The sequence below is a fragment of the Brevibacillus thermoruber 423 genome, from assembly GCF_000454065.1.
Lineage (GTDB): Bacteria > Bacillota > Bacilli > Brevibacillales > Brevibacillaceae > Brevibacillus > Brevibacillus thermoruber.
The window spans coordinates 18942-74616 of the sequence record NZ_KE695651.1 but is presented as its reverse complement, the minus strand read 5'-3'; the positions used below and the strand labels follow the sequence as shown (position 1 = coordinate 74616).

60 protein-coding genes and 1 pseudogene (1 of these 61 running past the window's edge) are annotated in these 55675 nt (G+C 59.8%); 19 read left to right on the top strand and 42 right to left on the bottom strand.

The window, feature by feature from the left end; translation table 11 throughout:
• From M516_RS0111775 to M516_RS0111730, 9 genes are all read right to left on the bottom strand, one after another.
• Window positions 1-248, bottom strand: the beginning of a protein-coding gene (locus M516_RS0111775) for a DCC1-like thiol-disulfide oxidoreductase family protein (RefSeq protein WP_029099291.1). Its footprint begins 1150 nt before the window's first position; only the first 248 of its 1398 coding nucleotides appear in the window; it begins with the start codon at window positions 246-248; its stop codon lies beyond the left edge, outside the window.
• 21 nt (window positions 249-269) lie between these two features.
• The gene (locus M516_RS0111770; RefSeq protein ID WP_035289643.1) at window positions 270-956 is read right to left on the bottom strand and encodes a DUF5819 family protein; all 687 of its coding nucleotides are present in this window, start codon (window positions 954-956) and stop codon (window positions 270-272) included.
• 106 nt (window positions 957-1062) lie between these two features.
• On the bottom strand, window positions 1063-1371 hold the full coding sequence (locus tag M516_RS0111765) for a hypothetical protein (RefSeq protein WP_029099289.1): 309 nt from the start codon (window positions 1369-1371) through the stop codon (window positions 1063-1065).
• Between the two features lie 318 nt (window positions 1372-1689).
• Window positions 1690-3219 (bottom strand): amino acid permease, encoded by a 1530-nt coding sequence (locus M516_RS0111755; RefSeq protein ID WP_029099287.1) that lies wholly within the window; start codon window positions 3217-3219, stop codon window positions 1690-1692.
• A gap of 19 nt (window positions 3220-3238) precedes the next feature.
• On the bottom strand, window positions 3239-3376 hold the full coding sequence (locus M516_RS25610; protein WP_162836751.1) for a hypothetical protein: 138 nt from the start codon (window positions 3374-3376) through the stop codon (window positions 3239-3241).
• Window positions 3377-3446: 70 nt separating this feature from the next.
• The gene (locus M516_RS0111745; protein WP_029099286.1) at window positions 3447-4214 is read right to left on the bottom strand and encodes an SDR family NAD(P)-dependent oxidoreductase; all 768 of its coding nucleotides are present in this window, start codon (window positions 4212-4214) and stop codon (window positions 3447-3449) included.
• A 14-nt stretch (window positions 4215-4228) separates the two neighbouring features.
• Window positions 4229-5614 (bottom strand): glutamine synthetase family protein, encoded by a 1386-nt coding sequence (locus tag M516_RS0111740; RefSeq protein WP_029099285.1) that lies wholly within the window; start codon window positions 5612-5614, stop codon window positions 4229-4231.
• A gap of 45 nt (window positions 5615-5659) precedes the next feature.
• On the bottom strand, window positions 5660-7117 hold the full coding sequence (locus tag M516_RS0111735; protein WP_420796322.1) for an NAD-dependent succinate-semialdehyde dehydrogenase: 1458 nt from the start codon (window positions 7115-7117) through the stop codon (window positions 5660-5662).
• A 184-nt stretch (window positions 7118-7301) separates the two neighbouring features.
• Window positions 7302-7646 (bottom strand): carboxymuconolactone decarboxylase family protein, encoded by a 345-nt coding sequence (locus tag M516_RS0111730; protein ID WP_029099283.1) that lies wholly within the window; start codon window positions 7644-7646, stop codon window positions 7302-7304.
• 361 nt (window positions 7647-8007) lie between these two features.
• Between M516_RS0111730 and M516_RS26165 the strand changes: the two genes are divergently transcribed.
• The 3 genes from M516_RS26165 to M516_RS0111715 all read left to right on the top strand — a co-directional run bounded on the left by M516_RS26165 (window position 8008) and on the right by M516_RS0111715 (window position 10945).
• Window positions 8008-8382, top strand: coding sequence for a hypothetical protein (locus M516_RS26165; protein ID WP_029099282.1), 375 nt, complete (start codon window positions 8008-8010; stop codon window positions 8380-8382).
• A 460-nt stretch (window positions 8383-8842) separates the two neighbouring features.
• On the top strand, window positions 8843-10348 hold the full coding sequence (gene hutH, locus M516_RS0111720; RefSeq protein ID WP_029099281.1) for a histidine ammonia-lyase: 1506 nt from the start codon (window positions 8843-8845) through the stop codon (window positions 10346-10348).
• Between the two features lie 180 nt (window positions 10349-10528).
• Window positions 10529-10945 (top strand): thiol-disulfide oxidoreductase DCC family protein, encoded by a 417-nt coding sequence (locus tag M516_RS0111715; protein WP_029099280.1) that lies wholly within the window; start codon window positions 10529-10531, stop codon window positions 10943-10945.
• A 6-nt stretch (window positions 10946-10951) separates the two neighbouring features.
• Here the strand turns inward: M516_RS0111715 and cdaS are convergent, their stop codons facing one another.
• The 9 genes from cdaS to M516_RS0111670 all read right to left on the bottom strand — a co-directional run bounded on the left by cdaS (window position 10952) and on the right by M516_RS0111670 (window position 17095).
• A complete protein-coding gene (gene cdaS, locus M516_RS0111710) occupies window positions 10952-11575 on the bottom strand; it encodes a sporulation-specific diadenylate cyclase CdaS (RefSeq protein WP_029099279.1) in 624 nt (207 codons plus the stop codon).
• A gap of 130 nt (window positions 11576-11705) precedes the next feature.
• Window positions 11706-12215, bottom strand: a complete 510-nt coding sequence (locus M516_RS0111705; protein WP_029099278.1) for an acyl-CoA thioesterase — start codon at window positions 12213-12215, stop codon at window positions 11706-11708.
• A gap of 162 nt (window positions 12216-12377) precedes the next feature.
• Complete coding sequence (locus tag M516_RS0111700) at window positions 12378-12698, bottom strand: hypothetical protein (protein ID WP_029099277.1); 321 nt, start codon at window positions 12696-12698, stop codon at window positions 12378-12380.
• Window positions 12699-12799: 101 nt separating this feature from the next.
• The gene (locus tag M516_RS0111695) at window positions 12800-13084 is read right to left on the bottom strand and encodes a 4a-hydroxytetrahydrobiopterin dehydratase (RefSeq protein ID WP_029099276.1); all 285 of its coding nucleotides are present in this window, start codon (window positions 13082-13084) and stop codon (window positions 12800-12802) included.
• Between the two features lie 74 nt (window positions 13085-13158).
• Window positions 13159-13908: a class I SAM-dependent methyltransferase gene (locus M516_RS0111690; RefSeq protein WP_029099275.1), complete on the bottom strand. Its 750-nt coding sequence runs from the start codon at window positions 13906-13908 to the stop codon at window positions 13159-13161.
• A 220-nt stretch (window positions 13909-14128) separates the two neighbouring features.
• Window positions 14129-14815, bottom strand: coding sequence for a deoxynucleoside kinase (locus tag M516_RS0111685; protein WP_029099274.1), 687 nt, complete (start codon window positions 14813-14815; stop codon window positions 14129-14131).
• Between the two features lie 47 nt (window positions 14816-14862).
• Window positions 14863-15498, bottom strand: a complete 636-nt coding sequence (locus tag M516_RS0111680) for a deoxynucleoside kinase (protein WP_029099273.1) — start codon at window positions 15496-15498, stop codon at window positions 14863-14865.
• A 240-nt stretch (window positions 15499-15738) separates the two neighbouring features.
• Window positions 15739-16812 carry a spore photoproduct lyase gene (gene splB / locus M516_RS0111675; protein WP_029099272.1) on the bottom strand — a complete coding sequence of 358 codons (1074 nt, stop codon included), beginning with the start codon at window positions 16810-16812 and terminating at the stop codon, window positions 15739-15741.
• Window positions 16813-16882: 70 nt separating this feature from the next.
• Window positions 16883-17095 carry a hypothetical protein gene (locus M516_RS0111670; RefSeq protein WP_029099271.1) on the bottom strand — a complete coding sequence of 71 codons (213 nt, stop codon included), beginning with the start codon at window positions 17093-17095 and terminating at the stop codon, window positions 16883-16885.
• A 145-nt stretch (window positions 17096-17240) separates the two neighbouring features.
• Between M516_RS0111670 and M516_RS0111665 the strand changes: the two genes are divergently transcribed.
• Both M516_RS0111665 and M516_RS0111660 read left to right on the top strand, forming a co-directional pair.
• Window positions 17241-17747 carry a sigma-70 family RNA polymerase sigma factor gene (locus M516_RS0111665; protein WP_029099270.1) on the top strand — a complete coding sequence of 169 codons (507 nt, stop codon included), beginning with the start codon at window positions 17241-17243 and terminating at the stop codon, window positions 17745-17747.
• A 5-nt stretch (window positions 17748-17752) separates the two neighbouring features.
• A complete protein-coding gene (locus tag M516_RS0111660) occupies window positions 17753-19105 on the top strand; it encodes a DUF4179 domain-containing protein (protein ID WP_238550970.1) in 1353 nt (450 codons plus the stop codon).
• Window positions 19106-19248: 143 nt separating this feature from the next.
• Here M516_RS0111660 and thiD read toward each other — a convergent pair whose 3' ends face one another.
• Window positions 19249-20043, bottom strand: coding sequence for a bifunctional hydroxymethylpyrimidine kinase/phosphomethylpyrimidine kinase (thiD, locus tag M516_RS0111655; protein WP_029099268.1), 795 nt, complete (start codon window positions 20041-20043; stop codon window positions 19249-19251).
• 112 nt (window positions 20044-20155) lie between these two features.
• Between thiD and M516_RS0111650 the strand changes: the two genes are divergently transcribed.
• Window positions 20156-20965, top strand: a complete 810-nt coding sequence (locus M516_RS0111650) for a sensor histidine kinase (RefSeq protein WP_029099267.1) — start codon at window positions 20156-20158, stop codon at window positions 20963-20965.
• Window positions 20962-21609 carry a response regulator gene (locus M516_RS0111645; protein ID WP_029099266.1) on the top strand — a complete coding sequence of 216 codons (648 nt, stop codon included), beginning with the start codon at window positions 20962-20964 and terminating at the stop codon, window positions 21607-21609. The genes M516_RS0111650 and M516_RS0111645 overlap by 4 nt, the downstream gene beginning before the upstream one ends.
• A 39-nt stretch (window positions 21610-21648) precedes the next feature.
• Here M516_RS0111645 and M516_RS0111640 read toward each other — a convergent pair whose 3' ends face one another.
• Together M516_RS0111640 and M516_RS0111635 are read right to left on the bottom strand one after the other, a co-directional pair.
• On the bottom strand, window positions 21649-22671 hold the full coding sequence (locus M516_RS0111640; protein WP_416358660.1) for a TIGR03943 family putative permease subunit: 1023 nt from the start codon (window positions 22669-22671) through the stop codon (window positions 21649-21651).
• Window positions 22672-22720: 49 nt separating this feature from the next.
• The gene (locus M516_RS0111635; protein ID WP_238550980.1) at window positions 22721-23590 is read right to left on the bottom strand and encodes a permease; all 870 of its coding nucleotides are present in this window, start codon (window positions 23588-23590) and stop codon (window positions 22721-22723) included.
• Between the two features lie 700 nt (window positions 23591-24290).
• Between M516_RS0111635 and M516_RS23365 the strand changes: the two genes are divergently transcribed.
• From M516_RS23365 to M516_RS0111620, 3 genes are all read left to right on the top strand, one after another.
• Window positions 24291-25670 (top strand): hypothetical protein, encoded by a 1380-nt coding sequence (locus M516_RS23365; protein WP_035289636.1) that lies wholly within the window; start codon window positions 24291-24293, stop codon window positions 25668-25670.
• 252 nt (window positions 25671-25922) lie between these two features.
• Window positions 25923-26993: a flavin-containing monooxygenase gene (locus M516_RS0111625; protein WP_029099263.1), complete on the top strand. Its 1071-nt coding sequence runs from the start codon at window positions 25923-25925 to the stop codon at window positions 26991-26993.
• Between the two features lie 12 nt (window positions 26994-27005).
• Window positions 27006-27986 carry a cation diffusion facilitator family transporter gene (locus M516_RS0111620; protein WP_029099262.1) on the top strand — a complete coding sequence of 327 codons (981 nt, stop codon included), beginning with the start codon at window positions 27006-27008 and terminating at the stop codon, window positions 27984-27986.
• A gap of 54 nt (window positions 27987-28040) precedes the next feature.
• On the opposite strand, the gene acsA is transcribed toward M516_RS0111620, so the two are convergent.
• Entirely contained in the window at window positions 28041-29756 is a 1716-nt protein-coding gene (acsA, locus tag M516_RS0111615; RefSeq protein ID WP_029099261.1) for an acetate--CoA ligase, read from the bottom strand.
• Between the two features lie 167 nt (window positions 29757-29923).
• Between acsA and M516_RS23360 the strand changes: the two genes are divergently transcribed.
• The 6 genes from M516_RS23360 (at window position 29924) to M516_RS0111585 (ending at window position 36134) form a co-directional block, all read left to right on the top strand.
• The gene (locus tag M516_RS23360) at window positions 29924-30889 is read left to right on the top strand and encodes a metallophosphoesterase (RefSeq protein ID WP_081656526.1); all 966 of its coding nucleotides are present in this window, start codon (window positions 29924-29926) and stop codon (window positions 30887-30889) included.
• A 41-nt stretch (window positions 30890-30930) separates the two neighbouring features.
• A complete protein-coding gene (locus M516_RS0111605; RefSeq protein ID WP_029099260.1) occupies window positions 30931-31932 on the top strand; it encodes a PucR family transcriptional regulator in 1002 nt (333 codons plus the stop codon).
• Window positions 31933-32046: 114 nt separating this feature from the next.
• On the top strand, window positions 32047-33162 hold the full coding sequence (locus M516_RS0111600; protein WP_029099259.1) for an ABC transporter ATP-binding protein: 1116 nt from the start codon (window positions 32047-32049) through the stop codon (window positions 33160-33162).
• A gap of 73 nt (window positions 33163-33235) precedes the next feature.
• Entirely contained in the window at window positions 33236-34012 is a 777-nt protein-coding gene (locus tag M516_RS0111595; RefSeq protein ID WP_029099258.1) for a Cof-type HAD-IIB family hydrolase, read from the top strand.
• A gap of 105 nt (window positions 34013-34117) precedes the next feature.
• Window positions 34118-35509: a S8 family peptidase gene (locus M516_RS0111590; protein WP_029099257.1), complete on the top strand. Its 1392-nt coding sequence runs from the start codon at window positions 34118-34120 to the stop codon at window positions 35507-35509.
• A gap of 31 nt (window positions 35510-35540) precedes the next feature.
• Window positions 35541-36134 (top strand): NAD(P)H-dependent oxidoreductase, encoded by a 594-nt coding sequence (locus M516_RS0111585; protein ID WP_029099256.1) that lies wholly within the window; start codon window positions 35541-35543, stop codon window positions 36132-36134.
• A gap of 87 nt (window positions 36135-36221) precedes the next feature.
• Here the strand turns inward: M516_RS0111585 and M516_RS0111580 are convergent, their stop codons facing one another.
• From M516_RS0111580 to M516_RS0111560, 5 genes are all read right to left on the bottom strand, one after another.
• Window positions 36222-36722 (bottom strand): DUF3907 family protein, encoded by a 501-nt coding sequence (locus M516_RS0111580; protein WP_029099255.1) that lies wholly within the window; start codon window positions 36720-36722, stop codon window positions 36222-36224.
• Between the two features lie 94 nt (window positions 36723-36816).
• Window positions 36817-37992, bottom strand: coding sequence for an ABC transporter permease (locus M516_RS0111575; protein ID WP_029099254.1), 1176 nt, complete (start codon window positions 37990-37992; stop codon window positions 36817-36819).
• The gene (locus tag M516_RS0111570) at window positions 37985-39175 is read right to left on the bottom strand and encodes an HlyD family secretion protein (protein ID WP_029099253.1); all 1191 of its coding nucleotides are present in this window, start codon (window positions 39173-39175) and stop codon (window positions 37985-37987) included. Before M516_RS0111570 ends, M516_RS0111575 begins: the two co-directional genes overlap by 8 nt.
• A 55-nt stretch (window positions 39176-39230) precedes the next feature.
• Window positions 39231-39815, bottom strand: a complete 585-nt coding sequence (locus M516_RS0111565) for a TetR/AcrR family transcriptional regulator (protein ID WP_029099252.1) — start codon at window positions 39813-39815, stop codon at window positions 39231-39233.
• A 270-nt stretch (window positions 39816-40085) separates the two neighbouring features.
• Window positions 40086-40706: a YhcN/YlaJ family sporulation lipoprotein gene (locus M516_RS0111560; protein ID WP_029099251.1), complete on the bottom strand. Its 621-nt coding sequence runs from the start codon at window positions 40704-40706 to the stop codon at window positions 40086-40088.
• Between the two features lie 423 nt (window positions 40707-41129).
• Here M516_RS0111560 and M516_RS0111555 point away from each other — a divergent pair, with 423 nt between their 5' ends.
• Both M516_RS0111555 and M516_RS25600 read left to right on the top strand, forming a co-directional pair.
• Window positions 41130-43262: an exo-beta-N-acetylmuramidase NamZ domain-containing protein gene (locus tag M516_RS0111555; protein ID WP_029099250.1), complete on the top strand. Its 2133-nt coding sequence runs from the start codon at window positions 41130-41132 to the stop codon at window positions 43260-43262.
• Between the two features lie 123 nt (window positions 43263-43385).
• Window positions 43386-43532 (top strand): hypothetical protein, encoded by a 147-nt coding sequence (locus M516_RS25600; protein WP_162836752.1) that lies wholly within the window; start codon window positions 43386-43388, stop codon window positions 43530-43532.
• A gap of 177 nt (window positions 43533-43709) precedes the next feature.
• Here the strand turns inward: M516_RS25600 and M516_RS0111545 are convergent, their stop codons facing one another.
• The 5 genes from M516_RS0111545 to M516_RS23355 form a co-directional block, all read right to left on the bottom strand.
• Window positions 43710-44768, bottom strand: coding sequence for a C45 family autoproteolytic acyltransferase/hydrolase (locus M516_RS0111545; protein WP_238550979.1), 1059 nt, complete (start codon window positions 44766-44768; stop codon window positions 43710-43712).
• Between the two features lie 5 nt (window positions 44769-44773).
• Window positions 44774-45385, bottom strand: coding sequence for a TetR/AcrR family transcriptional regulator (locus M516_RS0111540; RefSeq protein ID WP_029099248.1), 612 nt, complete (start codon window positions 45383-45385; stop codon window positions 44774-44776).
• 166 nt (window positions 45386-45551) lie between these two features.
• Window positions 45552-47141, bottom strand: a complete 1590-nt coding sequence (locus tag M516_RS0111535) for an acyl-CoA synthetase (RefSeq protein ID WP_029099247.1) — start codon at window positions 47139-47141, stop codon at window positions 45552-45554.
• 475 nt (window positions 47142-47616) lie between these two features.
• Complete coding sequence (locus M516_RS25595; RefSeq protein WP_193746972.1) at window positions 47617-47760, bottom strand: hypothetical protein; 144 nt, start codon at window positions 47758-47760, stop codon at window positions 47617-47619.
• A 51-nt stretch (window positions 47761-47811) separates the two neighbouring features.
• Entirely contained in the window at window positions 47812-48054 is a 243-nt protein-coding gene (locus M516_RS23355; protein WP_035289631.1) for a hypothetical protein, read from the bottom strand.
• A gap of 83 nt (window positions 48055-48137) precedes the next feature.
• On the opposite strand from M516_RS23355, the pseudogene M516_RS25975 reads away from it, so the two are divergent.
• Window positions 48138-48320 (top strand): annotated as a pseudogene (locus tag M516_RS25975) (small, acid-soluble spore protein, alpha/beta type); the annotation flags it as partial.
• A gap of 87 nt (window positions 48321-48407) precedes the next feature.
• Here M516_RS25975 and solA read toward each other — a convergent pair.
• The 10 genes from solA to M516_RS25210 all read right to left on the bottom strand — a co-directional run.
• On the bottom strand, window positions 48408-49598 hold the full coding sequence (gene solA, locus M516_RS0111525; RefSeq protein ID WP_051188202.1) for an N-methyl-L-tryptophan oxidase: 1191 nt from the start codon (window positions 49596-49598) through the stop codon (window positions 48408-48410).
• On the bottom strand, window positions 49543-50337 hold the full coding sequence (locus M516_RS23350; RefSeq protein WP_051188201.1) for an amino acid ABC transporter ATP-binding protein: 795 nt from the start codon (window positions 50335-50337) through the stop codon (window positions 49543-49545). The genes solA and M516_RS23350 overlap by 56 nt, the downstream gene beginning before the upstream one ends.
• Window positions 50338-50358: 21 nt before the next feature.
• Window positions 50359-51036, bottom strand: coding sequence for an amino acid ABC transporter permease (locus M516_RS0111515; protein ID WP_029099245.1), 678 nt, complete (start codon window positions 51034-51036; stop codon window positions 50359-50361).
• A complete protein-coding gene (locus tag M516_RS0111510) occupies window positions 51033-51860 on the bottom strand; it encodes a transporter substrate-binding domain-containing protein (protein ID WP_029099244.1) in 828 nt (275 codons plus the stop codon). Before M516_RS0111510 ends, M516_RS0111515 begins: the two co-directional genes overlap by 4 nt.
• Before the next feature lie 37 nt (window positions 51861-51897).
• Window positions 51898-52428: a GNAT family N-acetyltransferase gene (locus M516_RS0111505; protein WP_029099243.1), complete on the bottom strand. Its 531-nt coding sequence runs from the start codon at window positions 52426-52428 to the stop codon at window positions 51898-51900.
• A gap of 368 nt (window positions 52429-52796) precedes the next feature.
• Window positions 52797-53210, bottom strand: a complete 414-nt coding sequence (locus M516_RS25590; protein WP_193746971.1) for a hypothetical protein — start codon at window positions 53208-53210, stop codon at window positions 52797-52799.
• 112 nt (window positions 53211-53322) lie between these two features.
• Window positions 53323-53535 (bottom strand): hypothetical protein, encoded by a 213-nt coding sequence (locus M516_RS23345; RefSeq protein ID WP_193746970.1) that lies wholly within the window; start codon window positions 53533-53535, stop codon window positions 53323-53325.
• An 81-nt stretch (window positions 53536-53616) separates the two neighbouring features.
• Complete coding sequence (locus M516_RS0111495; RefSeq protein WP_193746969.1) at window positions 53617-54114, bottom strand: hypothetical protein; 498 nt, start codon at window positions 54112-54114, stop codon at window positions 53617-53619.
• Window positions 54115-54514: 400 nt separating this feature from the next.
• A complete protein-coding gene (locus M516_RS0111490; protein WP_029099241.1) occupies window positions 54515-54829 on the bottom strand; it encodes a hypothetical protein in 315 nt (104 codons plus the stop codon).
• A 61-nt stretch (window positions 54830-54890) separates the two neighbouring features.
• Window positions 54891-55675, bottom strand: a 785-nt coding sequence (locus tag M516_RS25210; RefSeq protein WP_202960936.1) for a S1 family peptidase, incomplete at its 5' end; no start/stop codon positions are given.

Sequence of the window (55675 nt, the reverse complement as noted above, 5' to 3'; positions counted from 1 at the left end):
TAGACCAGCGAGGGACTGAACATGTACAGCGAGTACGCGTGGTCTTTCATGGAAGCGGCCAGGTAGGTGTCGTGATCGATCAGTCCCGCGTCTGACCAGAGCAGGTAGCGCTGCGCGTAATGGATCAGGTACATGTACAGGATGATCAGGCCAAACCCGATTCGTGCCAGCGAAGCCCCGATCAAAAACTCTTCGCGGTACAGCCAATCCAACCAAAGACGTCTGTCGGCGCGCACGGCGGTACCCATGTACGGACTCCCCTTTCTCCATCAGATTGAAGGAACCACAGGTTCGTATCGTTGCCAGTCAAATTCCACGTACTGCCGTTCGTGCTGGTAGTTGGGATTGTGGCGTTCGGAAAACGGCTTGCTGGCCCGAATGAGGACGCGCAGTCGAATCGAATCCACGTCCTGGCCGGCAAAGTACTTGGGTACGTTCGAAAATCCGTAGCGGTACAGCAGGTGAACCCCTTGCTTTCGGTATTCATCCAGAAGCTCCAGATCCTCTTTGGGGAGCTTCAGATCTTCCTTGTTCCGCTTCTGTTTCTTTTCTTCAAACAGGTTGATCACGTCGTCCTGATGAAACGCCTGCGTGAACGCGCCCACGCCGAACCGCATGATGCGGTTGATGGGCGAAAAGCGATGTTCCCAGTTGGCAGTGATCAGCGGGGTCGTGATGTCGACCCAGTCGCTTTCCACCAGCCTGCCGCTGGCGTCCTTCACTTTCGCCTGTATGTAGATCGTGTTGGTATGGCTCACCGGATTGGGAGCAAACAAGTGCCAGTTTTGCGAAAAAATCGGATTGGTGTAGCCGTCGACGATGTCGCGCCATTTGTTCGTCAGCGGGTTAAACGGAAGCACGTGCAGCAGGATCATGCTGAAATGCCACAGCATCAAGGCAACCAGCAGCACGGGAAAACACGCAAGCAGTCGCTTTTGCCATTTGCCGAGTTCCACGCGAATTGACCACCTTTCCAGACAGGCTTCGATTGGAGAAGGGAAAAGAGAGGGAGAGTTCCGCACGCGGACGCTCCCCTCTCTCTTTTGTCAGGCAAACTGCGGTTTAGTTGTCAAACACAACTTCCAGGTTTTGGTTGGCGTGCAGAGGCAGGGTGGACCATCTGTTCTTGTATTTTTTGTGCGCCCATGCAGCGGCTTTCTCGCCGACGTATTTCCCGACACCTGCGGCTACGCCGGTCAGGGCGGCTACGCCGACGGCGGGGAGAACCTGCGGCTTGACGGAGCCGGCCTTTTCAATCGACGCGAAGTTGGCAGAGGTTTGAACGTTGGTGGAAGTCGCGCCTACCGATGCGGACAGCATGCCGCCGGAAACAACAGTAAGAGCAAGGGCAACCGTGACGACCTTTCTCACGAAACGATAACCTCCTCATTTTTGAAAACATATGGGATCGATGCGTGTTCCTTCCACTTCCTCACATCTGCCCCTTCAGCGGCGGGTGGGCTGGCCAGCCTTTTTTCAAGCAGGTACATGAAAAACACCCTTCCCCTGAAATTGGCGAAATATGGAAAGGGTAGGAACATCTTCATTATAGGATGCTTGTCCAAATGGTGTAAATTGACAATTGTCATATTTTGCTAAAAATGGGTCTTTTGTCACATCATCACCCGCTTATGTGATGGCATTCACATGGAAACAGCCCCTCCAATCGGAAGGGCTGGACGTTTTCTCTCATTTGCCGAACCGCGATTCCTGTCGCTTGATCTCCTCCGCCGTCGTGTCGAGCGCCGCCTGCGGGCCGGGGAAGCGGCGATGGTAGTAGGCCAGATCCATGACCAAGAGGAGCAGGAACATGCCGATCAGGGCGAACCCTGCGTTTTGATTGGGCGGAATCACCATCACGACGCTGATGAAGACGATCCAGACGAGACTGAGCACGTTGATCGGCCTGCTCCATGTGCCGAGGTTCCAGGGGCCGTAGTGCTGGGGACGGAACAGTCCTTTTGCCTCCGCCCGCAGTTTCAGGTAGAGCGGGATGCCGTAGGCGACGTAAAGACCGACGACGCTGACTGCGGTGAGGAAGGCGAGCGTGGTGTAGCTGGTGTCCGGATTGATCCGTTTCAGGATGTAGTCGAACAGCGCCAGGGCAAAGGAGAGGATCACCACCAGCCAGATCGCCTTGGCCGGCGTGCGGTATCGGACGGAGATTTCCGCCCAGTGGCGGCTCCACGGAATACCCTTGTCGCGGGAAAACGCGTACAGCATCCGCGAAAACGAGGTGACCGACGAGAGGCCGCAGAACCACATCGCAAACGTCACCAGCCAAAGCACCGCCGTCCCGAACGTCCCGCCCAGTGCTTCGCTGATGACGTGGATGAAGGCGTTTTCCGCCCCGCTCGCGGCAGCTGCGTCCTTGATGGAGAGGGTCACAAAGGCCAGCATCACAAACCCGAAAATGAACGAAAAGGCCACGGAACTGAAAATGCCCCAGGCGGCGCGAACCCGCGGGTTGATCGTTTCCTCGATCGTGTGGGCGGACGCGTCGTAGCCGGTAAACGTCCACTGCGCCTGCAAAAGGCCGATCAGGAACGCCAGGGCGTACGGTTGGTCGGAGAAGGTCTGCCCCACCTGAAACAGGTACGCCAGCGGCTGCAGCTCGTGCCGGGAGAAAAAGGCCAGGCTGCCGACCAGAATGACGACGACGCCGATGTGGTACCAGGCGGAAAAGTCGTTCAGCCTGGCGACGAGGCGAATCCCGATGTGATTGAACGCGCCGTGCAAAAGCAATGTGATCCCGAACAGCACCAGGGTCGTCGTCTCCGATGACGTGTACCCGAACGCGCCGGCCAGGAGCGGATCGGCGAACAGGGCGAACGAGTAGTCAATGCCGGCGACGATCCCGATCTGGCCGATCAGGTTGATCCAGGCCGTGTACCAACCCCAGCGCTTGTTGGCGAGGACGGCCGCCCAGTGGTACAGCGCCCCCGCGGTCGGGATGGCGGAGGCCAGTTCGGCCATGGAAGCGGCGATCAGCAGGACGAACAGGGCGACGATCGTCCAGCCGAAGCCCATCATGCCCGGCCCGCCGTAGGTCAGGCCGTGGCCGTAGAGCGACACCGCTCCGGTGAGTATCGAGATGATGGAAAAGGAGATGGCGAAATTGGAGAATCCCCCCATGTCACGCAGCAGTTCCTGGGCATACCCGAACCTGTTCAGGTCCTTTTTGTCCTCCAGAATCTGCCGCTGTTTGTCCCGTTGCATCCGCGACTCCTCCTTTCGCTCAGGTGTTCCGGTTGGAACCGATAAAGCTCTCGTGCCGGCTTTCGTCAAACCGGCGGACGCTTTCGTTGGCGCGGTAGCCGATGGCGACCGCCACGCCGATTGTCAGCAGCACCAGGACCAGGCCCAGCAGCAGCATCCCGCTCCCCTCCCCCTGTTGGTTTGAAGCCCGTCTCGGGTGAAACTCACGCCGCGAGCAGCCGGGCCGCTTAAAAGTAGTTGCAGGTGATGCCGCCGTCCACGTTCAGAATCGCCCCGTTGGTCCAGTCGGACTCGTCGGAGGCGAGATAGACGGCGCAGTGGACGATGTCTTCCGGTTTGCCGAAACGGCCGGACGGCTGCCGGCCCAGACGGATGCGCCGGGCCTCTTCGTCGCTGACCAGCCATTCGGTCAACAGCGGCGTCTCGATCGGACCGGGACAGATGGCGTTGGCACGGACGCCTTTGGGACGGAATTGGATGGCCAGCGAGCGCGTCAGCGAAACGACCGCCCCTTTGGAAGCGGTGTAGGCATCCTGCGGGACGCTGCAGCCCATGAAGGCGACGAACGAGGCGATGTTGATGATTGAGCCTTTTCCCTGCCGAATCATCGCCGGGATCACGTGCTTGCACATCAGGAACGTGCCGCGCACGTTGACGGCCATCACGCGGTCCCACACCTCGACGGGTGTATCCAGGACGGAGTGATCCTCCGCGGGCATGATCCCCGCATTGTTGTACAGGACGTCAATCCTGCCGTACCGCTCCAGGGTGGCGCTTACGGCCGCCTTGACGCTCTCCTCGTCGGCCACATCGCAGACGAACAGCGACGCCTCGCCGCCTGCCGCCTGTACCCGTTCCACCGTAGTCTGGCCGGACGTTTCGCTGATTTCAAAGACGGCCACCCTGGCTCCTTCGGCCGCAAACATGGCCGCCGCCGTTTGTCCCATGCCGCTGCCTGCTCCGGTGATGACACACACTTTGTCCTGCAAACGCATGCCTGTACGCCTCCTCATCCCTGTTCGAAATAACGGGCCCGCTCCCACGCCGTCACCACGGCGTTGAACGCCTGCTGTTCCACGCGGGCCATGTTGTAGTAGTGGTCGGCGACCGTTTCGCCAAACACGAGGCGAACCGCTTCGCTCTCCCGCCACAAGGCCATCGCCTCGTAGAGCGAGTACGGCACGCGCGGAACGCCCTCGGCCGCGTACGCGTTGCCCCGCCACTCCTCCGGCAGCGGCCGCTTTTCCTCCACGCCCAGCAAGCCCGATCCGATCATGGCCGCGTACGCCAGATACGGGTTGATGTCCGCGCCCGGAATCCGCGACTCGATTCGCAGGCTGCTGCCCTCGCCCACGATGCGGAAGCCGGCGGTGCGGTTGTCACGGCTCCACACCGCATGCACCGGTGCCCAGCTCTCCGGGGCGTAGCGCTTGTACGCGTTGACCGTCGAGGCGTAGCAGAGCGAAAACTCCCGCACATGGGCCATCACCCCGGCGAGGAAATGCTGCATCAGCGCCGACATGCCGTACGGCTGGCTCTGGGCATCAAAAAACAGATTGCGGCTGCCGTCCGCATCCCACAAGCTGAGGTGAAGATGGCCGCTGGAGCCGGTCCACTGATGATGCGGTTTGGCCATAAACGTAACGGCGTGGTCCTCCAGGATGCAGATTTCCTTTGCCCCGTGCTTGAACAGCACGTGCCAGTCGGCCGACTGCAGCGCATCCGTATACTGGATGTTGATCTCGTGCTGGCCGGCATGCGCCTCTCCCTTGGACGATTCGACGGGAATGCCCGCTTCCCGCATAAGATTGCGAATTTTCCGGAAAATCTTCTCATTTCTCGTCCCCTGCAGCAGATTGTAGTCCTCGTTGTAGTGGCCGGCCGGCCGCAGCTCCTCGTACCCGCCGCGATGAATCTCTTCGTAGGTCTGCCGGAACAGGTAAAACTCCAGCTCGCTCGCCATGAACGGCCTGAATCCCAGCTTTGCCGCTTTTTCCAACTGCTGTTTCAGCATGCTGCGCGGCGCGATGGGAATCAACTGGCCGGTCTGTTCGTCCACCGCGTCGGCCAGGACCAGCGCCGTCTTTTCCTGCCAGGGCACGATCCTCAGCGTGCTCCAGTCGGGCCTCGCCAGCCAATCGCCGTACCCGCTCTCCCAGTTCATCAGCGCGTAGCCGGGCGGCGTGTTCATCTCCATGTCGGTCCCCAACAGGTAGGTGCAGAAGTGCGTCCCTTTGCGCAGACCGCCGCGCAGACAGTAATCGGCCGTCAACCGCTTCCCCATCAGGCGCCCCTGCATGTCGACGATGGCGATCATCAGATTGTCGATCTCGCCCCTGCGCATGGCGTGCTCCAATTCCTCCACGCTCAGCAGTCCCTTCGCCGATTCCGTCATTGGTACCCCCTCCTCTCTGACCTTCGTCAGGCTGGCCTTCCCCTCTCAATCGGGCAGTGTCAACGTCACGTATTTGACGTCCAGGTATTCGGCCAAGCCGTGATGACCGCCTTCCCGCCCAACGCCGCTTTCCTTGATGCCGCCGAACGGCGCCTGCGGAACGCTGAGCGACGTGCCGTTTACCGCCACCATGCCAAACTCCAGCCCTTCGCTCATCCGGCAGGAGCGGCCCAGATCGCGCGTAAAGACGTACGCCGCCAACCCGTACGGTGTCTCGTTGGCCCAGCGGAGCACCTCTTCCTCCGATGCAAAGCGGACAATAGGGGCAACCGGGCCGAAAATTTCCTCGCGGGTGACAGCCATGGCGCGGGTGACGCCGTCCAGGACGGTGGGAGCGAAGAAATGGCCGCGCGCATACGCCCCCGCCGCCAGCCGGTAGCCGCCCGTCAGGATGCGCGCTCCGTTTTCACGGGCGTCAGCCACCAACTGCTCTGCCCTGCGCACGGCGTTCTCGTCAATCAACGGTCCCACCTGCACGCCCGGTTCCGTCCCCGCCCCCACTCGCAAACTGCGCACCCGGGCGACAATCCGCTCGGTCAGCGCGTCCGCGATCTCCTGATGGGCGTAAATGACGTTGATGCCGTTGCACATCTGCCCGGCATTTTCAAACTTGTTGGCGACGATGGCCTCGGCGGCCCGCTCCAGATCGGCATCGGGAAAGACGATCACCGGGGCGTTTCCGCCCAGTTCCAGCGACAGCCGCTTGACCTGGTCGGCCGCCCTGCGCATCAACTGCTTGCCCACTGCCGTGGAGCCGGTAAAGGAGAGCTTGCGCACGCGGGGATCGGACAGCCACGCGCCGCCAATCGCATCGGCCTCGCCCGTCACCAGGTTGGCTGCTCCGGCGGGCAGGCCCGTCTCCATCAGGCGATCGAACAGCGCTACGGCGATCAACGGCGTCTGCCGCGCCGGCTTCAGCACCGCGGTGCATCCCGCCGCGAGCGCCGGGGCCATTTTGCGCGCCACCATCGCGGCCGGGTAGTTCCACGGCGTGATCAGAGCGGCTACGCCCACGGGCTGGCGCAGCACCAGGATTCGCTGCTGTTCCCTGGAGGCGGGAATCACCTCGCCGTAGGCCCGCTTCCCCTCTTCCGCGTACCAGCGGATAAACGCGGCGGCGCCTTCGATCTCGTCCCGTGCTTCGTCCAGCGGCTTGCCCTGCTCCGCTGTCAGCAGTTCCGCCAGCACGTCCCTGTCCCGGACGATCCGCTCGGCCCACTCCATGAGGTAACCGGCGCGCGTCTGGGCCGGAAGCCGGGCCCACAGCGGGAATGCCTGCGCCGCCGAGTCGACGGCCAGCCGCGCTTCACGCTCGCCTCCCAGAGGCACCCGTCCGACCACCTCCCCCGTCGCCGGATTCGTCACGTCCAGCGCAGTCGGGAGGGAGTGCTTCTCCCCGTTGATCCAGCAATGATTCCACTGATCCCGCGTTCCGTTTGTCACTGCCATTCCTCCTCTCGGCACGACACCGCCACAGGTTGTGCAACGATTAGTACATTGTACGTGCCAATCGATCGGCTATACCTGGGAAGTGAGCCAAGCGGACGGTTCGAAAGCGGCTTCGACAGCCAAAAAACGGAGCAGACCCCCCATGGGTCTGCTCCGCAGTGACCACTGATTCGACGCGCTACTGCACGTCCAGCTTTTTTTCCTCCATGACCTCATTGATCAGAATGACGCCGTGGGACAGCGTCGTCCCACCTCCGAACGCCCCTGCCACCGCTACCGTCTCCGTGATTTCCCGTTCGCTCGCGCCTTCCGCCAGCGCCGCTTCCAGGTGATAGACGATGCAGTGCTCATTGCCCGCGAACAGCGAAATGCCGAGCGCCATCAGGTGCTTCTCCTTGGACGACAGCTCGCCGGGCGTAAAACACTCGCTGGTAAACCGGGTGTAGGCGTTCAGCGCGTCGGGCATCAGCCGACCAAACGCCTGCAGCCCTTCCCGATACTGCTCTGCCAAGTAGTGCTCCATTGCCAGTCTCCTCCAGATGATCCGTTTGTCGATAGGTTAGGTTTCCCCAAACGAACCGCTTCATGCAGGAGCGCGTCACTAAAAAAAGCGCCGCTCACTGGGAACGGCGTTGCTGCGTATCATGTTAGGAGCAGGAAGAGCACCGGCCGCCGCAGCCGCAGCCACAACTGGAGCTGGATCGGCAGGACGACGAGCCGCATCCGTGCAGCGGTCGTAGTAGTGACGCATTCTCTGTTTGTGGTGGGAGTACAGTTCGTGGTCCCTGCCGTATTTCCGGCGGTGATGGCGGTACTGCTCGCATTTTTGCTTGTAGTGGTGCATCCGCTCCAGGTGGTAATGGTATTTATCCAGATCGTAGTCGATGTCCTCCCTTCTACCATGTCTGCGCCGTTCGGAACTGGGCGGTATCGGGATATTGGGGCTGACGTTCGGCGGTATCGGGATGTTGGGCCGGACGTTCGGCGGCATCGGAATGTTGGGGCTGACGTTCGGCGGTATCGGGATGTTGGGCCGGACGTTCGGCGGTCTCCTCGGTATGTTGGGCGACGGCAGATTGGGTGACGGCCGGTTCGGAGACGGCAAGTTGGGAGACGGTACGTTCGGCGACGGCCGGTTCGGAGATGGCAGGTTGGGCGACGGTACGTTCGGCGACGGCCAGTTCGGGGACGGAAGGTTCGGGGATGGCAGGTTCGGCCATGGCAGGTTCGGAGACGGCACGTTCGGCGACGGCAAATGAGGCAGCGGCTTCTCCTTCGGCTTGCGCCTGGGCCTTGGCAGCGCCGGAGGCATTGGCGGGATCTTGCGGCGTTTTTCCACAGTCACACGTCCTTTCTGGTAAAATCGCACAGTACATGGTATGACATTCACCCTTTCCGAGAAACGACACCTGCCCACTCCCGCCGATAAAGCTGAGCCCGATTTTGCCTTGGTCGTGCGAACGCCGTGTCGGGATTCCCCTTGACTGCTTCCCTCCATCAGGTACAATGAAAAAAGACGAAATCATCTGATAATTCAAAAGGACAGAAAGTGGGGAAACGCATGCCGGGCGGGCGTCTCGCACGTTTTGCCAATCGCATAGGTACCCGGGAAGAGGGGATAGGATCAAACGTCCTATCCCCTCTTCCTTTTTCGTTCTCTGCTTTGCTAACGGAGGAAAATCCATGCGCACGACACACTTATGGTGAAGGAGGCCGCTCATGAGCGAACAACCGACCGTAATTTTCCTGGACGGCGACCATTTGTCGATCGACCAGGTGACAGCGATTGCCCGCTGCGGGGCAGTAATCCGGCTCACGCCCGAAGCGGCGGAACAGGTCCGCCGCTCCCGCGCCCTGGTGGACCGCATGGTGCGGGAACGGCGCGTGGTGTACGGCATTACCACCGGCTTTGGCAAATTTTCCGATGTCGTCATTCCCGCCGGGGACATCCGCCGCCTGCAGGAAAACCTGATCGTCAGTCACGCCTGCGGCATGGGGGAGCCGTATCCGACGGAAGTGGTCCGGGCGATCATGGCCCTGCGAATCAACGCGCTCGCCAAAGGGTATTCCGGCATCAGGGAAGAAACGCTGCAGTTGTTGATCGAGATGTGCAATCGCGGCGTCCATCCCGTCATCCCCCAGCAGGGGTCGCTCGGCGCCAGCGGAGACCTCGCCCCGCTCGCCCACATGGTGCTGGTGATGCTGGGCAAGGGAGAAGCCGAATTTCGGGGCAAGCGCCTGTCCGGCGCGGAGGCGCTGCACGCCGCAGGCCTGGCGCCGATCCGCCTGGAGGCCAAAGAAGGATTGGCACTGATCAACGGCACGCAGGCGATGACCGCCCTGCTCGCCATCGCCCTGCATGACGCCCGCATCCTGATGGAGAGCGCCGAGGTGATCGCCGCGATGACCGTGGAGGCGCTGCGCGGCATCCCGAAAGCGTTTGATCCGCAGCTCCATCTCACCCGCCCGCATCCGGGGCAGCAGGAGTCGGCGCGCCGTCTGCTCGCCCACCTGCACGGCAGCGAACGGACGACCGCCCCGGGAGAACTGCGCGTCCAGGACCCGTACAGCCTGCGCTGCATTCCCCAGGTCCACGGGGCGACGCGCGACGCGCTGGAATACGTCTGGGCGGCCGTCACACGGGAATGCAACAGCGCAACCGACAATCCCATCCTCTTCCCCGACACAGGGGAGGTGATCTCGGGCGGCAACTTCCACGGTCAGCCCATGGCGCTGGCGGCCGATTTTCTCGCCATCGCGATGGCCGAGTTGGCCAACATTTCCGAACGGCGAACGGAGCGTCTGGTCAATCCGCAGCTCAGCGGCCTGCCCGGTTTTTTGACGGAACACGGCGGGCTGCACTCCGGCTTCATGATCACCCAATACACGGCCGCTTCCATCGTCTCGGAGAACAAGGTGTTGTGCCACCCCGCTTCGGTCGACTCGATTCCCTCCTCCGCCAATCAGGAGGATCACGTCAGCATGGGCACGACGGCGGCCCGCAAGCTGCGCGCCGTTGTCGCCAATACGGCCAGGGTGCTGGCCATCGAATACCTGGCGGCCGCCCAGGCGATCGAGTTTGGCAGCGGCCGGTTGGGTGACGGCACGCAGCGGGCCTATGAGCACATCCGTCGCGCGATTCCGCGCCTGACCGAAGACCGGGAGATGCACACCGACATGGCCAAAGCGGAAGAACTCATCCGAAGCGGCGTGCTGGTCTGGTGACGTTCCCCGAAGCCACACCTCCATCGCATCCGCGTAATGGAGAAGCGGCCGCCGATCTGTTATGCTGAAAGGGAGAGGATCATGCGGCGGATACGACCGGGGGTATGCCGTCTGCGGCAAGCCTGACACGTTCCCGCAGCATCCTCTCCGCACCGACTTTTGTGACAGGAGGCGCTTTTGATGAACAAGCCGCCCCGCTCCGAAGCCATTCTGCTGTTTGACGGCGTGTGCAACCTGTGCCACGGCGCCGTCCGGTTTATCATCCCGCGCGACCCCTCCGGGCGGATCCGCTTCGCTTCGCTCCAGTCGGAGACAGGCCGCCGTCTCCTCGCCCGGCACGGCTTTCCCGCAGACGAACTGCGCACCGTCGTGCTGATCGAGGGGGACAGCCTGTACACCCGCTCGGACGCGATGCTTCGCGTCGGCCGCAAGCTGAACGGGTGGTGGCCCCTGCTCTCGTCGCTGGGACTTGTGATTCCCCGTCCTGTCCGCGACTGCGTGTACAACTGGATTGCCCGCAACCGCTACCGCTGGTTCGGGCGGCAGGAACAGTGCCTGCTCCCCACGCCGGAGATCCGTCAGCGTTTTGTGGAGTGAGGGAGGTCATGGCACCGGCGCGCCGGTCATGATCGGATACAGTTTCCCCTTGAAGGCAAACGAGGTCTTCCCCGTCTCCTCCGACACGACCAGGACGAGCGCGTCGCTTTGCTCCGTCAGTCCAATCGCCGCCCGGTGACGGGTGCCCAGCTTGCGTCCGCCTGCGTCCACTCTGGACAAAGGCAGGACGTTGCCCGCCGACACGATCCGGTTGGCGCGGACGAGAACGGCCCCGTCGTGCAGGGGGCTTCCCGGATAAAACAGGGACTCCAGCAGCGAATGGCTGAGCGACGCGCCGATGGGAACGCCCGCCTGAATCAAGCGGTCAAGCGGATCGTTCCGCTGAACCACGATCAGCGCGCCGTGGCGCCTCTCCGACAGGTGCCGGATGGCGATGGTCAGGTCCATGTAGGTATCGGTGTAAGGCCCCAGGTAGCACTGCAAATAAAACGAGGCGGCTTTCGCCTCGATCCGGGTAAACCACTCCTTGACCTCTTCCAGCTTTCCCAGCAGGCAGTTGTTCTCGTCTGCCAATACGGAAATGCTCTGCTGCAAATTCTCGACGATCTCCTGCAAATCCCGCTTGATTTGTTCCTTCATCGGGGAGACGTCGCATTCCACGTGTTCCATGCCCATCCCTCGATTCACGACCGTTCGTTCGCGATTATTGTGACCGTTCGGCCCCATCGGCATACCGCACAAACAAAAACCCCGCCGGATCGTGACCATCCGCAGGGTTTAGACGATTTGACGATGCAGGTCAAATGCTTTTCTTGATGTTCAACTGGCCGATGAAAGCTTCCGTGCTGCGCTTTCGTTCCTTGCGCATCTGCTTCCGCTCTTCGGCGGTCTCAAAGAGGTATTTTTCCTCTTCCGTTTCCGGAATGACCGGCGGAACCGGTGTCGGCTTGCCGTCTTCGTCGAGAGCGACGAAGGTCAAAAACGAGGTGGCGGTCAGAGCACGCTCCCCGGTCAGCAAGTTCTCGGATATGATTTTCACGAACACTTCCATCGACGTGGTTCCCGTCGAGGAGACGATCGCCTCCAGGCAGATGGATTGGCCCATCTTGACGGGGGTCAGGAAGTCGATGGAGTCGATGGATGCGGTGACGACCGGCCGGCGGCAGTGGCGCATGGCGGCGATGGCCCCCACTTCGTCGATGTAGGACATCATCTTTCCGCCAAACATGGTATTGTGAAAGTTGGTATCGGACGGCAGTACCAGTGAAGCCTGAATGGTTCGGGACTCCTTTGTCGTCTTAGCTTTCATCGCTGTTGCTCCTTTGCCAATCAACTTGTTGACGTTCCCATCATACCACAAGGCGGACAGGTTTCAAACGAGTGAACATCGTTTTCCGCCGCCATTTGCTGCCGCCTGTCGTGCTGCAGCCGAACCGGCCGTTTCCGCAGCGTGAACAAGCCGCCGGCCCGCTTATCGTTTCAGAACGATCTCCGCTTCCGTGCCGAAAATGGAGAGGCGCCCGTCGGCAAAAGCGGCCAGGTCTTCTTCGTCCGCAGGAATCTCCATCAGGATGTCCACGACCTGGTCGCCGTCAACGGCAAACGACAACTGCAGATCCTTTTCCCCAAACTCGTTGTCCGACAGCCGCACGTCAATCAGCTCACCGCGAAACTGCGTCACTTCCTCGTCTTCGCCGTCACTGTCCCACTGGGTAAACTGAATCTCCGCCGCCTGTCCGCGAAATTCCTTTTCCATCACCGCCATCAACTGATCGTGCCGGTGAATCTCCATGTGAATCCCTCCGTTTCATTATGTACACAACTCCATCTTACCAGACCGCAGCCGCCAAACAAAAACGCCGCCCGGATGAACGGGGCGGCGCATCGGCCGTTCTAGCTTACCTTGCTGATTGTCTGGGCGAGGGCAAAATCCTTGCCCGTCAGTCCTCTCGCGTCCCGGGTCGTCAGCGTAAACGTGACCGCCCCGCCGGAGATCTGGATCTCGACGTGCTGGCTGTCGTGTTCCAACTGCTCCGCCACGCGGTTGACGAAGCTGACGGCGGCGGCAAAATCGGGACAGTGGTACGTGCGGGCCAACGCCATCCGGTCTTCCACCAGCCTCCAGCCGGGCACTTTGTTCATGTACACTTTCACCTGTTCCAGTGTCAGTCTGCTCATCAGCACGCCCCCTTCGCTCGGTGAACGGAATTACCACCATCATATTCACCGACACGTCCGGTTAGTCACGCTGATCAGCGCTCAGCCTGCCGCTTGCGGGCGTAGAAAATCATGCGCGGCGACGTTTCCGCCTCGTACGGCCGGAATTCGTAGTCGCCGTAGGTTTCGATCCGCTCAAATCCGGCCCGGCGCAGCATGGCCGTCATCTCCTCCACGGAGAACAGGCGCACCTGCTCCAGATAGACGCGGGGCTCGGGCTGCTCCGCATCGTTGACGACGATCCGCTTCTTGACAAACCCGTCTTCGATCCAGCGCTCCTCCTCGATGAAGAGGCCGGCGACCTCTTTCGTCGAGCGCGGCACGAGATGGGCCTTGACGTAGGCCGGATTGAGGTAATCGATGACAACTTCCCCGCCCGGTTTCAATGCGGCGGCCATGTTTTGGACCACCTGTGCGTTTTCCTCGTCGGAAGCGAAGTAGCCGAAGCTGGTAAACAGGTTGACGACGATGTCAAACTCTTCCCGAAACGGGATGTGGCGCATGTCGTAGCGGTAAAAGCGCAGGTTGGGAAACGAGTTCTGTTCCTCCGCCAACTGCAGCAGGACGGACGACAAGTCCACCCCGACCACGTCGTATCCCCGGCGAGCCAAGGCCCGCGAGTGACGCCCGCTCCCGCAGCAGAGGTCCAGCACCCTGCCCGTGCGCTTGATCGGCAGCCGCTTCAGCAAATTGGCGATCTCCTCGTCCGCCGAAGCATCGTCGCGGTGTTGGTACACCAGCACGTAATCTTCACGAAAGCTGCGTTCAAACCATTCTTCTGCCATTTCTGTGCTCCTTTGATTTCCAAGATGCCACTATTATACCACAGCCGGATTGGGCCAAAGCCCATTTCACCCGCCTCGAAGTGCAGCGCAAGGCGGGGACCTTCGCCCCTCACGGCAGGACAGGGTCACCCCCCCGGCCGGCACCGATTCTGCGCGCGGAAAAAACCCCCTCGATCGGCATGGGTACACGCCGCCAGGGGGTGCTTGCACTCGATTGGCCTTATCGGCGGAACGACCGACCCAGGCGGATTTTTTCCGCCACCCGGGACAGGACCACTTCCACCGAGGACTGATCGGCCACCACGTCGTACTCGTTGATGTTGATCCGCAGGACGGGACAGGCGGAAAACGAGCGAATCCAGCGTTCGTACCGCTCGTACAAATCCCGCCAGTATTCGACCGGCGTCCGCTGTTCCATCGGCCGCCCCCGCTCCTTTACCCGGCTGAGAATGTCCTCAAAACTGCCCTCCAGATAAATCAAGAGGTCGGGATGGGGGAAGTACGGCGTCATCACCATGGCTTCAAAAAGCTGGGAGTAGGTCTGGTAATCTTCCTCGGTCATGTGCCCCTGTTCGTACAGCATGCGGGCAAAAATGCCCGTGTCCTCGTAGATCGAGCGATCCTGAACGAACCCCCCGCCGTATTCGAACATGCGCTTCTGTTCCTTGAAGCGCTCCGCCAGAAAGAAAATCTGGAGGTGAAAGCCCCACCGGGAGAGATCCTCGTAAAAGCGGCCCAGGTACGGGTTGTTGTCCACCTTTTCCACGGAGACGCGGAAGCCCAGCAGCTCGGCCAGCGCGCGCGTAAACGTGGACTTGCCCACCCCGACCGTTCCGCCGATGGTGATCACGGCGTTGCTCGGTATGCCGTATTTTTCGCGAAGATGGCTGTTCCTAAATCCTGACATGAACGTAACTCCTTCTCCTGTAGTTGCGGTTGGCCCTTTGGAAACGCTCACGATTCCTGCAGCGCCCTGATCTGCGGCCCGATCTGGCCGAGCACGTAGGCGAGATCCTCCGGCCTGTGCACGAAATCCAGATCGTCGCAGTGAAACTTGATCACCGGCGTATCGGGATGACACCGTTCAAACGCTTTCATAAATTCGTCGTAATCGGCGATCAGGTTTTTCATGTACCCCACATCCATGTTGCGCTCCACGTCCCGGTCGCGCATCGCGATCCGCTTCATGACGGTGTCGATCGAAGCGGTCAGATAGACGACCAGGTTGGCCTGCGGCAGACCTTCGGTGAGGATGTCGTAAATCTTTAAATACTTTGGCAAATTTTCACCGTCCAGGGTCCTTTTGGCAAAGATCGTGTTTTTGAAAATGTTGTAATCGGACACGACGGACACGCCCTGCTGCAGGTACCGGGAGCGGATGTCCTGAAGCTGCTTGTAGCGGTTGCAGAGAAAAAACATCTCCAGTTGGAAACTCCACTCCGCGATGTTCTCGTAAAACTTCCCCAGAAACGGGTTTTCGTAGACGATCTCTTCCAACAACTGCAGCCCGAAAGCCTTGCTGATTTCCCGGGACAGCGATGTTTTGCCGATTCCGATCGGCCCCTCGACGGTAAGCAAAATGGACTTCATGACTATGTACAAATCCTTTCCCACGATATGAGAGCACTCCATATTGTAGCATGGACGGTCACGGTTTGTCGAAAAGATTCGATTCACGGGGGAAACATTGGCAGCTTTATGGCAGCAAACAACCTGTGGGCCGGCCAGCAATCTGCCAGGCCGACCCGTGATACGAAAACGAACGAACCGGTGTTGTCTGATACGGCATACCCTGGACGGCGGAGCATGGCCCCTTGATCATCAGCGGCTTCAGGTGAAGTACTCGATTTTCGCCTGCGGAAACAGCCGGGCAATCTCCCGCTCCAGGTGGGCTTGCAGTTCTTTGGCCTGCTCGTCCGGATAGACGTATTTGCCTCTGCCGTACTTGCCCCACTTGTATTTGCGTTCCGCTTCGTTCATCTCCAGTCTGGTTTTGGGATATCGCTGCAAGATCAGCTTCTTGGCCACTGTGGTAAAGCGGTGCTGGATCAGTTCAAAAGTCAGGTCCTCCATCGCCTCGGGGACCAACTGCTGCCGAAGCCTTTCCAGGAGATCGGTGTAGCCCGCTTCCCATCCGTCAAAGCGGTAAAGCGGCGCCAGAATGAAGCCGAGCGGATAGCCGGCCCTGGCCACTTTTCCGGCCGCTTCCAAACGCTGTTCAAAGCTGGACGTGCCGGGTTCGAAGTTCTTGATCACGTAGTCCGCGTTCATGCTGAAGCGAAAGCGGGTCTGCTTGTTGTGCCGGGCGTCGAGCAGGGAGTCCACATGGTGAAACTTGGTGACGAACCGCAGCCTCCCCAGCGGCTGATTGCCGAAAAACTCGATGGCCCGCTTCAGATTGCCGGTAATGTGCTCGATGCCGACCGGGTCGGAGGTACAGGCCGCCTCAAACCGGGTGATCCGGGGGGCCCGCTCGCGGATGTACCGCTCTGCCTGGGCAAAGATTTCGTCCGTGTTGACGTAGACGCGGACGTACGGCCTGGTGCCGATGTTGGTGTTCAGGTAGCAGTAATGGCAGTGAGCCGCGCAGCCGGTGGCGAGCGGCAGGGCGTACTCGGCCGACGGCTTGGACGGCTCGAACTTCAGCGTCTTGCGCACGCCTACGACCAGTGTCCGCTTGGCGTTGCGGTACTGCTGCACCTCCGTCTCTCCCGGAATGCCGCGCACCTGATTGTGACTGGTCGTCATCCGGATGGGCAGGCCCCGCTGTTGATACCGCCGGTACAGTTCCCGGCCGAGCGGGTAGTCCAGTGCGGCCGGTTCAAAGAAGACGAAATCCGGCTCAAACAGGTTCGCCTCGCTGCCGTCCGTCGATGCCGCCTTGTTCAACCTTGTCGTTTCCATGGCAGGTTCCCTCCTCCGGCTAGTATCTCCTGCCCGCCGAACGTCCACCGCGGAGAAACCTGGCTGGCACCTACTGCAAGGTCTGTTTGAAGCGGCGCAGCCACTGCTCGGCCTCTTCCCGCTCCTCCGCAGGCACCTGCAGCACGTAGACGTGTCCGGCCCGCTTTGTCCGCTGCGCCAAGAGCCTCACCCGCACTCCCCTCGTTTCCAGATACCGCCGGCACTCCTGGGCCATTCGCGGCAATCCGTATGATTCGTGAATAGTCCTCCATTTGATCCACATGTTTGTTTCCACCCGCCCTTTCCATGCTCGATACCATACTGTAAGCAGCTGCAGGACGTCCGGTTCAACCTGGACAGCGGATCAACCGCGCGCAGGCAAAACCGTTTGCCGCTCCCGGGCGTCTAATAAGACGGGAGGGGTCGACGTGAACCTGGAACAGCTTGTCGCGGCTGCGCAGCGCGGAGACGACGACGCGTTTTACCAATTGATTCGCGCACACAAGGAAAAACTGTACAAGGTGGCCTACGCTTTTTTCCGCAACGAGACGGACGCCCTGGAAGCGCTGCAGGAAGTGACCTGCCGGGCCTACCTGAAGCTCTCCAAGCTGAAAACTCCCGCCTACGTGTCCACCTGGCTAACGCGGATCATGATTCACACCTGCATTGACGAGCAAAAGCGAAAGCGGCGCTGGCAGTTGAAGCCGACCGAACGGGAGGCCGCCCACGTGGAGGACACCGACAGCCGGCTGCAAATCGACGAGGCACTGTCCCGCCTGGCTCCCGTCCAGCGCCAGGTGATCATTTTGAAGTACTTTGAAGATTTGACCATCCGGGAAATTGCCTCCCTGCTCGGCCACCCGGAAGGCACGATCAAGACGTGGCTGCACAAGGCGCTCGGCACCCTGCGCGAAGATCTGGGAAAAGGATGGTGATCACGGTGCGTGACTGGGAGCAAACGGAACAGCAGTTGTCCGAGATCAGGGAGCGGTATCAGCATGTGGCGGTCCCGGAACAGGCGGATCGCTACATCCTGGCCGGCATGGTGGAAGCGCGGCGGCGGCAGATGCGCACGCAACGCCTGCGCCGGATTGGCTGGTCGGCGCTGACCGCCTGCGTGCTGATGCTGGGGCTGGTCTTCTCCATCCGCCTCTCCCCCGCCGTCGCCGCCTACGTCAGCCGCGTTCCCGGCTTGAAGCCGCTGGTGGAGCTGATCCAGTACGACAAGGGACTGCAGATGGCGGCCCGCCACGGTTTGACCCAGCCGGTTAGCAGGTCAGCCGTCCGCGACAAGGTGAGCTTTACGGTGGATCAGGTGTTGATGGACAAAAGACGGATGCTGATTGTTTACACCATCAGGAACGCGGAGCCGGGACATGTGATGGAGCTGGAAAATCTGGAACTGTACGATCCGTCGGGAAAACCGTTGGAGGGGGGGATCTCCTGGTCTCACCAGCCTGCAGTCGAAGAGGCGGTCGTGATTCATAACAAGCTGGAAGTTTACATGCCGGATGACGTCCCGATCCCGGACCGCATCACCGCCAAGGTCACCCTGTCCGTGGACCATCAGGTACTGGAGCCCTTGTCCGTGGACATCCCGATCGACAAGTCCACATTCGCCGACCTGACAGAAAAGGTGTACCCCGTCAACAAAACAGTGATCGTGGACGGTCAGGCCATCACGGTGGAGAGCGTCACCGTCTATCCGACGCAGACGGAGGTGGCCATCCGCTTCGACCCGAAAAACAGCAAGCGCATCTTCGGCTTTGACAACCTGCGTCTGGTCAACGAAAAAGGGGAGACGTTCGCCTTCTGGGGGAACGGCGTATCCAGCCGTCCCGTCGACGAGGACAGCGTGGTCTACTACCTGGAGAGCAGCTACTTTACCCCGCCGGAAAAGCTGTACGTGACAGCCGACGGCATCCGCGCCCTGGACAAGGACAAATTGCACGTGGTCATCGACGCAAAAACCGGCCGGCTGCTGCAGGCGCCGGACGACAGACTGCGGGTGGAAGCCCTGCGGCAGAACGGAGACGTGGTGGGGCTGGACCTCGGTCTGCGGGTGGAGGAGCGCGATCTTCACCAGTTTCACCCGTATGTCCGGGATTTTACCGATGACCGGGGCAACGAGTACGAGCATGTCCAGGGGACTTCCTACGTGGACGGCGGCGTCCAGCATTATGGGGAACTGTTCAAACGGAAAACGGAGAAGGGCGTTCCGTCCACGTATCGGTTTACCCTGTCCTATTATCCCGCGAAACTGAATGGGGACTTTACCGTCTCCATCAAATGATCGGCTGCGGCCGGTTGGAACGGTTGCCATCGGCCGGACGGAACGTTTGGCATCGGCGGCTCGGGCCGTCACCCGGACGTTCGACCGCCTTTCCGCCATAACGAAGAAGAGCCCGAGGTCTCCTCGGGCTCTCTGCTGCTGTTTTATTCAATGGTTGCCCAGTGATTGGTCGGGCCGTGCCCGCCGCCGATTTGCGGTGCGGTGGCGATGGCCTGGACGATGAAGCGGTTGGCCCGCTCCACCGCTTCCACCAGCGGTTTCCCCTTGGCCAGTTCCGCCGTCAGGGCCGCGGAAAAGGTGCAGCCGGTCCCGTGGGTGTGCCGGGTATGAATGCGGCTGTGGGCCATTTCGTAAAACGCTTGTCCGTCGTACAGCATGTCGACGATCTCCTCGCCGTCCAGGTGTCCGCCTTTCATCAGCACATGGCGTGCGCCCAGGGCGTGAATCGCCTTTGCCCCTTCCCGCATGTCCGCCGGCGTGCGGATCGTCATGCCGGTCAGGCACTCCGCTTCCGGCAGGTTGGGCGTCACCACTTCGGCCAGCGGGAGCAGGTGTGTTTTCAGCGCGTCAATCGCTTCGTCCAGCAGCAGCTTGGCCCCGCCCTTGGCGACCATCACCGGGTCGACCACCAGCTTTTCCAGGCGAAACGCGCGCACTTCCTCCGCCACCGCCCGGATGATCGCCGCGTCAAACAGCATGCCCGTCTTGGCCGCGTCCGCGCCGATGTCCCGCAGGACTTCGCGGATTTGCTGCGTCACCGCTTCGGTCGGCAGCGGGTAGACCCCCGCCACCCCCAGGGTATTTTGCGCGGTCACCGCCGTGATGGCGCTGGTGCCGTAGACGCCGAGCTGATGGAACGTTTTCAGGTCCGCCTGGATGCCGGCGCCGCCTCCGCTGTCCGAACCCGCGATGGTCATCGCTTTTGCAACCGTGCTCATGTTCTCTCCTCCTGTCAGTCTCTCGCTCTTACCCGAGTATATCATCCGCCCGGCTCCTTCGGTATACTAGATACGAGGTTTGAAGGATCAGGCAAAAGGAAGGGGTTTTGGCATGACGTACCGCAGCCTCTACTGGCTGACCGTTCTCCTGCCGCCATTCATCATCGGCGGCTTTGAATTTGTCCGGCACGATTTTCTGCTCGAATACCTGTCGATGGAAACAGGCAACGTCTACATTACGATCCTGACCCTGCTGCTTTCGTTTCTGTTTGCCACCTGGATGTTCCGCAAGATCGAGCGGATGAATGCCAAGCTGGTGGAAGAACAGGCGCGCCGCGCGGTGTACGAGGAGCGGGAACGGCTGGCGCGGGAACTGCACGACGGCATCGCCCAGTCGCTCTTTTTCCTCAACGTCAAGCTGAAGCAGGGACAGCTTGAGGATGCGCGGGTGGCTGTTTCGGCCATCGACAATCATGTCCGGCAGGCGATTTTCAACCTGCGCTCCCTGCCCGAAGAAGGCAGCAGCTTCACGCAGCGCGTGGAAAAGTGGCTCTCCCAGTGGAGCGCGCTGTCGGGAGTGGATGTGACGCAGGAGGTGAAGCTGGACGACGGCTTTTTTTCACCGGCCGAAGAGGTGCAGTTGTTCGGCGTCATCCAGGAGGCGTTTGCCAACATCCGCAAGCACGCCAATGCCCGCCACGCGTGGCTGAAGCTGGTCGGTGCCGGTCCCGGAAACTGGCAGCTCGTGATTAAAGACGACGGCATCGGAATCCCGCCGATTGACGGCGAAGCGAAAAAATACGGCCTCGCGATGATGTGCGAGCGCGCCAAGCAGTTGGGCGCCGCCATCGTCATCCGCCAGCGCGCGGCAGGCGGCACGGAGATACGGCTGACGGCCGGAAACGGAGGAATGGGGAGATGAACGCATACCGGGTGTTGATTGCCGACGACCATCCCATGGCGCGAATGGCGATCCGCAGCCTGTTGGAACAAGATCCGTCCTTTGAGGTGATCGGCGAGGCGGCCGACGGAGAGGAGGCGTACACCCTCTGCGGACAGCTTCAGCCCGATCTGGTGCTGATGGACATCAACATGCCCAGGTGGAGCGGCCTCGAAGCCACGCGGGAAGTGAAAAAAGCGTACCCGCACATCAAGGTGGTGATCCTCAGCGTATCCGACGATGTCGGCGACCTGATCACCGCCATCCAGTTCGGCGCCCAGGGGTACCTGCTGAAAAACCTGGAGCCGGACGACTGGATCACCTATCTGCATGCCCTCCTGGGGGAAGACAGCGACGTCTCCCGCGAAATGGCGACGCGGCTGCTTCACCGCTTCCGCCAGGAGGAAAGACTGGACGAGCCGACGCCGGACGTGCTCACCCCGCGCGAACGGGAGATCGTCATGTACGTGGGGGCCGGCAAAACCAACCGGGAGATCAGCGACGCGCTGATTATCGCGGAAAACACAGTGAAAAACCACATCAAAAACATCTTGGAAAAACTGCAGTTGGCCAATCGGGTACAGTTGGCCGCCTATGCGGTCCGCCACCATCTGCTGAAAAAATGACGGGGACAGGTGATGCGTTCACCTGTCCCCCAGCCGCTTCTATGGGGCAGCGGCGTTGAAGTCGTAGTACACGTACGGATCCTTGGGCGCCTTGACGGGCTGGATCCGGGACGCCTTCAGCACCAGCATGTCGTATCCGTCCACGCTGCGAAGCTCCAGTTTCCCCCTCACCTTCACCCAACTGTCCGTTGCCCATTTGCTCGCCGCCTTGTCTTCCACCAGGATGCCGAAGACGGTGGCGTCCGCGGTGCAGCAGGAGACGGAAAAGCGGGCGACGACAAACTGCTGCGGCGTAAAACCGGGTTCGCGGTAAACAAAGCCGAGCGTTTCCAGCTCCTTGCCGGCAAATTCCTTGGCGTACAGCTCCATCGTCGTCAGGCCGTCGAGAAACAGCTTGTCGTCCAGGTGAATCACCGGCTGCTTGTACAGGGATACGGCGATGTCCGTGTAAAAATCGCCGAAGCTGTTGGCGGCAAATCGCTGGCGGATCTGCTCGTCGGTTTGCGGAGCCGACTGGTTGGGACTCCCGCTGTCCCCCGCTTTTTCGGGGGCATCAGACCTGCCTGGGCCGCCATTGCCGGACACCGTTGTATTCCCCGTCTCACCCGCCCCTTTCGCCTTCTCCGTCCCGTCCGTCATCGCGTTGGCGTCAGGCGCGGGCGAACCCGCCTGATCCGACCCCGGCTTTGTCGAACTGCCGACGGATTGCACCCATTTTCCCTCTCCGGTCAGCAGCGTGACGCCGCGCTTTTCCGCGACCGCGCTGCCCAGCGTCTTGTCCGGCAGCACAAGCCCCATCACCAGCGGCAGGGCAAACAGGCCGTAGACCACCAGCGCGGTGAAGGGACTGCGCGGCACCTTGTGGGCGTCTCCGCAGTCGCACTCGTACGAGTCCGGACCGACCACCGCCTGCCGGATGCTGACGGCTGTCAGAAGCGCCAGGATGGCGACGGTTACGTAGCTGAGCATGTGCAGCCGGGGCGCCAGGTAGTGGCTGAGGCGGCCGGTGACGATCAGATCGGCGAGCAGCAGGGTAAATCCCAGCAGGATCAGGCTGCGCATGATGTAGTGACGTTTGACTGTTGACGGTTGCACCTCGATCTTCCTCCCCTCATGTCGGCATCAGCATGGTGACGACCAGCACCAGGAGCGTCACCGTCACCAGCAGCTTCACGACGAACCCGGCCCGAAACGTGCTGAACAGCATCAACGTGTTTTTCAGGTCCAGCATCGGGCCGTAGACGAGAAACGCAAGCAGCGAGCCCGCGTGAAACGTGTTGGCAAAGGATGCCGCGATAAACGCGTCCGCCTCCGAGCACAGGGAAAACAGGTATGCCATCCCCATCATCACCAGGTGGGAGGTGAGCGGCGTCTGCCCGATCGAGAGCAGCGTGTCCCGGCTGACGAAGACCTGGAGCAGCGCGCTGATCAGGGCACCGAACAGCAAGTATTTTCCCATGTCAAAAAATTCGTCCACCGCGTGGGAAAGGGTGGTGCTCAGCTTTCCGCGGATCGCTTCCGTATGGGCGGCCTCGTGCAGAATCTGCCGCTCTACTCCCAGGCGCAGCGGATTGCGGCGGACAAACAGCCAGACGAGCACGCCGGCCGCAAGCGCGACGATCAACCCGGCTGCCGCCCGGTACAGCGCCATGTCCGGCTGCCGCTGAAACGCGAGAAAGGTGGACGACAGCACGACCGGATTGACGATCGGCCCGGCGAGCAAAAAGACGATCCCGACGTGGACAGGCATGCCTTTTTGGATCAGCCGCCGCACCACGGGGATGACGGCGCATTCGCAGACGGGAAACAGAAAACCGAGCAGTCCGGCAAACGGGAGCGCCAGCAGCGGATTGCGCGGCGTCCAGCGGCGGACCTGCTCTTCCGTGACGAACGTCTGGATAAAGGCAGAGAAAAACACGCCCAGCAGGACAAAAGGAATTGCCTCCAGCATAATGCTGAGAAACAGGGTTTTGACGTCCATCCAGCGTCCGGACAACTCCAGCCTGCCCGGGGAAAACAAGCCGTCTCCGCTTCTCGCCGTCAGCCAGACGACGGCCAGCCCCAGGAGGACGGCGCCCATTATCTCAATGAAAAACGTTCGGAGTTTGGCCAGCACGTTCGCTACCTCCATCCCTTTGCAGCCATTCTTGTCCTCATCATTATACAAGGAAATTGGCGGAAAATGACTTGCACACTTTTTTTTCCAGCCGTTCCGTTTTATAATAGCTGCAAGAGGTGATCGCGTGAACACCAGGGAACGGCACAAGGAACCCGCGCACGACGCATGCGGGATTCGGTTCGCTGCCGGACACAAGGGGACCGCCTGATCCCCCGCGTGCACGAAACGAAAGGTGCGGCCGCCATGTTCAAGGCGCTCGATGGCGATCGCGTGCGACACCTCATCCTGTCAGGCGTGGAGCGCCGCCACACACAAACCGTTCCACTTCAAATCCCTGCAGCCATTCCGGCATGATTCCCGAGCCAGCTCATCTCTCCTCCGCTGCCCGGCTCCGGAATCGCTTCCTCTCCCTATCGCTGTTTCCTATCCATCACTCATCCAAGCCGAACCGTCTCGCCCACACCTGAAAAGGAGGTGATCCCCCCGATCACGGTCCGTTTTCACGATGGTTGACGTTGACGCATGTCCGGAGAAAATCTCTTGACGATGGGAGGCGCTACGGATGAACCACCCTGATTTTTCCAACCTGCAGACGTGTGTGGAAGATGCGAAAACGGCCGCGTTGGATACAAACGCCGGACCGGCCGACCCGACGGATTACCGGCAGCTGCTGATTCGCCTGGAAGCGGCACGGGAGAAACTGCCGCCGCTTTATCGGGAGAAAGTGTTCCAGCCGATCGCACGCGCACTGGACGAGCTGTCCGAGTCCGGATTTGTCGAGCTGCTCAAGCGCGACCCGGACCGGGAACGGGAAGCGGGTCTTCTCATGGACATCGTCCAGGCGATTCTGCAAAACGGGGAAGGGTACGAACAGATCGCGACAGATGCCTTTCAGGAAGTGGTCAGCGACTTGTACGACGGTTTTCTCAGCGCGGGTGACCGAGCCGGAATCAAACCTCCGGACCACAGCGTGATTGCCCCGCTTGTCAAATGGGGACGGCCCCAGTACGGGCCGTACACGTGGCCGGTGGACGCCGCGGCCCACTTTGGACTGGAGACGGGCATCGTCAACCTGCCCCCCTCCCATGCCAAGCAGGGCCTGCTCGCCTGGTCCGCGCTCGCCCACGAAACGGCCGGACACGACATTCTGCACGCCGATACGGGGCTGCTGCAGGAGCTGTCACAGGTCGTCCGCCAGGAACTTATCGGACAAAAGTTCAGCCGGAGCTTGGCCGAGTACTGGGCGCTCCGCATCGATGAAACCGCCTCCGACGTGCTGGGCGTTCTCAACATGGGTCCGGCCGCGGGCATTGGCTTGATCGGTTACTTCCGCGCCTTGAACGGCGCTTGGGGAGGCACGCCCAAGCTGCGCAATACGGGTCCCGACTACGATCCCCACCCCGCTGACATCCTGCGCGGATACTTGGCGGCCGAGACCGTCCGGCTGCTCCGTTTTGACGGCGCGCCGCTCTGGGCGGACGCCCTCGCGGCGGAAACGGACAAAGACCTCGGCACGATCGTGTTGGGGCGAACGACCGTCGACGCCGATACGGCAAAGCGTTCCGCCGCCGCCGTCGCCGCCGCCATCGCGGAGTCGCCGTTGAAGAGCCTGGAGGACCACGCGCTGGCCCAGATCCAGAACTGGCACGACCGCGACGAGCAAATTGCCGCCAGCATTCGCTCCCATCTCGCCTCCGCCGGCGACCTGAACGATTGCTACGTGTCGGGGATGTACGCCGCCCATGTGGTGGCTGCCGCCGTCACCGGCGCGCTGGGACAGGGCGCCAACATCCCGGAGATTTTCCAACGCATGGTCACCGTGTTGAAAAGCATGCACGATGCCAATCCGGCATGGGGGCCGCTGTACGTCAGACATCCGGGCGATCTCCAGCCCCATCGGGTCTACACCCGGCCTGCCGCCGAGTCGGTTGCCGCCGGCTGATCCGGCACACACCGGGCCGTTTGGGCAGCAAATTTGTTCCGACTATTTCGAATTGATCGGCACCGTAAGAAGCATGTCTCCGCGGAGAACGCGGAAACATGCTTCTTTGCTTGTCGCCGTCCGGCATTGCGCCAGGTTCGACCGCCTGGAAGGGGCAGATGATGCATCCAAACATCCAAACATATGATTGAGTGTTCATACGTTAATATGTTATGATTTTCTTGCCATCACATGGGAAAAGGGGACAATCGTATGAACGCGTATGATGTGCTGGTGATCGGCGCCGGCCAGGCGGGGCTGGCCATGGGCTATTACCTGCGGCAGGCGGGGCTCCGCTTCCTGATTGTCGACCAGTGCGAGCGGGTGGGCGATAGCTGGCGGCAGCGGTACGACACGCTCGTCCTGTTCACCCCGCGCTCTTGCAGCGACCTGCCCGGCCTGCCCTTCCCCGGAGAGCGGGACGGACTGCCTGCAAAAGACGACGTGGCTGACTACCTGGAACAGTACACCGCCCATTTCTCCCTGCCTGTCCGGACGAAATCGCCCGTCTCGTCGGTTGAGAGGCACGGCGATGGGTTTCTCGTCGCCAGTGGACAGGAGAAGTGGTTCGCCCGGCAGGTGGTGATCGCCACGGGACCGTTTCAGACACCGTGGATCCCCGCGATCCACCGGGATGCTGCCCCGGATGTCGTCCAACTGCATACGGCTGCGTACAAAAACGAACGCCAGCTCCGCCCCGGACCGGTCCTGGTGGCCGGGTCCGGCAATTCAGGGGTCCAGATCGCCGTGGAACTTGCCGCCTCCAGACCGGTCGTTCTCTCCATGGGGCGGCCGCGTCCGTTTCTTCCCCTGCGTCTTTTGGGAAAACCTATCTTTTGGTACCTCAAGCTGTCCGGGTTTACCTCCATTCCCGTCACCACCCTGCCGGGACAATGGCTGAGCAGGCGGCCCGATCCGATCATTGGCTACAAGCCGCAGCTCCGCCGCCTGGAACAAGAGGGACGGCTGCGCGTGACGGGGCGGACCGTCCGCCTGTCCGGCCGCATCGCAACCTTTTCGGACGGCAGTCAGGCGGAAGCGGCCAACATCATCTGGGCGACCGGATTCCGACGCACGTATGACTGGCTTCATGTCCCGGGCGTATTGGACGCAAACGGCCGTCCGATTCACCGGCGAGGCGTCACGCCAGCCGCCGGCCTCTACTTTCTCGGCCTGCCGTGGCAGTACCGCCGGACCTCCGCTCTCCTGGGCGGGGTTGGCGAGGATGCGCGCTACCTGTTCTCGCACATCCTGCACACGTCCGGCCGACATCATGTGACGTAAGGGGGAATCCGCATGGGTTTGCATCACCATCACGGCCATGCCCACGACGACGGCCACGGCCATCACCACCACGGCAAAGGGGCCAGCAAGCGCGCCCTGCTGATCGCGCTGTTGATCATCACAGCCTTTCTCGTCGTGGAAATCGTCGGCGGCATTCTGACAAACAGTCTGGCGCTCCTGTCCGACGCCGGTCACATGGTCAGCGACGCCTCCGCCCTGCTCTTGAGTCTGGTGGCGCTGCACGTGGCCGCCCGTCCTCCTTCGAACCAAAAGACGTTTGGGCTGCGCCGCCTGGAAATCCTGGCCGCTTTGACCAACGGCGTCACGCTGGCCGTGATCTCGCTGGCGATCCTCTGGGAGGCGTACGAGCGGCTGCGCACCCCTCCGGAAGTGGCGAGCGGCACCATGATCCTGATCGCCTCGCTGGGGCTTGCCGCCAACGTCGCCGCCGCGTACGTGCTGATGCGCGGCGACTATCGGGAAAACGTAAACGTGCGCAGCGCCTTACTGCACGTGCTGGGCGACCTGCTCGGCTCCGTCGGGGCCATCATCGGCGGGCTCCTGATGCTCTGGTTCGGCTGGTACATCGCCGACCCACTGATCAGCATCGTCGTCGCCGTCCTGATCCTGCTCAGCTCGTGGCGCGTGACCAAGGAATCGGTCAACATCCTGATGGAAGGATCGCCGGCCCGCATTGACGTCGCCCGCGTCAGCGAACGCCTGCTGCACCTCGACGGGGTAAAGGGTGTGCACGACCTGCACGTCTGGACCGTCACGTCCGGATTTGATTCGCTCACCTGCCATCTGACCGTGGAGGACGACCGGCCCAGCTATCCGATCCTGAACGAAGCGATCCGGCTGCTGCACGACGAGTTTGGCATCTCCCACGTGACCATCCAGATCGAAGACGAAACGGTCCGGCACGCCGAACTGGCATGCGAACACGGGGGACCCGCGAAAGGCGGCCATGCGCACGGCCATTCCCATTCGTAACACAAAAAATCTCCTGCGCATCCTGCACAGGAGATTTTTCTTTTATGGCGGGGATCAGTCTTCCATCGTGGACAGGTCGCCGGTCGGCAGGCCCAGCTCCCACGCTTTGAGCACGCGGCGCATGATCTTGCCGGAACGCGTCTTCGGCAGCTTGTCGAGGAATTCGATTTCGCGCGGCGCGGCATGCGCGGCGAAGCCTTCCTTGACGAATTTGCGGATGTCTTCCATCAGCTCTTCGCTCGGTTCGTAGCCCGCGCGCAGGGAGATAAACGCCTTGATGATTTCCCCGCGCACCGGGTCCGGCTTGCCGATGACGCCCGCTTCCGCCACCGCCGGGTGTTCCACCAGCTTGCTTTCCACTTCAAACGGACCGACGCGCTCGCCGGAGGTGTTGATCACGTCGTCGATGCGGCCCTGGAACCAGAAGTAGCCGTCCTCGTCCTTGTAGGCGGAGTCGCCGGACACGTACCAGCCCGGGAAGCGGAAGTACTCCTCGTACTTCGCCGGATTTTTCCAGATGTTGCGCATCATCGACGGCCAGCCGGTGCGGATGGCCAGATTGCCCATCCGGTTGGGCGGCAGTTCGTTTCCCTGATCGTCCAGGATGGCCGCGTAGACGCCGGGGAAGGGCTTGCCCATCGAGCCAGGCTTGATCGCCATGCACTTGTAGTTGCAGATGAGCTGTCCCCCCGTCTCCGTCATCCACCAGGTATCGTGGATGCGCTGGCGGAAGACGCGCATGCCCCAGTAGACCACTTCCGGGTTGAGCGGTTCGCCGACGCTGAGGATGTGGCGCAGCGACGACAGGTCGAAGCGCTTCACGATTTCGTCGCCTGCCCCCATCAGCATGCGGAAGGAGGTCGGGGCGCTGTACCAAACGGTCACCTTGTACTTTTGAATGGTGTCGTACCACTCTTCCGGCTTGAACCGTCCGCCGCGCACCACGTTGGTGGCGCCGTTCAGCCAGGGGGCAAAAATCCCGTAGGCCGTACCGGTTACCCAGCCCGGGTCAGCGGTGCACCAGTAGATGTCGTCTTCCTGGAGATCGAGGACCCATTTGCCGGTCTGGTAGTGCTGGATCATCGCGTTGTGAACGTGCAGCACCCCTTTCGGCTTGCCGGTGGAGCCGGAGGTGTAGTGCAGGAGCATGCCGTCTTCGCGGTCCACCCACTCGATCTCCAGTTCGGGGGATGCGGATGCCATCGCTGTTTCATAGCTGATTTGCCCTTCCTCGAGACCGTCCGTGGCCCCGACCAGGATGACGTGCTTCAAGGCCGGCAGATCTTTCACCGGAACGCGGGGCAGCAGCGCAGGCGTGGTGACGATGGCGACCGCCTCGCTGTCCTCCAGCCGGTCGCGGACAGCCGCTTCCATGAACGCCTCAAACAGCGGCCCCACGATCGCACCGATTTTCAACGTCCCTAAAACGCTTACATAAAGCTCCGGCGAACGAGGCATGAACACGAAAACGCGGTCGCCCTTGGCAATGCCCAGGCTGCGCAGCACATTGCCGAATTTGTTGGACAGTTCGCTCAACTGTGCGAACGTGTAGCGCTCGTCTCTGGTCGCGTCGCTGTACAGCAGGGCGATTTTGTCTTTGCGCTCCGTCTGCAGGTGACGGTCGATCGCCTCGTACGCGATGTTGACTTTTCCCGTTTCGTACCAGGAAAACTGCTTTTCCACGTCGGCCCAGTCAAAGTTGGCGTAAGCCTCTTCGTAGTTCTGCAGGTTGAACCGTCCTTCCGTGGGCGGAATCAGTTCGACTTTCATTCTCTCACTCTCCTTGTATGACTGAAGGATCACTGCTTCATTCAGCTTTTTCATAATATTTCTGCACTTCCCGACAAATTCCTGCTGCCAGAAACCTACTTATGAGAAAGCGGAAAAAATCTTGTATAATGATCAGGTAGTTTGCTAGAAAGCGGAGGTGACACCAGATGTTCTGGTTTTTGATATTGTCGCTTTTTGCCGTTTTGCTTGCGCGCGCCTACCGCAATACGTTTGATCTGAACACCCGCCGCGTCAACGTGGCCGTCCAGCCGTCGGAACGCCTCGGCGAATCCGCCAGCTTCGAGCCGCTTGCCGTGCTGCACCTGTCCGACCTGCACATGGAAAACATCTCCATCGACGCGGAGCGGATCGTCCGGGACTTTTCCGGACAGCGCATCGATTTGATCGCAATTACCGGCGACCTGTTGGACCGCCATAAAAATATTCCCAAAGCGGTGGCCTACGTGGAAACCGTGATGAAACTGAAACCGCGCCTCGGCACCTTCGTCGTCTTCGGCAACCATGACTACGTGCTGGCTCCCCCGAAGCTGGGGCTGTTGAAAGCGGAGCTGGAACGGATCGGCTGCCGGGTGCTGGTGAACCAGCACGAGACGGTGCTCCACAACGGAGTGCCGGTGCACGTGATCGGCGTGGACGACTACTCCACCGGCCGCAGCAACCTGGCCGCGTCGTTTCAGCATGTGCCGGCAGAAGGCGTGCGCCTCGTACTGACGCACGATCCCAACCTCGTCCTGGAAATGCGGGACTATCCGTACGACTATCTGCTGTCCGGCCACTTTCACGGCGGGCAGATTCACTGGCCCAAACCGTTTCACCTCGTCAAGATGGGCCGCCTGCCCAAGCTGAACATGGTAAAAGGGCTGCATCGCTACGAGGGACGCCCCTTTTACATCAGCGAGGGCTTGGGGCAGACGGGGATCAACATCCGTCTCCGTTCCCGTCCGGAGATCACGCTGCACACGCTGGTTCCCGCAGGCTCGCTGTCCGGCCATCCGACAGCGGAGACAGCCACTGCAGCTCGAACGAAAAGCCCCGCCGCAAAACCAGGCGTCGTCGCAGCCAAGCCGGGCGCGGTTGCGACAGAAGCCGCCCGCACACTGGCCCTTGAGTAAGGTATAATAATGGCATCTCGCTGTGAAACGGGGTGCCGGATATGGACGCATGGAAACGGGAAGTGAAACGAATTCGGCAGGCGACAGGTCTGCCGATCGCGTATCTGAACGTGGCGCAGGAGGACAGCGAGGCCGTCCGCGCCGCACAGGAGCAGGCCGGCTGGGAGATCGTGCAGAGCGGGTCTTCCGCCGGCCGGACCTGGATGGTAGCCATTTGGCCGGCCCAGTGGCCCGATGCCGCACGTGCGCTGCTGACGCTGCTGTTGGCCAAGCCCGAACAGGCCGGCTCCGCCCAGGAACAGGTCACCGCCTGGCTGACGGAAGTGGCGGCCGGCCAGCCCGCTTCCCCGCCCGACGGACTGGAACGGCTCTGGGCGTGGCGGGAGAGGCGCGTCTGCTTCCTGTTGGAATCCTCCCGGAGCGAAGGGCTGTTTGAGCTGCCCGCAGTGCAGCCGCTCCTGCACAATTTTTTCAAAGGAGCCCCCGTCTCGCTGTTTCCGGTCCGTCCGTCCCACCTGCTCCTGGCCGTTCCCGTCTCCGCCCTGGACGGCGGCGATACAGAGGACTGGCTGGAGTGGGCCTTTGGCCTGCACGACCTGATCTCCACCGAGCTGATGGAAAACGTGCGCGTCATTCTCGGACCGGCCGTGGAGACGCCTGCTCTCCTGGGCCAAGCGCTGGCCGACTGCCTCCGCCTCTCCCGCGCCCTGCAGAAATACCGGCCGCGGGTCATGGTCGCGGACAGGCGGCAGTTCCCGCTGGAGCGGTGGGCCGCCTCCCTGCCTTCCGACACCGCCTCCCTGTTGGGCGACAAGCTCTCACGCATGATGCCGGCACCAAAGCTGAGCCGCGAACAGATCGAGACGCTGGAGACCTTGTTTGCCCGGCAGTTGAATGTGAGCGAGGCCGCCCGGCAGTTGTTTCTGCACCGCAATTCCCTGCTCTACCGTCTGGACAAGCTGACGGAAGAGACCGGCCTGGACCCCCGGCAGTTTCCCGATGCCGTGCTGCTGCAGTTGTTTCTCCTGTTTCGGCAACATTGACCAAACAATTCGTACAATTTGACCGTAGAGCCGCCGATTCCCGACTGGTAACATGTGGGTACAGCGATCAGGAACGACAGCTTTGCAACTTTCGGGAAGACGGAGGTGCCGGAGTTGGCAAAAGTAACGCTCCATCACGTGTACAAACGGTACGGCAGCCATGTAACCGCCGTACACGACTTTCACCTGGAGATTGAAGACCGCGAGTTTCTCGTGCTGGTCGGTCCGTCCGGATGCGGCAAATCGACCACGCTGCGGATGATCGCCGGACTGGAGGAAATCTCCGAAGGCGACTTGTACATCGGGGACCGGCGGGTCAATGACGTGGCCCCCAAGGACCGCGACATCGCCATGGTGTTTCAAAGCTACGCCCTCTACCCGCACATGAACGTCTACGAAAACATGGCGTTTGGCCTCAAGCTGCGCAAGTTTTCCAAAGCGGAGATCGACAAGCGCATCCAGGAAGCGGCGCGGATTCTTGACATCGCCCACCTGCTCGACCGCAAGCCAAAGGCGCTCTCCGGCGGCCAGCGGCAGCGCGTCGCCCTGGGACGGGCCATCGTCCGCGAGCCGCAGGTGTTCCTCATGGACGAACCGCTGTCCAACCTGGACGCCAAGCTGCGCGTCCAGATGCGCACGGAAATCCTGAAGCTGCACCAGCGGCTCAACACGACCGTGATTTACGTGACCCACGACCAGACCGAAGCGATGACCATGGGCGACCGCATCGTCGTGATGAAAGACGGCGTCATCCAGCAGGTGGCGACCCCGACCGACATTTACAACCACCCGGTCAACCAGTTTGTGGCCAGCTTTATCGGTTCCCCGGCGATGAACTTCATTACGGGGCGCGTCGCCGAGCAGGACGGCCAGCTTCTCTTCGAAGCCGCCAACCTGCGGGTCCGATTCCCGGAAGACAAGGCGAAGGTTTTGCGGGAGAAAGGGTATGCCGGCAAGCAGGTCACGTTCGGCATCCGCCCGGAAGACATTTACAGCGACAATCAGTTTATCGAAGCCAATCCGTTCGACAGCACCGTCACGGCGGAGGTGGACGTCGTCGAGAACATGGGCTCCGAACTGTTCGTCTACTTTTCCAATGTCGGCGGCACGCAGCTTGTGGCCCGCGTCGACGCCCGCGAAGGCATAAAGCCGCGGATGTCCGTCAAACTGGGCATGGATTTGTCCAAGTGCCACGTGTTTGACAGCGAGACGGAAACGGCTGTATTCTAAACGAATTAAAGAGAAAAAAAAGGGATGTCCCCGCCGGCATTCCCTTTTTCCTGTTTGTGGAGAGGGAGAGATCATGTCATACAAAATTGTGTTTTTTGACATTGACGGGACGCTGCTGAATACCGATCATGCCATCCCCGAAGAGACGCGGAGGGCTGTCCGGCAGTTGAAGGAAAACGGCGTCCGGGTCGCAATCGCCACAGGCCGCGCTCCGTACCATCTGCTGCCGGTTGCCGAGGAACTGGGGATCGACACCTATGTCGGGTTCAACGGCTCGTACGTGGTCGCGGAAGGACGGCTGATCCGCGAGACGCCGCAGGCCAAAGAAACGCTGGCCAACCTGGAAGCGACGGCCCGCGCCAACGGCCACCCGATGGTATTCCTCAGCGCCAATTCCTGTTATGCCAACACCGCCGATCATCCGCACGTAATCGAGTCGTTTCATTCCCTGCGCCTGGCGCCCCCTGACTGTCGTGAGCGCTTCTGGGAGGACGCGTCCATCTACCAGGCGTTTCTCTACTGCAGCGAACAGGAGGAACACCTCTACTTCACCCGGTTTCGTGACGACGTGTCGTTTGTTCGCTGGCACCGCGTCGTACTCGACGTGCTGCCCCCCAACGGCTCCAAGGCGCGCGGGATTGAAGCGGTGCTGCGCCATTACGGACTCAAGCCGGAAGAGGCCGTGGCGTTCGGCGACGGCTTGAACGACAGGGAAATGCTCGCCTACGTCGGCATGGGCGTGGCGATGGGCAACGCTCACGAGCAGTTGAAGCCGCTGGCCAACATGGTGACCCGCCACGTCAATGAAGCGGGCATCCAGTACGGGCTGCGCCAGCTCGGCCTGATCTAGAAGACGAGGAATACTAAGACGAGGAAGCCTGTCAGCTTTTTCCGTCATAATCGCTCCCTCCGTGCGCACGCTATATCTATACAGCATGGAGGGAGTGAGTTTTTTGTGCGAGTCTTACCCCCGATTATCGCAGCGATCGCTCTGGTCGGGCTGGCCGTGATCCCGCTTCGCTGGCACCAGCAGCAGGAAATGAGCGAACCTCACCCCCAGGTTACTTCGCTTTCGGCGAACATTCCGCGGATCAACTACATCGAGCAGGTAAAAGACACGCGGCGCGGGCTGGAAAAGAGCGCCCACATCAAAACCCTGCGCCACAATACACGCGACCGCAGCCACTATGTGGAGCATGAGGTCGTGGTTCGCTTTTCTCCCCGCCCCGATCAAGCCGCCATCCAGAAGCTGCTGGCCTCGGTGGACGGCCGGATCAAGCGGGATTATGGGCAGGCGATGATCATCAAGTCGCGCAGTTTGACCACCCGGCAGTTGATGAAAAAACTGGCGGAGCATCCCGATTCCGTCTACGCGGAACCCAACTACCTGCTGCTGCCCAACCGCCGGCCCAACGACCCCTATTACCGCGAGTACCAATGGAACCTCCCCCTGATTGGCATGGAACAAAGCTGGGACATCAGCCGGGGCTCCAGCGACGTCGTGGTGGCGGTCGTCGACACGGGCATTGATTTGCGCCACCCGGAATTTGCCGGCAAACTGGTGGACGGCTACAACGTGCTGGAAGACAACAACGTCCCCCAGGACGACAACGGTCACGGCACCCACGTCGCCGGGGTGATCGCCGCCAAGACCAACAACGCCGACGGCATCGCCGGCATGTCCTGGAACGGCAAGCTGATGCCGATCAAGGCGATCGGCGCAGACGGGGCCGGCTCCGCATTCGACATCGCCCAAGGGATTTACTGGGCGACCGACCACGGCGCCGACGTGATCAATCTGAGCGTGGGCAACTACACTTCGTCGGCCGCCTTGAAGGAAGCATGCCGCTACGCGTTTGACCACAACGTGGTGCTGGTGGCCGCATCCGGCAACGACGCGACCAACCAGCCCAGCTATCCGGCCGCCTACGAGGAGGTCATGTCCGTCGCCGCCGTCGACCACAACAGACAGCGGGCCGATTTTTCCAACTTCGGGGACTATGTGGATGTGGCCGCGCCCGGCGTCGACATCCCCAGCACCTACATTCACAGCGATTACGCCGCCCTGTCCGGCACCTCCATGGCGTGTCCACACGTAGCGGCGCTGGCTTCGCTCATCCGCTCCGTCAGTCCCCACCTGAAAAACACGGAGGTCATGCAGATTATTCGCCAGTCCTCGGTCGATTTGGGCCCTCCCGGCAAGGACAAGCTGTACGGGTTCGGCATGATCGACGTGAATGCGGCGCTCAGGCAGGTTCAACCGGCAGCCACAGGCCAGGTGAAGCAGCCGGAGACTATCGGCGAACTGCTGCACAAGTTTTTGCTCCGTCTTCGCTTTGGACTGTAAGAACGAGTGATTCCGCAACAGGAGGGGTTCGATGAAAGCGTGCATCGTGTTTGCCCACGAAGGGAACACCAGCTTTGCCCACCAAATCTTGCAGCGCGTCGTCACCGCATGTGAAGCTGCCGGCATCCGTCCCGTTGTCCGCGACCTGTACCGGATCGGGTTTCAGCCGGTCTTTGACGGGGAGGACATGCGCCTGGCCAGTCAAGGCCGGGCCCAGGCGGATGTGGAAGAGGAGCAGGTACTGGTCACCGACGCCGACCTGCTGGTCATGATCTACCCGGTCTGGTGGTGGTCACCGCCCGCCATCCTGAAAGGGTACCTGGACCGCGTCTTTACGGACGGGTTCGCGTTCCGCTACGGCGATGACGGACCGGTCGGCATGCTGAGCGGAAAGCAGGCGCTCGTCTTTACCACCACCCGCCAGTCGGAACAGGAGATGCGCGCCGACGGGTTTGACGAGGTGATCCGCAAGCAGATTGTGGACGGGACGCTGAAGCAGATCGGCTATGACGTGACCTACCGCAACTTTGCCGCCGTTCCGTACGTGAGCGAAGCGGAACGGGCCGCCATGCTGGACGAGGTAGAGGCGCTGGTTCGCCGCATCCGGCAGCCCGTTGGGGTGTAAGCATCGATTAGACAACTGCGCAAAAAAGCCCTCCCGGCAGCGGCACGGTCCGATCGTGCATGTCTGCCTCGGAGGGCTGTTCTCGATTTACGCTTTTTGCATCCGTTTCTTTGTGATGTAGTCCGTTTCGTAGTACTGCAGATCGTCACGCAGCTGCTCAAACACCTTGGACAGGGAAATGGTCAGTTGTTTGAGCTCAGGGGTTACCTCTTTGCGGAAAATAATTGCGTCATGACCGGTGTACGAATAACGTCCGTCTTCGTCGTACACTTCCCCCTTGGGGTAGTAGAAGTTGTTCACACAGGAGTGATACACCTGGTACAGAACCTCTTCGGCAAACTCCTCGTTGAACTTGGCTCGCCGGAGCGCCACACCCAGCCGCTCGTACGCATTTTCGCAGTAGACCAGCAGGTGCCGCAAGTCGGAGAGATAGTCGCGGTAGTAAGCCTCGTACTCCTCCGGATCGCCGGATTGGGCCACAAGCCCCGCCAGTGTCACTTGGTTCAGAAAGCGCTCCAGCTCCATGCTTACCTTCTTCAACTTCGTGTACGTGTCTTCGCACAATTGCTTCAGATGACTCGCTGCCATAGTGTCCCCCTCGCGTTGAAAGAATCCGCCCTTTTCTGAATAGTATAAAGGATAGGTTCTTTACAACACAAGAATTTCTTTTCACCATATCCTGCTATGCGCTTGTCGACTCCGCCTCGGGAAGGGCCGCTTTCCGCGTCTGGAACTGGTAGGCGACGTACGCCGCAAAGAGGCCGAGCAGCGCCATGAACGCCAGGACCGCCAGATCGTGTGTCAGGTAGGACAGGTCGTGTCCCTTGTTCAGGATTTCCCGGACGCCGTTGAGGAAATACGTGAGCGGCAGCGACTTGCCAATAGCCGCAACGGCCGCGGGCATGGACATCAGCGGCCAGGTGTACCCCGACAGCATGAACGACGGCACCGCGATCAGCATGGCGATCTGGGTGGCCTGCAGTTGGTCCTTGGACCAGAACGAGATGGCGAATCCGATCGCCAGCACGGCGAGGTTAAAGGCGGTGCCCACGATCAGCAGATGGGCCGTGCTGCCGTGGTACGGGATCTCAAATCCCTTTAACAATAAAACAAATGTCAGCATCAGATTAAAGGTGGCCACCAGCAGATAAGGCAGCAGCTTGCTCAAGGCAATTGTCCAGAAGCCGTTTTCCCTCAGGGTGGACGACCATGTCCCCGCTTCTTTCTGCTGGGCGACGGAGAGGGCTACGCCCAAAAACAGCACCTGCTGCAGCACCGTTCCGGCCAGACCGAAGACCATGAACGTCAGGTAGCTGAACGTCGGGTTGTACAATACGCGGTAGCGGTAGTCGATCCCCGTGAACAGGTTTTTCCCTTCTTCTCCCCAGCCGCCCTGGGCCTCCAGCTTCTTCAGCGTGACGCCGGCCGAGACCGTCTTGATCACGGTGTTGGCGGCCCGGACCGCGGTGTTGGAAATCAGCATGTTGCTGCCGTCGATGACGGTCAGCACTTCGGCCTCCCGCCCCGCCTTCACGTCTTTCTCCAGATCGGCGGGAATGATCACGGCCATGTGCGCCTGTCCCCGGTCGATCAGGTTCATCGCCTCCGCTTCCGTGCCGACGATGTGGGTGATGCGGAAGGTCTGGTCCACCTCAAAGGCGCGGTACAGCTCGCGGCTCAGTTCCGACTGGTCCGCGTCCACCAGCACGGTGGGAATCTCCATCACCTTTTTTTGGCTGTACAAAAACCCGAACAGGGTCATGTACAGAAGCGGCACCACGAACAGCACCAGGCGGATCGTCTTGTTCGTATAGATGTTGCGCCACTCCTGAAGGAGCAGGCGGGAGAAGTTACTCACCGACACCAGCCCCTTCGACGTTCCACTCGACCGTCAAGCCCGGTCGCAGTTCGGGATCGGTCACCGTCATTTTGACCTGGAAGGAGCGGATGTCCCTGTCGCCCAGTTCCTGGGTCGCTTTCTTCACGGCGAAATCGGCTGCGGGCGCCACGCTGACGATCTTCGCCTCCACGTCGCGGTTCAGCGCCGGCACGTGCAGGGCCGCCTTGTCGCCCACCTTTACCGTGGACAGCGCGTATTCGTCCACGTAAAACTTCACGTAGTTGTCCGTTCTCGCCTGCAGCGTCACAACCGTATAGCCCTGCGCCACCAGCTCCCCTTTTTGCACGGCGACCGACTTGACGATGCCGTCCACCGGTGCAGTCAGCTTGGTGTTTTTCAGGTACGCGTCAATCTCGTCGAGCGCCCCTTTGGCCTGCTGAACGCCCGCTTCCGCCGATCTGACGTCAAGCTGTTTCACACCCACCTGTCCGCGCGACGCCACCGCTTGATTGTAAGCGGCTTTTGCCTGCTCCCACTGCGCCTTGGCCGCTTCCAGCTGCTCCTGGCGCGCTCCGGACTGGGCCATCTTGAGCTGTTCGTTTGTCGCTTTCAGTTCGGCCTCCGCTTGTTCGTACTGCATCTGCGCCTCTTCCACTTTCGCCTGCGGAACGGCTCCGTCGGCAAACAGCTTTTTCATCCGCTCCAACTGGGTGGCGGCGATGTCCTTGGCGGTCTGGGCGGCCTGCAGCTTCGCCTTCAACTGGGCCACTTCTTCGGAGCGCGCCCCGTTCTTGCTGGCCTCGTACTGCGCTTTGGCCGCGTCCACTGCCGCTTTCGCCTGTTCCACCTGCGCGCTTACGGTGCTGTCGGTGATCGCCACGCCTTTTTTCGCCTGTTCCAGACGGACCAGCGCCAGGCGATAGGCGGCCTCCGCCTGTTCCCGTTTCGCCAGCAGTTCGTCGCTGTTCAGCGTGGCCACCAACTGCCCCGCTTTTACCTCGTCACCTTCCTTTACGGCGATCTCGGCAATCGAGCCGCCCATCTTAAACGACAAATCCACCTCGGTTCCCTCGATTACGCCGGTCACCTGCGTTCCACGCTGTCCCGCCACGTTGGCCGCTCCCGGTCCCAGCAAATACGTCCCCAGCACGACAATGCCGGTCAAGAACCCGGCGATTCCGATCCATGCGCGTTTGTTCATGTTCGTTCTCCTCTCCTTCCGATTTGTCTGTTACCTGCGAACGCCTGTGATTTCGTCAGCTCTGAGGCTCACCGCGCAGCACGCCGGCCAAAAGCAGGCGCAGCGTCCGCTCATCCGCTTCCGTCGCCTGCTCCTTGCGGAAGTGCTTGCGCAGCACGGTAATGCCGGCCATGCCGAACAGCGCGGATACCAGCGTCCACACGTCCGCCTCCTCGGCGACATGTCCGGCCTGCTTCAGTTCGGTCCAGTATTTTTCCATCGTGCTGAAATACCCGGCCAGCAGCTTGCCGATCATCTGATCCCGCTGCTCGTCGCCGGTGAAAAAGCTCAGGAGGAGAAGACACAGCTCCCGGTGTTCGGAAAAGAAGCGAAGATGCTCATCCAATACGCCAATCATGCGCTGATCCAGCGGCACATGGCCGCGTTTCATCACGCTGTCCACGGAATCGATCAGCATCTTCACTCCTCTTTCAATCACGTACAGAAACAGTTCCTCCTTGGTGGAAAAGTGGTAGTACAGCGTGCCTTTGGCCACCTGCGCCACCTCGGCAATCGCATCCATCGTGGTGTCGCTGTACCCGTACTGGGCAAAAGCCTTCAGCGCTCCCTGTGCGATCTGATCTTTCTTGGATCGGGCCATCCCTCCCCATCCTCCTTAGTGCGATTTCTGAACTGACCGGTCAGTACAAAAATGAGTGTACGCCTTTTTCCTTTTTTCGTCAAGCCCCCGAAAAAAGGCAGACCGCCCGTCAGGCGGTCCTTTCCCTGCGCCGTATGTCAACATCGTCCCCGGCCTGCGAGCACAGCGCCTCCCCGATGAGGGCAGCCGCCCCGGCCTGCGCGTCATGGTACCGGCCTCCTGCTGCACGGGCCCGCGCGCCGTCAGCGGAACAGCCCGACGTCCGGACCGTCAATGGACGAGGTCAAAGCCTTTTGTCGTGTACCCGATGTCGTTCAACAGTGTCTGGAACTCCTCTTCCCTCGCTGTCTCCCCGCGCGAGATCCGCTCGTGCAGGTCGGCGATTCGCTGGTAGATGGCCTTGTTGGTGGAGACGAACATGACGTTGTAACGGGTCTCCGCCTGCAGCCGGCTGCGCATCTCACTCGCCACCCGCTGCTGGATGTGGTCGGTATGGCCGTTGTCGATCCGTTTCGGCGAGCCGGGTTCGAAGGGGATCGACGGGGTCGGATCGACCTGGTCCGGCTTGGGCGTATCGGCCGTCAGCACGCCAATCAGCAGATTGTCCTTGTACGCCAGCACCTTGATGTCCCGCACGCCGGGTATCCGTTCTGCGCGGCGTTCCAGCAGGGCGATCAGATGGGGCTCGCGGTTGTGGATGTTCTTTTGGTAGATCATCGCCGCCGGTCCCTTGTCCCGTCCGACGTTGTCATTTTTCAGGTTGATGCCGTACGGGTCAAACCGCGCCGGCTGGCCAGCGTAGTCTTCCGTCCCCTGCTGCTTGTTCGGCGTGCAGCCGGCGATTCCCGCGGCCAACCATAGGGCTGCGCACAGCACTCCCACTCGCTTCACGCAAAAACACCTCCTTACACCCTAGTGTGTTGTCTCGGAGGTGTTCTTACTCCGCAGGAGCGTTCCTTATCTTCCCTTTCCGAACGCCACCGCAGGGCAGCCGGGCACACGCAGCCGAGCTTTTCTTACACCTGCCGCTCCGCTTCGGAACGTTTCGACGCCGACGCCTGTCCATCTGCCAGTTTTGAAGAGGGACGCGCAACGTTTCGACGAGATGCGGCGTCAAATAAATGGACGCACGCGTACGGGACAGCAGGCAGCCAGACACTCGGCAGGCTGGGAACCGCAGCGCACTTCCGACCTTTTTCCTCCGCCCAAATACCCATTTTCAAATTGTTGCAAAAATGCAACCAATTACTTCTTCAAAACCGTTACAATGGACTTACAACGACGACATTTCATCGCGAAAGAGGCCGAAGATCCATGAAAAAACTGCTCCCTTTACTCATCCTTGCACTCATTCTCACCATCATTCCTCCCGGCGGCAGTTCCGCCAACACGTCTGTCATTCAATTGGGAAGCGACGTGCTGTTCAATCAATTCCACCACGTGATTGAAGGCAAAAAGGTGGGCCTTGTCACCAACCAGACCGGCGTCAACAGCCAGGGGATCAGCACGATCGACATGCTGCGGCGCGACCGTACCGTCACGCTGACCGCGCTGTACGCCCCCGAACACGGGCTGGATGGAAAAACGCCTGCGGGCCAACACGCCGCCTCTTACACGCATCCCGTCTACGGCATCCCGGTGTACGGCCTGAACGGCTCCGCACCAATGCCCACCAAGGAGATGCTGGCGAACATTGACGTGCTGCTCGTCGACCTGCAGGACATCGGTTCCCGGACCTCTCCCTACATCTCCACGCTCCACGCCTGCATGACCGCGGCCAAACAGTTCGGCAAACCGGTCGTCGTGCTGGACCGGCCCAACCCGGTCGGCGGCACCATCGTGGATGGTCCCGTGCTGGAGGCACCGTACCGTTCGTTCATCGGGGTCGACACCCTGCCGCTGGCGCACGGCATGACCATCGGTGAATTGGCCCTATTCTTCAACCGCAGCATCGGCGTCGATCTGACCGTCATTCCCATGCAGGGGTACACCCGCCAGATGCTGTACCAGGATACCGGGCTGCCCTGGATTCCCAGCTCCCCCCAGATTCCCGACCTGGCCGCCGTTTTCGGCTACATGGCGACCGGCCTGGGCGAAGGAACGGGAATCACGCCGGCCGACAACTTTACCTGGATCGGCGGCGAAGGCATTGACTCCCACGCGTACGCCGACCTGCTGAACGGGGCCCTGCTTCCCGGGGTGGTGTTCCTGCCGGAAGACAAGGGAACGCGCGGCGGGGTGCGCCTGCACATTACCGACCCGTACCGGTTCAATCCGGCGAAGACGGGCATCTACACCCTCGCCTACGCCCGCCAGTTGAACCATTTTCCGGTGCCGAAGAGCGGCCAGACGATCAGCGTGTTTGACAAGGAAATGGGCACCGGGAAAATCGGGCAGTACCTGGAGCAGGGATTGTCGCCGCAGGCGATCGAAAGCACGTACGCCGACGAGCTGGGGGCATTCCGCGAACAGCGGAAAGCGTTTCTCATTTACGGCGATCAGCCGTACCAGCCGGTCGAACCGATCCGCAGCAAGCCGGTTGTGCCCGCTTCGGAGCCGACCTCGAAGCCGCAGCCCGCAGTTACCAAGCCGGCGGCGAATCAACAGGTTCCGGCGATTCACCCGGCGGTCCCGCCGGAAAAACCTGTGCCTTCCGCATCCAAACCGGCAGCATCCGTCACACCGGCGCCAGCCGGCGCTGCGCAGACGGCGAAACCGCCGGCGACGGCCAAACCGTCCGCTCCTTCCGCAGCAGTGCCCGGGGCAAAGCCGGCCGAGAGCAAACAGCCCCAGGAAAAAGTGGCCTATCTCACCTTTGACGACGGCCCTTCGCCAGTTACCGACAAGGTGCTGGACATCCTGAAGCAGCATCAGGTGAAAGCCACCTTTTTCGTGGTCGGCAAAAATGTTCCCGGCCGTGAAGCCGTGCTGAAACGGTCCATCGCCGAAGGACACGTGGTCGGCGGTCACACCTATTCGCACGATTATCGCCTGATCTACAGGGACATCGCGTCCTTCTTTGCCGATCTGGAAAAAGGCAACCAGTTGATTGAACACGCCACGGGCGTCAAGCCGACCGTGTTCCGCTACCCGGGCGGCAGCACCAACACGGTGAGCAGAAAGTACCAAAATCCAAACGTGTACAACAACAGCCACACGGTCATGCAGGACATCAAGGCGGAAGCGGCCAAACGCGGCTATGTCTTCATCGACTGGAACATCACCAACGGAGATGCCCGCAGCAACCACTACACGCCGGAGAGCGCGCTGGCCAATGTGACGAGCCAGGTGAAACACCAGCGGGAAATCGTCGTGCTGATGCATGATGCCTCCACAAAAGCGGCGACGGTCCAATCGCTTCCCGCAGTCATTCAATTCTTGAAGCAGCAGGGCTACCGGTTCGACGTCATTCACGCCGACAAGCCGACAGTCGCCACCGTGAAGTAGCGGCAGCCAACCATCACCAGCTCCCTTTCGGGGGAGTTGGTTTTTTGTTTGGGGCACAATAAGCAAGGAGCCGGACAGCTCCTGCCGGCGTCCGCCAGCAACACGTGAAACGGGAGGAAGATCATGGGAAGCTACAAGTGCTGCCACTGCGAGCATGAAACGGACAGCGTTCACCTGATCACGTTCTTCCAGGGCAAGCAGGAACGCGACGAACTCGTCTGCGACACCTGTTACGCCGATTGGCTGGAAGGGTTGAAGGTAGAGCCGTAAGCCCTCCCGGCGGCGATGGCGAGACCGTCGGGAGGACGTCGACACGTTTTTTCGCCAGCCCCAAGCGCGGCCGCTTGTCCATGACGGCCGCACAAGACACAAAAAAACCCGTTTGACGGCTGTTCACGTCCGTCAAGCGGGCTGTTCCTTTCCCATTTAGGATGACCGTGCCGATTGTCACACCGTATAGGTACGATATGCCGCTTCGCACGGATTCCCCCAAGCGACATGCATCACGCCGTCCTCCGGCACCATGACCAGAGAGGCTACCGTGGTCATCTGCCACTGGGCGGGCTGATTGGGGTCCACGTGCCTGCAGATCGACGTCGGGGTGTTGTCGTGATCCCGCAGGACGTCCATCATCCGCTCCGCCGTAAGCTCGCCGGCCAGATCCGCCAAGCGGGCGGCCATCCGTTCCTTGCGTGCGAAGCTGTCTGGCAGAATCGTCCCGGCCGTGTCCTGCCCCTGGTAGGAATCCGTCAGGTAGCAGTTGGTGTGGTACAGCATGCCGCCGGACGGCTCGATCACCGTATAGCCGTCAAACACGCTCTCAATCCCGCGCAGCCTGCCCGACGCGTCGGCCAGATGAAAGTACCCGATGCCTCTCGCAGCCTGACAGAGCAGGGAAAACGCCTCCTCAAAGGACGACTGCCGCATCACTTTGGGCAGGTAGCAGCCAATCGGCAGGTGGATGCGGAATCCGTCGGGCGCGGTAAACAACGAATTGGCCGACATGCCGTACCCGGACGAATTGAGCGAATACTCCACGAACCCGCCCAGCGACACGGAGAGGACGCGCACGCCGTTCTCGTACTCCATCTTCACGATGTCCAGCGGGACGTGAGGGAACCAGTCGATGTTTTGCCCCAGGATGGTCTTTCCCTCCCTCGTCCTGTCACCCGCGACGGCAAACGAGGTGCACAGTCCGCGCAGCTTCTGATAGTACACCCCCAGTTCCAGGATACAGCGCAGCGTGAACATCTCCCGCCAGTCGCACCCGACCGCTTCTGCCGTCCCTTTCACCTGCTCGAGATAATCCGGGTCAAACGCCTGTACGTTGGGGATGTACTTTTCCGCTTGGGCCATGACGTCTTCCTTTGTGGTGCGGTACCCGTTGGTCAGCACCCGGAAGATGAAGTCCAGCGAGCTTCGCAGGTTTTCCCTGCACGCCTCGCCGTACTGGCGCCCGATCTCGCGAAACGATCCCCTGCATTCCACCACGGTCCCCGTATTCATCCGACTCACACCTCTCCCTCCTGTTTTGCCGCTTGTCCGCCGATCCCGTTCCAGAAATGATGCCACACCCGTTCGATCTTGGCCGCACCCAGTTCGGGATTGATCAGATAGGCCAGCAGCAGGCCTTCGCGCAGCGAGCGAAACGACAGCTCCAGCTCATGCAGCCCATCCGCCTTGATGATCCCTTCGTTCACCCCGTCCGCCAATGTCTGGCGCAGCCGTTCGGCAAACGGCCGCTCCGTCTCCAGCAGTTCGGCCCAGAGCTGCTCCTTCAGATGGGCAGGGGGATAAAGCAGTACCCGGTTCCACAGCATCGAAGATTCCGGCTGCCCGGCAAAGACCCGGATGTATCCCGCAAACATGGCGGACAGGCGTTCCTGGACGCTCTTTCCCCGGACGCGATCCCACAGGGCGTCCATTTCTTCCCGGTATTCCTGCGCGAGCTGCCGGAACACGGCGAGGAACAACTCGTCTTTTCCCGCGAAATACGTATAGATGGCAGGCTTTTTGATGCCCACCCCTTCGGCTATGTCGTTCATCGCCGTCGCCTCGTACCCCCGCTCGGCAAACAGGGAACGGGCGAGGTTCGTGATTTTGTCCACGGTTCGAATGGTCATGACCTCCCCCTTACTTACCGGTCGGTAAGGAAAGGATACCACACATTTCCATTGGCAGTCAATGGAAGTCAATCCGGAAAACAATCTGCACCACCCCAAAACACCCCGAGCATCTGCTCGCCCGGGGTGTTTAATGTGCGCAAACGCGGCTGCCCCTGCCTGCGTGCTAGGGAACGACCTGATTTTCATCTTCCGCCGCCAGCGATTGGTAACGGAGACGCAGCTCCCGTTTCAGAATCTTGCCGCTCGGATTGCGCGGCAGGCTGTCGGTGATAACCGCGTATTTGGGCGCCTTGAACGAGGACAGCCGCTCCCGGCAGAACGTCAGGATTTCCTCCGCGGTCAGCGTCTCGCCCGCTTTCGGCACCACCACCGCCGTGACCGCTTCGATCCAATAGGGGTGCGGGACGCCAATCACCGCTGCCTCCGACACTTTCGGATGGCGGTAGATCAGTTCCTCCACTTCCCGGCTGGCGACGTTTTCCCCGCCGGATTTGATCATGTCTTTTTTGCGGTCCACGACGGTGATGTACCCCTCCTCGTCCATGATGCCGAGGTCGCCGCTGTGAAACCAGCCCTGTCGAAACGCCTCCCGCGTTTTTTCCTCGTCGCGGAAGTAGCCGAGCATCGCGTGGCTCGTCCGATGCACGATTTCCCCCACCGTCCCCGGAGGAACCTCGCGTCCGCTGTCGTCGACGATTTTCGTTTCCACGTTGAGCGCCGGTCTCCCGGCAGAACCGGCCTTGCGCAGTTGGTCCTCCGGCTTCAGAACGGTTGCCAGGGGAGCCACTTCCGTCTGTCCGTAAAAGTTGTAAAACCGTGCGTTGGGCAGCCTCACGTTCAGTTCCTTGAGAATTTCCACCGGCATGATCGCCGCGCCGTAATAGCATTTTTTGAGGGAGGAGAGATCCCGTTCGGCAAACGACGGGGAACGCAGCAGCGCAATCCAGACGGTCGGCGGGCAGAACAACTGGGTGGCCCGGAACGCCTCCACCGTCTCCAGCATCACGTCCGGCACGGCCTGTTCCAGAATGATCCCGCTCGCCCCCAGGTACACGTACGGACCGAGGAAGCAGTGAAGCTGTGCGCTGTGAAACAGCGGCAGCGCGTGTACCGCAATGTCGTCTGCCGTCATGCCGCCGTCAATGATCGTGCTGACGTATTCGGCAATCACGTTTGCATGGGTGAGCATGACGCCTTTTGGCTTTGATTCCGTGCCGCTGGTGTAGAGGATGTGAACAACGTCGTCGTCCGCCAGATCCACTTCCGGCTCCGTCGTCTCGCAGTCCCGAATCCATTCGCGAAACGGCAGCCATGCCCCCGTCGGAACGGCCGGTTTGGAGATGAGACAGCGCAGCAGCGGCGAACAGCCGGACAGCCGGATCGCCTCGTCCGCCACCGCCCGATACTCCGGTGAGGCAAAACAGGCGCTCACCTCGGCATGGCCGAGAATATACGCCACGTCATCGGTGTTCAGCATGTAGTTGATCGGCACCATCACCACCCCCGCCTTGGCCAGGGCAAAGTTGAGGATGGCAAAATCCATGGAGTTGCGTGACAGGACTGCTGCCCGCTCCCCTTTGCGCAGTCCCGCCGCCAGCAGCGCGTTTGCCGCCTGATTCACCACCTTGTCCAACTGTTCGTAGGTAAGTGTCTCTTCTTCGAAACGCAGCGCCGGTTTGTGCGGAAAACGGCCCCTGCTGCGGCGCAGCAAATCCCCCAGCGTGTTACGCCTCGCCCGTTGCATGTCACTCATGATACCGACTCCTCCTTGCCCGTTTCTTTTATTATATCCAAAAAATTCTGTATAGTATGTAAATTACAAAACATTTCCCGGGCAAACCAAAACCCGGGAAGACAAAAAAAGTCCCTGACCAAGCAAGTCAAGGAGAAGAACTCAAGGTTATGGGTTGTTTTCTATATCATAGTATAGAGAGTAGTATATATTCAACCAGCATATTATTCCAATCAATATATGGAAAACGAACGCTCTTCTGCTCGGGCAGATGCTGGTCACAATCCCTGCCCGCTGAATTTTGCAAAAAAGAGCGGCGGCTCGATCTGCAGTAGTAAGCCGCCGCAGGCCCCCAAGAAACACGGGTGCTTCGTCTATAGGATATATCAATGAGTACATACGAATCGATAGCAAATGGATGGATGGCGATGAAAACTTTGGCTCATTCCCAGGAAAACGTCTCCGGTTGTTTCGCCCGGCTCTCCACGCTGCAGCCTCACCTGGTACAGGTGACGTGGGAAATGGCACAACCGGCGTCGGAAAATGTGCCGACCGGCCGCAAGAGCGTACAGCCGCTCCGCTTTCTCCTGCCGTATTCCCTACCGCCGGATGCGGGAGATTGCGCGACGGTGCTGTTCACAGCGTCCACCTCCTGCTGGCACATGCGTGATGTTCTTGACCTGCCCGGCCCTTATTCCTGCACGATCGGGGTCGGCTCCACAATGGACAGCGGGACTCCATGCATGCCGAAAATTTGCCGGACGCGTACGTACAGGTGTACCGGAAGGTCCGGGAACAGGAAGGCGACTTCCCCGCTCGGCAGCGAAGTGATCATGCGCGGGATGGATCGCTTGTTCAGTTCGCGGCGGATGGCTGCCGCTTTGCGCCATGAGACGGCGAAATAAAACGTGGGGGTAATGGGTTCAGCATTCACTCTCAAAACACGCTCCTTTCAGGCCTCCTTACATATATCGGCGAAAATGTCCAAAATGATAATTGTAAACTATTACCAAATGTTTGGAGCCGTATGGCAGGCAGCAACCGCCGCCTGATCCCCAGGCAAACCATGCGCGGGGGCAGCGAAAGGACGAAATCGCCCGCGAGTTTGGCGTCACGCTTGGCCCGGACACGCCAAGCCGCCTGAACGGTTCGGTCGGCGGCGCGATCACAAATCGTCTCGTCAGACTGGCGAAGCCGCAATATGGGTCGCTTCAACATGAAAAAGCGCCCGCCTGCGGCCGAAACCGATCAGGGGCGCTTCCTCGTGGGCACCGTTCAGGGGGCTTGTTATTCGGTTGTACGACTTGCCTGGCCGAACCGCGATAGCGCAAACGGAGCAATGTCCTGTTCCGTTTCTTCTTTGGTCACCAGATCGGCAAGGATTTCTCCCACGACGCTGGCAAATTTGAACCCGTGTCCGGAAAAGCCTCCCGCCAGGTAGACATGGCGATGCTCCGGGTGCCGGTCGATGATAAAGTGTTCGTCCGGCGTCATCTCGTATTTGCATGCCGTTCCCCGAAGGAGGCGGCCCGCTGCAAGCGGCATGTACGTTTCCAGCGCGCGGCGGAGATCCTCTTCATCCTGGCGATCATGACCGAACGGTTCGAACGGATCTCCCGGTTTCCACGGCTGCCCCGCGTCGTGCCGACCGATTTTGACACCGGAGCCCCGGATGCTGGGGAACCCATAGTATCCCCCTGCTGCATCATGGAGGGTAAAGCCCGGGAACCGTTCGGCGTCGAACAGGGTGTCATCCGCCTCGAACCAGGCCACGGCTTTTCGCACCGCCCGGATCGGCAGCGCAATCAGACGATCGGCCGTGCTGAACCACGCCCCCAGACTCAGGATCAGCTTATCAGCCGTAAAATCTCCGGCTTTTGTATATACCGTAACGCCGCCGCTTTCCACTTTGATCTCTCTCACCGGGGTAAAGGGCAGCAGGACCGCACCGTGGGCCAGCGCCTGCCGCCGGTACGCCAGCACGCACGCGTCGCTCAGCAGGCAGCCCGCTTCCCGTTCGTACAACCCGCGAAAGGAGTCGGGAATCACGAGCCCCTGCCAGCGTTTTCTGATCTCATCCGCGTCCAGCCATTCAACCGCGAGGCCGAAATCGGCGGCCCGTTTTCGTTTGTCATCCAGCGACGGGACCCCTTCCGCACCGAGATTCAGGACACCGCAGCGAATCAGCAAGGTTTCTCCGCTGGCTTCTTCCAACTCGCGCCAAAGCTGATCGGCACGTATCGCCATGTTCGTATACGTGTGACTGCCCGTATAGGCATGCCGGATGAGCCTCGTTTCACCATGATGGCTGCCGTTGGTGTGGGGCGGATCGAACGAATCAATCAGCAGCGTCTTCACCCCCCGTTGAGCCAGATAGCAGCCGGCGCTCATCCCCATCGAACCTGCTCCTACGACTATCACGTCATATGACAGAATGGGCGTTCGCCCTCCTTTCTGCGTTGTCTTCCCTCCACGCATGGGAGATGCGGCTCAAAAATTGCCGGACCCGCTCGCTGCGGGACTGCGCAAAGACGTGCGCCGGGGTCCCCCTTTCCAGAATCCGGCCCTGATCCAGAAAGATGACCTGGTCCGCCACTTCACGGGCAAAGTGCATTTCGTGGGTCACGACAACCTGGGTCATCCCTTCGCCGGCAAGCTCCTTCATGACGTTCAATACCTCTCCGACCAGTTCGGGATCCAGGGCGGACGTTGGTTCGTCGTACAAAAGGATGTCAGGGTCCAGCGCCAACGCCCTGGCGATCCCCACCCGCTGCTGCTGGCCGCCGGAGAGCTGATCCGGATACTTGTCGACAAAACGGCGCAATCCCACTTTTTCCAGCAGATGCTCCGCCTTCTTTCTGGCGTCCGCCTTGTTCTGCTTGCGAACGATGACCAAGCCTTCCATCACGTTTTCCAGGACGCTCATGTGCGGAAACAGGTGATGGCCTTGAAAAACCATGCCGGTTTTCTGCCGGAACGCACGCACGGTTTTGGCGTCGAGAAGCTGCTGGGGACCAAACTGAAAGGTGTACGCCCCCAACTGCAGACTCCCCTCGGACGGCACCTCCAACAGATTCATGCAGTTCAGCAGGGTGGATTTGCCCGAACCCGACGGCCCGATGATGATGGTGGTGGTTCCTCTGTGCACGTCCAGATCGATTCCGTTCAGCACAACCGTATGGCCGTATGCCTTGTGCAGATTGCGGATGGTCAGCATGACGGAAGCCTCCTTTGCCGTTTACATCGCATGCTTTCCGAACTTCTTTTCCAACTGTGTTTGCCCCAGCGACAGCAGGGAGCAGAAAAAGAGATAAAACAGCGCGGCGATGACGTAGACCGTCATGGGTTCAAACGTGGAGGCGGCCACCAGTTTGGCTGCCCCGAAGAGATCCGCGATGGTGATCAGCGTGACGAGCGACGTGGATTTGAACAACCCGATAAACGCGTTCCCCAGCGGCGGAACGGAGACGCGCGCCGCCTGGGGCAGGATAATCCGGCGAAGCACCTGCGCGTAGCTCATGCCGATGGATTCCCCCGCCCGCCACTGTCCCTTGGGGATGGACAAAATGGCTGCCCGGAGAATCTCCGAATTGTAGGCGGCTTCATTCAGGCTGAAAATCAGGATCGCCGTCGGAAACGGTTCAACGACCACGCCGATGTTCGGAAGACCGTAAAACACGATAAACATTTGCACCAGAATCGGCGTGCCGCGAATGATCCAGACGAAAAAGCGGGCAGGCTTGTTGAAGAGCGAATAATCCGACAGGTTGGCGAGGGCCACGAGAACCGCCAGCACCAGGCCGATGGCAAACGAAATCAGGCTGATCGGGATCGTGTACAGCAGCGTCCCGTGGAGGATGGGCCCGATGGATTGCTGGGCGGCATCCAGCATGTGCTGCAGACGCTCATTCGTCATTTCCTGTCACCCGATACATCCGTTCCAAACCACTTTTCGGAGAGTTTCAGGTACGTTCCGTCGGCTTTCATGTCCTTGACAGCCTGATCAATGGCCGCCGCCAGCTCCGGATTCCCTTTTTTCACCGGGATGGAAATCGTCATCGGTTCCTCCTGTCTGGCGGCCACTCGGATTGCGACGTCAGGCCTGCTTTTTTGCAGGGTCAGGAAGTGCAGGTTGTCATTCATGATCACGTCGACGCGCCTGCTCTTCAAGAGTTCCAAGGCGTCCCCCTCCGCCTGGATCAAGGTAGCGCCATGCTCCAGGGCCACTTTGCCGTAGATGCTCGTCGGCGAAGAATTGACTTTTTTCCCCTTCAGATCGTCATAGCTGTTGATCGACGTGTCATCCGCCAGTGTGATCAGGACCGGATACGGCCGCTCGTACGGTTCCGTAAAGTCATACTTTTTCTCTCGCTCAGGTGTGACGGCAATCTGGCACATGATGAAATGGAAACGCCCCGAATCGAGGCCCCCCAGCAATCCATCCCAACTGGCCACCTCCCATTTCGCCTTTACGCCCAGCCGCTTCGCCACTTCCTCCGCAATGTCGATCTCGAATCCGGTCAGCTTGCCTTCCTTGTCGTAGTAATTGTAGGGCGGATAGGTTCCCAGCGTGCCGATGACAATTTCGCCGTTTGCTTTGATCTGGTCGAGCAGGTTTTGCCCACCGGAACCTGCGGCACTGCCAGCGGCGTTCGATGCGGGGCTTGTGGAAGCGCACCCGGACAGGACTGCCGCCCATACGCCCCATATGAAAATCAGGGCCATTGCTGCTTGTTTCATACCGTCCCTTCCCCCTAGTCGGACTGCTGGTGCCGGTTCACAGGATGACCGTCTCTTTTACCCGCAACCGGTAGCTTTTCACGAGGGTCTCTCCGTTCCAAAAATCCTTGTCGCACGACCGCTCAAATCCCAACCGCTCATACAGGCGGATGGCCGATTCCATCATGTCTGTCGTATGCAAGTAAAGCGTGGAGGACCCCAGTTGAAGGGAGCGCCTGGCGCTTTCGGCAATGAGCGCCGTCGCCACCCCTCGCCCTCTGGCTTTCGGCAAAACGGACAGGAAACGGATGATCGGCGCGTGTATACCGATCTCCGGCAGCCCATACGCCGCTTCGGAAGACGTGTAAAGCTGCACGCAGCCGACCATTTCCCCGTCCATTTCAGCGACAAGCCGGGCTGCCGGACCATCCCCCTCCACGGACCTGCGCATCTCTTCCTGGTACTTCTCCCATTTGGCCGCAGACAGCAGCCTTTCGTACTCCTTGTACGCCTCCAGCATGAGCTGTTGAAACGCTTCCCGGTCATGACTGTCCGCTTCGCGAATCCGTATTTCAGTTGCGCGTGCCATACCGATCATGCCTGCCTTTCTTCCCGATCGATTTCATCTTGTCAAAGCGCTTATATACATTAAATCCTATAGGGGAAATGAGGATTGTGGTAATCGAGGATTTCGATGCGTGGATTGAAATATTTGATCGTTCACGATGGAACAGAGCGGCAGGCAGGGGAAGCGATTCTGTTCGGTGGTGTCCCGTGTATCATCAGCACATCATTCATCGGGTGTTAGACACCTGCATTTGGCTTTTGGACTTGTGCAGTGTATGTACATCCTTTTGAAACGCAAAAAAGCAGATGGGTATGTACCATCTGCTGAACGGCTGCAAAACCGCCACTCCTTCGCGATGAAGGAAAGACGCTCTTTTACCGGTCTTTTTCTCATGTATACCGATCTGCCGTCACAATCATGATGTACCCGATGTTCCCCGGGCTGCCTTCGAGGTCCTCTACCACGCGTACAGCATATACGCCGTCAATCCCGGCAAAATCGAGGAAATGGGTCCCTCCGCTTTCCGGCTCCAATCCGTCCCGTACCGTCAGCCCCGCCGCTCTCATCGCCTTGATCGCGTCGTCCGGGAACGTGAACGCTTCCTTCGGCTTAACCTCGATCCGCACCGCCTTGCCCTTGATAAAGATGACCTTCACCTCACCGATCTCAGCCGCGTAGACATGGCGGGTAAACGTCGTCTTCTCCTCCGGCCGGTGCAGTGTCCACTCTCCGGTTTCTGTCTTGATGGGCGTACCGAGCAGTGCTTCTACAGCGGTTTCTGATTGGTTTACGATGTCCATCATGTTGAAGAGGACGTCCTGCTCCGGCGGTGTTTCCGGTTCCGGTACTGCCTCGGGTGTAGACGCTGGCTCCGGTTGGGATTGCGCGAAACCGACAACCACCGCCACACTTACGTTATCGGTGGGGTCCTCTGGCTTCTCTATTCCGTATTTTTTCGCAATCTCCGCTTTCTGCGCCTCCGTTGGCTTCGCCGAAGCTGTCGGTTGCTGTGCAGACTCCGCCGGTGACGTTGCGGTAGCGGGCGACTCCGCCGGCGGCGTTGTGGTAGCGGGCGACTCCGCCGGCGGCGTTGTGGTAGCGGGCGCTTCCGCTCTGGGATCGCTGCATCCTGCCACTAACGCGAGGATGGCGATCATGTACAAGGTCCGTTTCATAGCGCACAACCTTCCGTTATTACCCTCATAACGCCTACTTGAGCTCCTCTTTCGGTTTCACCGCAATCCTGGCAGCCTTCCCCTCAATAAACATAACATCAATCTTCGCTATATCGATAACATATACGTTGTGTATATAAGGGGTATTTTGCCCTTTCCTTGTTCTCCATTCCCCTTTTTTTGTCTCCGTTGGCTCCCCGAGGAGCGCGTTTACCTCAGACTCCGATTGATCCTCGATTGACTTGCCATCGAAAAGAACTTCTGATGCCGCAAATGGAAACCATTCGTTATTCGATGGCTCCTCCATTTTATTCAAATTGTATCTTTTCTCTATGGCTGCCATTCGTTCCTCTTTCGTTAATTCTGACTTTACTGCCGTATTTGTAGCGAAAGTGACTTCGTTATTTTCTGTTGTTGGATCGCTGCATCCCACAAGAACTGCGGTCGCTGCGAACATGGATAACATCCGTTTCATTCCGTTCCCTTTCCGTTTTTCCCCAATTATACCACATTGATAGGCATCCCGTTCCACCGATAATATCTCGCACCCGCGCGAACAATTTTGGTGGCAAATCCGGGAACTTTATCGCGATTTCTCCGGTCGGTAACGAAGTGACTACGTAAGCTATCGGCTTTTGCTGGTTGAGCTTTTCCGCACATCTCGGCGGCCTCTCGTCAAATCAGTGTGTACGCACCAATCTCAGTCGAGCCAAGTGTACATACATGCTTCAGAGAATGAAACCGTTACAACCTTTACACGTGATGGAAACCAGATTTTCGATATCAAGGGTAACTATTGGAGATGTCAGAATTGTGCTTTCTGATTTGCCTGTTCGACAGCATGCATTCGTGAGGGAACTGTTCGGAGAGAAGGGAAGAAGTTTTGTCAAAAATGATCTATTTTCGAAGAACGGTTATGAATTTTTCTAGTCTTATACAAAATGAGCGACATATTGTTTAATGAAAATATCAGTCACAACGTAAGTCAAGAAAACCCATGCAATATATATTACAGAGTCAAGTACAATCGCCTTTTTCCCTCGTGTGGCTCGATAGGTAAACATGGACGTAACAATCCAAGCTACGATTAATACACCAATAATATGATAAGATATGTAACTTATATAATAAGGCAATGTATATCCAAGAGCGTGTGAATCAGCGAGCATATACACAAACACTCCTCCAAGAAAAATGTATGCCCCTGACAACGTATACGCAAGCAGGCATTTCACCATCGGATTCATTTGCCGCTCTCCTCTCGATATTGTGCGCCCACCCGTTTGTGGACGAGTGGACGCTCTTTTACTATTTAGAACCAACTATGGTTGTGATACCAGTTTGAGCCTTAATATTTCCTATATAGGTTAAATATGATACATTTGCGTCTTTCTGTGTAGCAGAAACTATCCCATAGATATTTAGGTTGCTAGTGACTTTGCTATCAGGAGCACCCACAGGAGACCCACTATCACCTTGTACGACTGGAATGCTTACTTTTTTTTGTGCTGTCAAATATCCTCCCCAAGCCAATACACTTGCATTGGTTTCTTTCACCCAACCACACATCTGCTTATCTGATTGCCCAAGTGATGCGCAAACCCCCATACCTTCCCAATCGCTGATCTGTTCCCCAATGATTTTGTAGCCATTTGCATTATAGTCATTTCCAGATGTAGTTAAAATTGATGGAGTTGTTAGACTAGAACTTACCTTAACCAGAGACACATCAACAGAACCGCCCCAATCAAAAATCTTTTTCTCTACTGTACCGATAAAATTATCATTCTTGTAGCTCTGATTTACTTTTTGACCTACGTCAGAAGCACAATGACCAGCAGAAACTAGATAGTGATTTCCTTTTTTATCCTTTGCGGAAAATCCGTTTGTGCAAAACCCGGTACCTTCAAAATTTATTTGAACAGCACCGGAAACAGGCCTTACTTTAATAGAGGCTCGATCAATGGCTGTCTCTGCTCGTTCAGTTTTAACAAAGCGAAAAAGTTCCTCATCAAGCTGTTCATTGTTAAGCGACCTTTTTAGTGACTTTGATTGCAACTCACTGAAGATCTGATCTTTTGCTTTTTCCTCAT

What these genes read in the sequence shown, in the direction of transcription:
- M516_RS0111755 (WP_029099287.1), bottom strand. Translation starts at nt 3,219, where the DNA reads ATGCAACGGGACAAACAGCGGCAGATTCTGGAGGACAAAAAGGACCTG.
- M516_RS25610 (WP_162836751.1), bottom strand. Translation starts at nt 3,376, where the DNA reads ATGCTGCTGCTGGGCCTGGTCCTGGTGCTGCTGACAATCGGCGTGGCG.
- M516_RS0111745 (WP_029099286.1), bottom strand. Translation starts at nt 4,214, where the DNA reads ATGCGTTTGCAGGACAAAGTGTGTGTCATCACCGGAGCAGGCAGCGGC.
- M516_RS0111740 (WP_029099285.1), bottom strand. Translation starts at nt 5,614, where the DNA reads ATGACGGAATCGGCGAAGGGACTGCTGAGCGTGGAGGAATTGGAGCAC.
- M516_RS0111730 (WP_029099283.1), bottom strand. Translation starts at nt 7,646, where the DNA reads ATGGAGCACTACTTGGCAGAGCAGTATCGGGAAGGGCTGCAGGCGTTT.
- M516_RS26165 (WP_029099282.1), top strand. Translation starts at nt 8,008, where the DNA reads ATGTCCTCCCTTCTACCATGTCTGCGCCGTTCGGAACTGGGCGGTATC.
- hutH (WP_029099281.1), top strand. Translation starts at nt 8,843, where the DNA reads ATGAGCGAACAACCGACCGTAATTTTCCTGGACGGCGACCATTTGTCG.
- M516_RS0111715 (WP_029099280.1), top strand. Translation starts at nt 10,529, where the DNA reads ATGAACAAGCCGCCCCGCTCCGAAGCCATTCTGCTGTTTGACGGCGTG.
- cdaS (WP_029099279.1), bottom strand. Translation starts at nt 11,575, where the DNA reads ATGGAACACGTGGAATGCGACGTCTCCCCGATGAAGGAACAAATCAAG.
- M516_RS0111705 (WP_029099278.1), bottom strand. Translation starts at nt 12,215, where the DNA reads ATGAAAGCTAAGACGACAAAGGAGTCCCGAACCATTCAGGCTTCACTG.
- M516_RS0111700 (WP_029099277.1), bottom strand. Translation starts at nt 12,698, where the DNA reads ATGGAGATTCACCGGCACGATCAGTTGATGGCGGTGATGGAAAAGGAA.
- M516_RS0111695 (WP_029099276.1), bottom strand. Translation starts at nt 13,084, where the DNA reads ATGAGCAGACTGACACTGGAACAGGTGAAAGTGTACATGAACAAAGTG.
- M516_RS0111690 (WP_029099275.1), bottom strand. Translation starts at nt 13,908, where the DNA reads ATGGCAGAAGAATGGTTTGAACGCAGCTTTCGTGAAGATTACGTGCTG.
- M516_RS0111685 (WP_029099274.1), bottom strand. Translation starts at nt 14,815, where the DNA reads ATGTCAGGATTTAGGAACAGCCATCTTCGCGAAAAATACGGCATACCG.
- M516_RS0111680 (WP_029099273.1), bottom strand. Translation starts at nt 15,498, where the DNA reads ATGAAGTCCATTTTGCTTACCGTCGAGGGGCCGATCGGAATCGGCAAA.
- splB (WP_029099272.1), bottom strand. Translation starts at nt 16,812, where the DNA reads ATGGAAACGACAAGGTTGAACAAGGCGGCATCGACGGACGGCAGCGAG.
- M516_RS0111670 (WP_029099271.1), bottom strand. Translation starts at nt 17,095, where the DNA reads ATGTGGATCAAATGGAGGACTATTCACGAATCATACGGATTGCCGCGA.
- thiD (WP_029099268.1), bottom strand. Translation starts at nt 20,043, where the DNA reads ATGAGCACGGTTGCAAAAGCGATGACCATCGCGGGTTCGGACAGCGGA.
- M516_RS0111650 (WP_029099267.1), top strand. Translation starts at nt 20,156, where the DNA reads ATGACGTACCGCAGCCTCTACTGGCTGACCGTTCTCCTGCCGCCATTC.
- M516_RS0111645 (WP_029099266.1), top strand. Translation starts at nt 20,962, where the DNA reads ATGAACGCATACCGGGTGTTGATTGCCGACGACCATCCCATGGCGCGA.
- M516_RS0111640 (WP_416358660.1), bottom strand. Translation starts at nt 22,671, where the DNA reads ATGCGCAGCCTGATCCTGCTGGGATTTACCCTGCTGCTCGCCGATCTG.
- M516_RS0111635 (WP_238550980.1), bottom strand. Translation starts at nt 23,590, where the DNA reads ATGGACGTCAAAACCCTGTTTCTCAGCATTATGCTGGAGGCAATTCCT.
- M516_RS23365 (WP_035289636.1), top strand. Translation starts at nt 24,291, where the DNA reads ATGAACCACCCTGATTTTTCCAACCTGCAGACGTGTGTGGAAGATGCG.
- M516_RS0111625 (WP_029099263.1), top strand. Translation starts at nt 25,923, where the DNA reads ATGAACGCGTATGATGTGCTGGTGATCGGCGCCGGCCAGGCGGGGCTG.
- M516_RS0111620 (WP_029099262.1), top strand. Translation starts at nt 27,006, where the DNA reads ATGGGTTTGCATCACCATCACGGCCATGCCCACGACGACGGCCACGGC.
- acsA (WP_029099261.1), bottom strand. Translation starts at nt 29,756, where the DNA reads ATGAAAGTCGAACTGATTCCGCCCACGGAAGGACGGTTCAACCTGCAG.
- M516_RS23360 (WP_081656526.1), top strand. Translation starts at nt 29,924, where the DNA reads ATGTTCTGGTTTTTGATATTGTCGCTTTTTGCCGTTTTGCTTGCGCGC.
- M516_RS0111605 (WP_029099260.1), top strand. Translation starts at nt 30,931, where the DNA reads ATGGACGCATGGAAACGGGAAGTGAAACGAATTCGGCAGGCGACAGGT.
- M516_RS0111595 (WP_029099258.1), top strand. Translation starts at nt 33,236, where the DNA reads ATGTCATACAAAATTGTGTTTTTTGACATTGACGGGACGCTGCTGAAT.
- M516_RS0111585 (WP_029099256.1), top strand. Translation starts at nt 35,541, where the DNA reads ATGAAAGCGTGCATCGTGTTTGCCCACGAAGGGAACACCAGCTTTGCC.
- M516_RS0111580 (WP_029099255.1), bottom strand. Translation starts at nt 36,722, where the DNA reads ATGGCAGCGAGTCATCTGAAGCAATTGTGCGAAGACACGTACACGAAG.
- M516_RS0111570 (WP_029099253.1), bottom strand. Translation starts at nt 39,175, where the DNA reads ATGAACAAACGCGCATGGATCGGAATCGCCGGGTTCTTGACCGGCATT.
- M516_RS0111565 (WP_029099252.1), bottom strand. Translation starts at nt 39,815, where the DNA reads ATGGCCCGATCCAAGAAAGATCAGATCGCACAGGGAGCGCTGAAGGCT.
- M516_RS0111555 (WP_029099250.1), top strand. Translation starts at nt 41,130, where the DNA reads ATGAAAAAACTGCTCCCTTTACTCATCCTTGCACTCATTCTCACCATC.
- M516_RS25600 (WP_162836752.1), top strand. Translation starts at nt 43,386, where the DNA reads ATGGGAAGCTACAAGTGCTGCCACTGCGAGCATGAAACGGACAGCGTT.
- M516_RS0111545 (WP_238550979.1), bottom strand. Translation starts at nt 44,768, where the DNA reads ATGAATACGGGGACCGTGGTGGAATGCAGGGGATCGTTTCGCGAGATC.
- M516_RS0111540 (WP_029099248.1), bottom strand. Translation starts at nt 45,385, where the DNA reads ATGACCATTCGAACCGTGGACAAAATCACGAACCTCGCCCGTTCCCTG.
- M516_RS0111535 (WP_029099247.1), bottom strand. Translation starts at nt 47,141, where the DNA reads ATGAGTGACATGCAACGGGCGAGGCGTAACACGCTGGGGGATTTGCTG.
- solA (WP_051188202.1), bottom strand. Translation starts at nt 49,598, where the DNA reads ATGCGTGGAGGGAAGACAACGCAGAAAGGAGGGCGAACGCCCATTCTG.
- M516_RS23350 (WP_051188201.1), bottom strand. Translation starts at nt 50,337, where the DNA reads ATGCTGACCATCCGCAATCTGCACAAGGCATACGGCCATACGGTTGTG.
- M516_RS0111515 (WP_029099245.1), bottom strand. Translation starts at nt 51,036, where the DNA reads ATGACGAATGAGCGTCTGCAGCACATGCTGGATGCCGCCCAGCAATCC.
- M516_RS0111510 (WP_029099244.1), bottom strand. Translation starts at nt 51,860, where the DNA reads ATGAAACAAGCAGCAATGGCCCTGATTTTCATATGGGGCGTATGGGCG.
- M516_RS0111505 (WP_029099243.1), bottom strand. Translation starts at nt 52,428, where the DNA reads ATGGCACGCGCAACTGAAATACGGATTCGCGAAGCGGACAGTCATGAC.
- M516_RS25590 (WP_193746971.1), bottom strand. Translation starts at nt 53,210, where the DNA reads ATGATGGACATCGTAAACCAATCAGAAACCGCTGTAGAAGCACTGCTC.
- M516_RS23345 (WP_193746970.1), bottom strand. Translation starts at nt 53,535, where the DNA reads ATGCAGCGATCCCAGAGCGGAAGCGCCCGCTACCACAACGCCGCCGGC.
- M516_RS0111490 (WP_029099241.1), bottom strand. Translation starts at nt 54,829, where the DNA reads ATGAATCCGATGGTGAAATGCCTGCTTGCGTATACGTTGTCAGGGGCA.